A 54,511-nucleotide genomic window follows, 5' to 3' on the forward strand; every position below is an offset into this window, starting at 1 on the left:
CGTGTGGCGGGTCGGCCTGGGCGAGCGTGTGGCCGACCCGCATACGGAGCGATCCCCGGCCCGCGTGTGCCACGCTGCGCGCCATGGACACGCCAGGGCGCAGCGCCGCCACCACGATCACCGGCTGGGGCATGGTCCTCAGCGGGGCGGCCGCCGTCGTCGCCGCCGTCTGCGAGCTCTCCCCGTACCCGCCGCTCATAGCCGAGTTGGCCCTCGCCTGGCTGTCGGCGCTGTTCGCGGCGGGCTGGGTGGTCGCCTCGTACCGGGCCGCCGCACGCGCGCGCGACCCGCTGAGCAAGCCGTACCGCGAGACCAGGCGGCCGAACCGGGCCCTGCCGTACCTCATCGCCTTCGGCATCCCCGTCGCCGCCTTCGCAGCCTTCCTGACGGCCTTCACGGTCAGCGCCGACCACGGCCGCGAGACCGAGCGCCTGGAGCGTGCCGGGTACGACCAGTACGAGGTCTCCGTCGTCCGCCTCGCCGGCGAACCCGGGTTCCACGAGGGCGACCAGGACCAGGACCCGTACTACCTCACCGACCTCACCCTCCGGATCCCGTACGAGACCGGTCCCCGCGAGGTCACCGTCCGCGGCATGTACACCCGCCACAAGGCCCCCCGGCCCGGCACCAAGGTCGACGTCTACTTCGCGCCCCGCGACCCCGCCACGCCCGTGGTCGAGGACGGCAGACGCACCTCGACTCGCTGGTTCCTCGTCTTCTTCCTCGGCCTCTGGATCTGGCCCCTGCTCCTGGTCGCGGGCGGCGTCATCAAGGGCCTCTCGGACGAGGACGACGTCCACCGGCTGCGCCGCTTCGACGCCGGCACCCACCTGCCCGCCCTCGCCATCCTGCTGACCGGCCTCGTCCTGCTCCTGCCGAAGGCCGTGGGGTTCGAGGTGGCGGGCTACGACCAACTGCCCGCCCTCCTCGCCACCCTCGCCCCGCCCCTCGCCCTCCTCTGGGTCGTCAAGCGGTACTGAACAGCGCGGTCACCGCGCTGCGGAGCAGCAGCGGATGCACGAACCGGCCCGAGCCCGTCGGCGGGAAGCGCCACGACAGCGGCCACGTCCTCCCCTTCAGCGCCGGCACGGGCACGTAGCTCACGTGCGCGCGCCCGGCGTTGAACCGCGTCACCCCGCGCGGCCACGCCTTGTACGCCGTCGTCCCCGGCGGCACCAGGAAGTACACCCCGCGCCGCCCGTTCGCCTCCATCACCACGGGCCCCGGGTCCCCGCCCGTGAGCAGCTCCATCCAGTCGGCCAGCCGACGCCCTTCCTCGCCGTCGACCCGCACCGCGTCGAATTGCACTCCCGCCTTACGGAGTTGGAATCCGGAAACAGGAATCCAATCCACGTTTACTTCCCGATTCTCTTCATTCACGAGGACATGCTCCCGCGCCGACGCTAGCGTTTTCCACGACTGCGATGGGCGCGTCGGCAACCCCTTGACCTGCATCAACGCACCCCTCGCGCAGTCGAATTCGGCGGGGAGCAGTTGAGACCGGTTGAGATCGGTTGAGTCCGAATGGGGATCGCGATGGCGCGAGCGGAGAACAAGGAATCCGTCGACCCTGCGGCGCGTATGGCAGCCGCCGTGGCCAAGCGATTGCGCGTGAAGAAGGGCCTCACACAAGAACAACTCGGCACCCAGATGGGCTTCACCGGCGCCGCGATCAGTGCGATGGAACGACTGATCCACCCGGTCAGCGACGACATGCTCGTCCACCTCGAACGCGCCCTCGGCGGCGGCACCGGCATCTTCGAGGAGATGCGGGAGCTCGTACGCCTGGAGAAGCTGCCGGAACAGTTCCGCGAGTACGCGCCGATCGAGCAGAAGGCGGTGGCGCTGTGCCTGTACGCGAACCACGTCGTACACGGGCCGTTCCAGACGGAGGCGTACGCGCGCGCGTTGATCGGGGGCGGGTATCCGGAGCCGACGCAGGAGCGGGCGGAGGAGCTGGTCGGCGGGCGGATGGCACGGAAGGCGCTGTTCGACCGGAAGCCGGTGTGCGAGATCGAGCTGGTGCTTGACGAGTCGGTACTGAGGCGCGTGATCGGCGACGAGGAGGTCATGCGGGGCCAGTTGGAGTACTTGGCGGAGTGCGCCCGAAGGAGCAACGTGAACCTTCAGGTGCTTCCGTTGGATGCAGGGCTGGGAGGCAAGTACGCGGGTGCGCGAGGGGAGCTGAACGCCGTGGAGACCACAGCCCATGACCGCGTTACGTACCTGGAGATCGGGGACGGGAGCCTGCTGATCACCGACCGCGCGAAGGTCAGTACGTACATTCAGAGGTATGCGAGGATCCGGGCACAGGCCCTGGATCCGCGCAGGTCGCTGGGCTTCATCGAGGAGTTGGCGGGAGCACGGAGATGAACGACACCCTGCACTGGTTCAAGTCCAGCTACAGCGACGACGGTGGCGGCAACTGCGCAGAGGTCGCCTTCGCCTGGCACAAGTCCTCGTACAGCAGCGACAGCGGCGGCAACTGCGTAGAGGTGGCCGCCTGCCCCCACGCCGTCCACCTCCGGGACTCGAAGGTGCAGGACGGGCCCACGTTCGCGGTGGAGCCGGGGGCTTGGGCCGCGTTCGTGGCCTGGCAGGACTGAGCAAGGGGAAGGGGCCGGTCCGCGAGTGCGGACCGGCCCCTTCCGGTGTGCGTGGGGCGGGTGTCAGCAGTACAGGTTGGCGCCGGTGGGGACGCCGAGGATCTGGGTGAACTGCTGGTACTTGGTGACGCGGCTCTGGACCTGGGCCGGGTTGCGGCCGTCGCACTCCAGGGATCCGTTGATGGAGCGGATGGTCTGGCCGAAGCCGGCGCCGTTGACCATGGCGTTGTGGCCGGTCATGGTGCCGGGGCCGCTCTGGGTGTTCCAGTACCAGAGGCCCGTCATCATGGCGATGGCCGGCTCGCGCTCGACGCGCCAGGGGTTGTTCAGCAGGTCGATGCCGAGGGCGTCACCGGCGGCCTTGTAGTTGAAGTTCCAGGAGAGCTGGATGGGGCCGCGGCCGTAGTAGGCGGCCTGGCCGGCGGGGCAGCCGTAGGACTGGCTGGTGTCGCAGTAGTGGGGGTAGTTGGCGGTGTTCTGCTCGACGATGTAGTAGAGGCCGCCCGTCTCGTGGGAGACGTTGGCGAGGAAGGCCGCGGCCTCCTGCTTCTTCACCGTGTCGCTGCCGGTGTTGGCGAAGGCCGGGTAGGACTTCAGGGCGGCGGTGAGGCCGGCGTACGTGTAGAAGGGGTTCCTGTTCGGGAACATCTGGTTGAACTGGGCCTCGGAGACGACGAATCCGGAGGGGTTCGGGTCCGTGCCGCCACCGCCGGTGCCGCAGACGCCCTCGTCGCGCCAGACGTCGGCGGAGCCGGGGCGCTCGTTCTGGGTCCACCACTTGGCGTACCAGTTGTGGCCGTTGTACGAGGCGGTCATGCCGCCGGTGTAGACGCTGCCGGAGTTCCAGGCGCCGACGCAGGCGGGGGCGGCGCCCGCCGCCGCGTTGGGGAGGAGTACGGCGAGACCGACGGCCGTACAGAGGGCGGCGAAGAGGGTGAGAAGTTTGCGCGTCATGCGCTCGTCCTTCCGGGTGGGGGTCCGGGCGGGGACAGCGAAGCGCGATTGGTCTGGACCTGTCAAGGTCTAGACCAGAAGTTGTGACAGTTGGAATTCCGTTTGGCTCGAAGGGAGTTGGTTGACCTTCACCTTGGGGGAAGCCGCAGCATCGACGGGACCGGGCGATCCGCCCGGGACGAGAAGGCCGAGAAGGCCGAGAAAGGGCCGGGAGGGACGGGCATGGGACTGCTGACCATCGGGGCGTTCGCGAAGGCGTCCCGACTGTCACCGAAGGCACTGCGCCTGTACGACGAACTCGGCCTGCTGCCCCCCGCTCGCGTCGACGCGGTCACCGGCTACCGCCTCTACGCACCGGAGCAACTGGAACGGGCCCGACTGGTCGCCTGGCTCCGGCGCCTGGGGATGCCCCTGGCCCGCATCCAGCGGGTCTGCGCGCTGGACGCGGGCCCGGCGGCCCAGGAGATCCGCACGTTCTGGGCACAGGTCGAGGCCGACACCGCCGCACGGCGGGACCTCGCCACCTTCCTCGTCGACCACCTGTCACGGAAGGAATCCGCCATGCCCACGACCGCCGCACCTCTGGAGATCCGCTACGCCGCCCTGTCCGACAAGGGCCTCGTCCGCGAGAGCAACCAGGACACCGCCTACGCCGGAGCGCACCTGCTCGCCGTCGCCGACGGCTACGGCAGCCAAGGGGCCCCCGCGAGCGCGGCCGCCGTCGACGTCTTCAAGCGCCTCGAAGCCGACGGCATCCCTGCGGGCAGCCTCCTCGACGTCCTCGAAGACGCCGTCGAGGAGGCCCGCCGGGCCGTTCACGGCGTCACGGGGAGCGTCACCGGAGGCGTTTCCGGGACCGGCTCTCCGGACGGCGGGGTCGGCACGACGCTCACCGCGATGCTCTGGACCGGGTCGCAGCTCGCCCTCGTCCACATCGGCGACTCCCGCGTCTACCTGCTGCGCGGCGGGGAGCTGCACCGGATCACCCACGACCACACCCTGGTGCAGTCGATGGTCGACGACGGCCGCCTCGACGCGGAGGAGGCCGCCTCCCACCCGCAGCGGTCCCTGCTGGTCCGCGCCCTCGGCCCGGGCGCGGACGTGACCCCTGACCTGCGCCTCCACGACCCCCGGCCCGGAGACCGGTACCTGCTCTGCTCCGACGGCCTGTCGACCGTCGCACCCATCGGGGAGATCCACCGGATCCTCTCCGGGGTCGCCGAGCCCGAGCGGGCGGTACGCGCGCTCGTCGCCCTCGCCAACGACTCCGGCGGTCCCGACAACGTCAGTTGCGTGGTCGCGGACGTGGTGGAGGCCCGGGGGTAGGGGCGCGACGGCGTCGGCCGTGCGGTGACGGTGGACGGGGGCGTCCGGGGTGTCAGCGGTGTCAGCGGTGTCAGCGGTCCAGGAGGCGCTCCAAGAGGCTGGCGAGCAGCGCGCGTTCGGCCACGGTGAGCGGGCCCATCAGCTCGTCCTGGGCTTCGGCGAGGACCTCGTCGAGGCGTTCGAGGTGCTTGCGGCCGCGCGCCGTGAGGGTGATGACGTTGCGTCGGCGGTCGGCCGGGTCGGGGGTGCGCTCGACATGTCCCTGGTCGACGAGTTCGTTGATGACCGAGACCAGGTCGCTGCGGTAGATGCCCGTGCGGCGGCTGAGGTCGGCCTGGCTGGCGGCGCCGTCCTCGTCGAGCGAGACGAGGGCCGCGTAGTGCCACTTGCGGGCGTCCTCGGCGGCGAGGCCGGCGCTGACGAGGCGGTCGGCCTGCGCGGCGGTGAGGGCGAGGAGGCGGCTGGGGAGGGCGCGGAGGCGCTCCGGGGTCTCGGGCGAGTGCTCGGTCATGTCGCGCAGATTACCCGTTGCGTTAGTGGCCCGAACGATATAACTTCATTCATGGCACTAACGTTAGTGCCGCGAACGTTAGTGACATGAACGCAAGGGGAGTGAACGCCATGCCCGTGATCGACGTCCTCGACTCGACGATGTTCTACGAGTCCCGCGAAGGGACCGGCACTCCCTTCGTCTTCCTGCACGGCAACCCGACCTCGTCCCACCTCTGGCGCCACGTCCTGCCCTCCGTCGGCGGCGGGCGGCGGCTGCTCGCACCGGACCTGATCGGGATGGGCCGCTCGGGGAAGCCGGACATCGCCTTCGACTACGCGGACCAGGCGCGGTACCTGGAGGCCTGGATCGAGGCCATGGGGCTCGACGAGGTCGTGCTCGTCGGGATCGACTGGGGCGGGTCGCTGGCCTTCGACTGGGCCGCCCGGCACCCCGGGCGGGTGCGCGGGGTGGCCTTCATGGAGACGATCGTGCGCCCGATGAGCTGGGACGAGTTCCCCGAGAAGGCGCGGGAGCGCTGGGAGGCCTTCCGCACGCCGGGGGTCGGCGAGCGGATGGTCCTGGAGGAGAACACCTTCGTCGAGGACTCCTTCGACCACACCGTGCTCTCGGGGCTCCCCCGGGCCGACCACGACGTCTACCGCGCGCCGTACCCGACGCCGGAGTCCCGCCGCCCCCTGCTCGAATGGGCGCGCGCGATGCCGCTGGGCGGGGACCCGAAGGAGGTCGTCACCCGCGTCGAGGCGTACGGGGACTGGCTCGCGTCCTCCCCGGACGTCCCCAAGCTCCTGCTGACCTTCTCCGGCTCCCCGACCCTCATGATCGACCCCCCGACGGCGACCTGGTGCGCCGAGCACATGTCCGCCCTGACCACGACCCCCTGCGGCCCCGCGGGACACCAGGCCCCGGAGGACCAGCCCCAGGCGATAGCGGCCGCACTCACGACCTGGGCGGACGCGCAGGGCCTGACGGCGGGCTGACCGCGGACTGACGCGCCTGACGGCGGGCTCGACGGAGGCCCTGTCGCGCCGGGGGCGACAGGGCCTCGCGGTCTCGCGGCCTCACGGTCTCGCGGTCTCGCGGCCTCACGGTCTCGCGGTCTCGCGCTCTCGCGGTCTCGCGGGTCAGATCATCAGGATGATGCGGCCGGGGCGGTGGCCCGCCTCCGCTCGGCGGTGGGCCTCGGCGGCCTCCGCCAGGGGGAGGACGTCGGCCACCCGGGTGATCAGCTCGCCGTCCGCCACCTTCTGGAGGCTCTCGCGGAGCGCGACGACGTCGGGTGTGGCGCGGATCGTCTCGACGCGGATGCCGCGCTCGGCGGTCGGGACGCGGTCGGGGGCGAGGGCGAGGAAGGCGCCGCCGTCCTTGAGGACGGGGAGGAGGGGATCGCCGACGAGCGCGCCGTCGAAGACGGCGTCCACCCGGTCCGGGTCGCCGGCGAGCACCTTGGCGACCATGTCCTCGGGGACGCCGCGGGTGACGACGTGGTCCGCGCCGAGGGCCCTCAGTTCGCTCTCGTCGCCCTCGTGGGAGATGGCCACCACCCGCAGTCCGGCGGCGTGGGCGTACTGGATCGCCAGCCGGCCCACCACCGCGCTGCCGCCGGTCACGAGCAGCGTCGCCCCCGCGGGGAGGGCGAGCCGGCCGAGGCCCTGCTGGGCGGTGGCCGAGGCCAGCGGAAGGGAGGCGGCCACGGTGAATTCCAGGTCGTCCGGCATGGGGGCGATCCAGTCCGGGGCGACCTGCAGGACCTCGGTGTAGGTGCCCTCGCCGGTCAGTTCCTGGTACCAGGGCACGAAGCCGGCCACCCGGGTCCCCGCGGCCATGCCGGGCACAGGATCGAGCAGCTTGCCCGCGAAGTCCGTACCAAGGATGAAGGGAGGCTTGAGCGCGCCGACGGCGTCGGCGTACAGGCCGGCGCGGATCCGCAGATCCGCCTGGTTCACCCCGGCGGCCTTCAGGCCCACCCGTACCCGGCCGGGGACGTCCCCGGCCTCCGGTTCGGGCCGGCGGGCCATTCTGAGGACCTCGGGCCCGCCGTAGGCGATCACTTCGACGACACGCATCGGGTACTCCTCAGACGGAAGGCCCCCTCGTGGCCATTACACCCACGCTCACCACCCCCGGCAACCCCTGCCCGTCCACCTGAACGAACGGAGAAGTCCATGTGTCGGCCCGCTGCACCGCCCCGCCTTCGCACAGGCGTCCGCACCTTCCCGGCCATGGAGTGGATAACCGCGGAGAACGTGATCGCCCTGGGGACGGCGCTCCTCGGTGTCCTGGTCTCGGTCGGCGTCGTCTGGCTCGACCGGTTCTCGCCGCAGCGCAAGCGCCTCGGCTACCGCGTCCAGCTCCACACGCCGCTCCACCGGGAGGACAACCGGGACAGCGAGGTGGTGGGGAGGGCCGCACCCGCCAACGGGTCCACCCTCGTCCTGCACCGCAACGAGCCGGCGAACTCCTCCCAGGACTGCGTGACGCGCGACGACCCCGAAGCGAAGGTGATCCGCTGCGCACTCGACTCCACCGAGCAGGTCCTGCCCACGGTGGCCGCGCTCCCCGGGGCCATCGGCTACGCCGAACTCCGCGCGAGCGACGGCCGGAAGGGCCTCCACAAGGTGGCCGTCGACGGGCGCCGGCCCGTCGTGGAGGAGATCGGCACGTCCGGGTACCCGTACCGGGAGATCGAGTACGCCTATACGTGGGGCCGGCCGCCGGCCAGCTCCCTGACCGCCAGTTTCCTGACCTGTCTGGGCCGGGGCAGCGGCCAGGACGTCGTCCTCGCCCACGGCCACCTGCCCTGCTCCACCCCGAAGGGGCTGCGGGTCTGCGGGGAGGGCTGACGGGCCCGCAAGATCTTCACGGGACGGGTGACGCCCCGTCTGGCATGCTCTTTCGACGTGGAGCCTTTGAACGCGGAAGACCCGGTCGGCATCGGCCCGTTCCGACTGATCGGCCGCCTCGGGGTCGGCGGGATGGGCCGGGTGTTCCTGGCGCGTTCGGCCGGCGGGCGGACGGTCGCGGTGAAGGTGGTGCACGCACAGCTCGCCGCCCAGGAGGAGTTCCGGCTCCGGTTCGCGCGCGAGGTCGCCGCCCTGGAGCGGGTCGGCGGCACGGGCACGGCGCCCGTCCTCGGCTCGGACACCTCCGCCGAGGCGCCGTGGGTGGCCATCGGCTACGTACCGGGGCCGTCGCTGCGGACCGTGGTGGGCGACGAGTTCGGCCCGCTGCCGCCCACGACCGTGCGGTCCCTCGCCTCGGGCCTCGCCCGCGCCCTCGTCCACATCCACGCCGCCGGACTCGTCCACCGGGACCTCAAGCCGTCCAACGTGCTGCTGACCGTCGACGGGCCCCAGGTCATCGACTTCGGCATCGCCCGTGCCGTCGACACCGTCGCCGAGGGCGGCGGTCTGACCAGCACCGGGGCCGTCGTCGGCTCGCCCGGCTTCATGTCGCCCGAGCAGGTGCGCGGCGACCGCCTCACCCCCGCCTCGGACGTCTTCTGCCTCGGCTCCGTCCTCGTCTACGCGGCGACCGGCCGGGCCCCCTTCGGGACGGCCGACAGCGGCGTCCACGCCACCATGTTCCGCATCGCCCACGACGAGCCCGACCTGACCGGCGTGGCGCCCGAACTCACCGGGCTGGTCAAGGCCTGCCTCGCCAAGGACCCGGCGGCCCGGCCGTCCGCCGCCGAGATCGCCGAGACCGTCCAGGTCGCCGACCCCTGGCTCCCGGCGGACGTCCTCGCCCCCATCGGCCGCCACGCCGCCCGGCTCCTGGAGGCGGAGGCGGAGAGCGGGGCCCTCGCCGGGACCGGCACCGGGAGCGCCGCCCTCCCCGCCGGCGACCCGACGCCTCCCGCTCCCCTGCCGTCCACCGCCGCCACGGCCCCCGGGACCCCCGCCCGGCGCCCGCGCCGCACCGCCCTCGTGGCCGGCCTCGCGGCCCTCGCCGTGGCGGCCGCGGCCACCGCCACGTACACCTACTGGCCCGACCCGGACACCGGCCGCGACGCGCAGAAGAACCGGGCCGCCGGCGAGACGGGCGACGTCTCCGCCCGGCCCGCCGGGATCGTTCCCGGCGCCTTCCTCGGCGCCTGGGAGGGCGTCCTCCAGGGCTCGCCCGAGTCTCCCCGGGAGACCGCCCGGATCGAGATCACCCAGGGCGCCGCGGGCTCCAAGAGCGCGGTCTACGTCCAGGTCACCGAGAACCGGATGTGCATGGGCCGCTCCCGGCTCGTCTCGGCCGACGAGGACAAGGTCGTCTACGGCGAGTCCGACGTGACCACCAGCGTGCCCGCCGCCCGCTGCACCCCCGCCGCCCACCAGACCCTCACCCTGCGCTCCCCCGACGTCCTCGAATGGTCCTCGGGCGCCGCGAAGGCCACCTTCCACAAGGCCCCCAGCGGCCCCGCCGTCGTCCCCACCCGCTTCCTCGGCCGCTGGTCGCGCATCCCCGCACCGGAGATGTACGGCGCGGACGACGACCGCTACACCTCGGAGGTCACGATCACCCAGGGCCCGGTCGGCGCCCCCGTGATCAGCGTCATCGACGGCTACCCGCGCACCATCGACGGCGTCACCACCACCGAGGACTGGGCCTGCGGCACCACGGCCGTCCTCGCGGGCGTCGGCGACATGCTGATCCTCGGCCCCAGCACCCGCAACACGAACGCCTGGGACCGCGAGTGCCAGGAGGGCCTCTCCCGCTACCTGGTCGTCGACAAGCTGAACGGCAAGGACCGGCTCCTCGCCTATCCGATGGTCGACGGCGAACCGAACGAGTACCACCGGTACCCCTGACCCTCAGGAGGACCCCGGGGCACCGCCCGATCCCGATCCCGCCCGGTCCGCCCGGCCCCGATCCCGCCCGGTCCCACCCAGCCCCGGTCAGCCGCCGAGCATCGACAGGATCTGGTGGACGAGGGCGAGCGCGGGCGCGCCGGCCGTGCCCACGGACTCGAGGATCCCGCCGACCCGTTCCAGCGCGGTCCGCCGCACCGCCGGGTCCGCGGAGCCGCCGATCTCCGCCTCCGCGGCCTCCACCGTCCGGGCCGCGAGGGGCTGCAGCTGCCCGCGCAGCTCCTGGAGCAGCGGCAGCAGTTCCTGGACGGCCCGCTCCAGTTCGGCACCGGCGGCGGACCCGGCGTTCACGACGGTCCGCTTGTCGATGCCGACGCTGTGCGTGGTGTTCTCCATCCGCACCACGTCGCCGTAGTAGTGGTCCCCGCCGGTCACTTCGCCACCCCCGTGTTGCCGCTGCCGCCGTACATGTTCACGGCGTCCCCGAAGAAGTAGTTGCCGTAGTTGGTGATCGAGAGCGTCCCCACCGCGGCCTGGAACTCGGCGTCCGGCTTGTCGATCGCCTCGGCGATCGACTGGACGAGCCCGTTCAGGTAGGCGCGCTTGCCGGTCACCAGGGCCGTGGACCGGCCGTTCGTCTCGATGGCGAGGACGTCGTGCGGCAAGGCGAAGACCACCGAGCACATGTCGCCGATGAAGTAGATCATCAGGCACGCGACGAGGAACAGCGCGACCCCGAGGAAGCCCTCGGAGTCGCCGCCGCCCGAGTCCCACGAACTCGACGTCGAGTCCTCGAAGTACATCAGGATCAGGAGCACGGCGAGGGTGGCCCCGCCCCGCTTCAGGAACCGGACGAAGGCCTCGCCGCGGCGGGGCCGCAGCACGAAGGTGTAGACCCGGACGATGTTCTCCAGCGGGTAGGCGCCGCCGTGCACCCAGAGCAGCCGCTTGCTGATGACGATCCCGTTCCGCGGCGGCGGGGCGGACGGCGGAGGCGAGTGCGCCGGTCTGGGCACCGGCGTGTGCGTGGGCTTCGGCGGTGGCGTTTCGTTCGTCTGCGTCGGCTTCGGCGGTGGCGTTTCGTTCGTGTCCATGCATCCCCCCGAGGTGGAGCCGCTACGGCGTGCCCCTCATTACGCAGCCGAACCACCCGTCCCACAAGGCGAGTTCAAGCCTCCAGGGAGACGACTTCGGCCGTCGCGCGCGTAGTCGTGGACCAGCGGCCGGGGGTCGTCGGCCCGCCAGGCCAGCGCGAAACGGCTCGGAGCGACCCCGCGGACCGGGCGGGTGACGACACCGCCCCGGGTGAGCAGCGGCGCGTTCCCCGCCGCGACCAGGCAGATCCCGAGTCCGTCGACCAGCGCCTCGTAGGTCTCGTCCGCGCCGGCGATCTCCGCGCCCACGACCGGCGGGCGCCCGCCCCGCGCCTCCACCGCGAGCCAGTGGTCGCGGAGTTCGGGCCCCGTGCCCGGAAGGGCGAGGAACGGCCCGTCGAGGAGTTCGGCGAAGTCCAGGCCGTCACGGGCCGCCAGCGGATGGGACTCCGGAAGCGCGACGAGCCGGGGCTCCGTGGCCACCACCACCCAGCGGAAGCGGTCCGCGCCCGCCAGCGGAAGCCAGACGAACGCCATGTCGCTGCTCCCGTCGGCGAGTCCCGCCGTCGGGTCCTCCCACCCCACCTGCCGCAGCCTCGACCGCGCCTCCGGACGGACCCCGGTGAACCGGGACCGGATCGCCGGCAGCAGCCCGCCCCGCCCGGGGCTGGTGCTCATCCCGACGACCAGGGTGGACTCCGAGGCCTCCCGGGCCCGCCGCCCTCGTCCGCGCCGTCCTGCCGCACATGCGGGCCCGCCGCTCCGGCGCGATCGTGCAGCTCAGCAGCGTCGGCGGCCAGATGTCCATGGCCGGGTTCGGCGCCTACAGCGCCACCGAGTTCGCCCTCGAAGGCATGTCGGAGGCGCTCGCCGCCGAGGTCGGCCCGCTCGGCGTCAAGGTCCTCATCGTCGAACCCGGCGCCTTCCGCACCGGCCTCTTCGGCAACCACGGCCTCAGCGGCGGCACCATCGCCGACCACGCCGACACCGTCGGCGGCACCCGCGCCTTCGTCGAAACCGGCGGCGGCACCCGCGCCTTCGTCGACACCGTCGGCGGCACCCAGGCCGGCGACCCCGCGAAGGCCGCGGCCGCCGTCCTCGCCGCCCTGAACGCCGACGAGACCCCGCTGCGCCTCGCCCTCGGAGACGACTCCATCGACACCCTCTACGCCCACCTGGACCAGGTCCGCTCCGACCTCGCGGCCTGGGAGAAGGTCGGCCGCGACACCAGACTCTCCTGACACGGAGCTCCCCTGACACCGATTTCCCCCGACACCAGGTGTGCGAGGATCCGCCGGTGGACCAACTCCGTGCGGAAGACCCGGCGTTCATAGGCCCCTACCGCCTCGTCGGCCGGCTCGGCGCCGGCGGCATGGGCGTCGTCCACCGCGCCGAGGCGCCCGACGGGCAGGCCGTGGCGGTCAAGCTCGTCCGGGCCGAGGCGGCGGCGGACGAGGAGTTCCGCCGCCGCTTCGCCCGCGAGGTGCGGGCGGCGCGGCTGGTCGGCGACGCGTGGACCGCGCGCGTCCTCGACGCCGACACCGACGCCGACGTCCCGTGGGTCGCCACCGAGTACGTCCCCGGCCCGTCCCTCCGGGCGGCCGTCGAAGGCCGGCTCGGCCCCCTGCCGGCCGCCTCCGTCTTCGTCCTCGCCCACCGCCTCGCCCTCGCGCTCCGCGCCATCCACGGGGCGGGCCTGATCCACCGCGACCTCAAGCCGTCCAACATCCTGCTCACCGTCGGCGGCCCCCGCGTCATCGACTTCGGCATCGCCCGCCGCACCGTGCTCTCCTCCGAGAGCGACCTCACCCGCACCGGCGTCCTCGTCGGCTCCCCCGAGTTCATGTCCCCCGAGCAGGTCCGCGGCGACGAGGTCACCCCGGCCGGCGACGTCTTCTCCCTCGGCGCCGTCCTCGCCTACGCCTCCACCGGCCGCGCCCCCTTCAGCACCGGCGACCCCGGCGTCCACGGACTCCTCTTCCGCGTCGCCTACGAGGACCCGGACGTGGCGGGCGTCCCCGAGACCGTCGCCGAGCTCGTCCACGACTGCCTCCGCAAGAACCCCGCGGACCGCCCCACCGTCGACGCCCTCGTCTCCCGCACCCGCAAGGCCCTCGACGGCAGCTGGCTCCCCCCTGACCTCCTCGCCCGCCTCGACGAGGACGCGGCGGACTTCCTCCGCGCGACGCCCCGCCCCGAGCCGGCCCCGCGTCCGCGCCCGCGGACCCGTCTGGTGGAGCCCGTTCTCACGGCACCCGCCCCGGCCCCGCCCGTACGCGTCCGGCCCGTACGCGTCCGGCCGCCGGCGCGGCGAACGACCGCCCGGGGATCCCTCCGGCGGCCGACGGGGCTCCTCGTGGCCGCCGCGGTCGCCGCCTACGCCTTCTTCACCGGCGCCCCGCCGTTCCTGCGGGCGTCCGACGGGACGCGGGAGGCGGCGCCTTTCGCCGGGGTGTGGCACGTGGACCTGCCCGGGACCATCGCCCCGTTCGTCCTGCGGCTCGACGTCACGAACTCCACCGAGGTCGGACGGCCCTCGGGGGGCTACGTGGCCGCCACGGACAAGGGCGTCTGCCAGGGAGAGGCGACCCTGGCCGGCCGTACGCGCGGGGAGATGGTCCTCGCGGACTTCCGGGTGGTACGCAGCACCCCCGACGGCCTCACCGCGAAGGAGTGCGGGCTCCCGGCGGAGTACACCCTGGTCCAGGGACCCGGGGACTCCGACGTCACGTTGCACCGGGGCGTCGACGTCATTCTGGCGCGGGTGGACGAGCCCGCGGCCGGGATACCGCAGAGGCTCCTGAACGTCTGGAGCTCGGGGAGCGGCCAAGTGGTCGTCATCCGGCGGGGAACCGTGGGCGACCCCGTCGTCAGGACCGTCACCACGCAGGCCGGCCGGCACTGCGAGTCGACGGCCGCGCTTCTGCTCGTCGACGGAGGGCGCCTGGTCACCACGCCGGCGGTGACCGACCGGACGGCCTCGGACGCCGGGTGCCAGGCGGACGCCATCGCCTGGAACTACGCCGTCGACGAGGACCCGGCGCGACCGCTCCGCCTCGTCCTGGAGTCGTCCGCCACGGCTTCCGTCCGACGTCTGGGCCTCGTGCGGTAGGGGCACGGACGCGGGCGCACGCACACCGCCCGCGCCTCGTGTTCGTAGGCGCGGGCGGCGTGCGTCGGGTGCGGCTCCTGCGGGGAGGAGCGGCGGCTCCTAGAGGAAGGAGTTGATCTCGATGGTCTCGGTGCGGCCGGGGCCGACGCCGATGGCGGAGATGGGGGCGCCGGACATCTCCTCCAGGGCCTTCACGTAGGCCTGCGCGTTCTTCGGCAGGTCGGCGAAGGTCTGGGCCTTGGTGATGTCCTCGGACCAGCCGGGGAGCATTTCGTAGATCGGCTTCGCGTGGTGGAAGTCGGTCTGCGAGTAGGGGAGCTCCTCGACGCGCTTGCCGTCGATCTCGTAGGCGACGCAGACGGGGATCTGCTCCCAGCCGGTGAGGACGTCGAGCTTGGTGAGGAAGAAGTCCGTGAGGCCGTTGACGCGGGTGGCGTAGCGGGCGATGACCGCGTCGAACCAGCCGCAGCGGCGGTCACGGCCGGTGGTGACGCCGCGCTCGCCGCCGATGCGGCGCAGGGCCTCGCCGTCCGCGTCGAACAGCTCCGTCGGGAACGGGCCGGCGCCGACACGGGTCGTGTAGGCCTTGAGGATGCCGATGACGCGGCTGATCTTCGTCGGGCCCACGCCGGCGCCGGTGCAGGCGCCGCCCGCGGTCGGGTTCGAGGAGGTGACGAAGGGGTACGTGCCGTGGTCGACGTCGAGCAGGGTGCCCTGGCCGCCCTCGAAGAGCACGACCTTGTCGTCGTCGAGCGCCTTGTTGAGGATCAGCGTCGTGTCGGCGACGAAGGGCTTGATCTGCTCCGCGTACTGGAGCATCTCCTCGACGATCTGCTCGGCCTGGATCGCGCGCCGGTTGTAGAGCTTGGCGAGGAGCTGGTTCTTGCCCTCCAGCGCCGCCTCGACCTTCTGCTCCAGGATCGACTCGTCGTACAGGTCCTGGACCCGGATGCCGACGCGGTTGATCTTGTCGGCGTAGGTGGGGCCGATGCCCCGGCCCGTGGTGCCGATCTTGCGCTTGCCGAGGAACCGTTCCGTCACCTTGTCGAGGGTGACGTTGTACGGGGTGATCAGGTGCGCGTTGCCGCTGATCAGGAGCTTCGACGTGTCCACGCCGCGCTCGTTCAGCCCGCTCAGCTCGGAGAGCAGGACCGCCGGGTCGACGACGACACCGTTTCCGATCACCGGGGTGCACCCCGGCGAGAGGATTCCGGAAGGGAGAAGATGCAGCGCGTACTTCTGGTCGCCGACGACGACGGTGTGGCCGGCGTTGTTGCCGCCCTGGTAACGCACTACATAGTCAACGGAACCACCGAGGAGGTCGGTGGCCTTTCCCTTGCCCTCGTCACCCCACTGAGCACCGAGCAGCACAAGTGCGGGCACAGGCGTACACCCCTTCCGGGTGGGGCATGTCCAAGGTCAGGGGGCGTACGCCGCCTCACCGGTGTGCCCCGGAATAGACGAAGCCCCTGGCGCAATAGCGCAAGGGGCTCTTGCACAAAGATGCTACCCGAGGAAGGACCGAGGTGTCGGATCACGACCAGCTGCTGGTCATCGTCGACCCGGTCGCCCGCCGATGTGACGGCGAGTCCGTGCGGATCGCGAAGGATGTCCTGTGCGCGGGCGCGGAGGCGAAGATCTGCCTGCCGGACGGCCCGGAGGAATTCTCCCGGGCCCTGTCCAGGCGCGGCTCGCGGCGCCCCGTGGTGCTCGGCGACGACCGGGCGCTGCTGCGCACGGTGGCGCTCCTGCACCGGGAGCGGGAGCTCGCCGGGGCGGCTCTCGCCCTGGTCCCGATCGGCCCGCCGGACGCCCGCGAAGTGGCCCACGCGCTCGGCGTGCCGCACGCCACGCCGGCGGCGGCCCGGGCGGTCCTGGACGGGACCGTACGCCGTCTGGACCTGCTGGTCGACGACAGCGACGGGGTCGTGCTCGGCGACCTCCTCGTACCGGCGACGCCCGCCCTGTCGTCGTCGGCACCGTCCGTCTGGGGCACCTGCCGCTCCCTGGTCCGCACGCTGGTCCGCCCGGCGCCCACGGCCCTCGCGGTCCGCACCCACCGGCTGCGCGTCGAGGCGGACGGGATACTCCTCGCCGACGTCGACGACCCCGTCGAGGGCCTCTCGGTGCGCTCGGCCGCCGGTACGGCGCAGGTGACCGTCCATCCGTCCGCCGCCCCGCCGCGCCGCGCCACCGCGCACACGCTCACCGTCTCCGGCCCCGACTTCCGTTACCGCGCCGACGGCCGCCTCGCCGGCCCGGTCCGCCGCCGCACCTGGACGGTCCGGCCGGGCGCCTGGGGCCTGACCCTGCCCCGCGACCCGGCCCGCGACCTCCTGCCGCCGAGCTGAGCCGCCGGCCCGTACGACGGCCGGCTCAGGCGCTCCGTACGACGCGGTGGCCGAGGAGGACGGAGCGGCCGTCGAAGATCCGGGTCTCCACGGTCTCCAGCTCCGTCCGGTGCTCGGCGGGGCGGAAGGCCGGGGTGCCGCCGCCGAGGACGACGGGGTGGACGACGACGCGGTACTCGTCGACGGCGCCGTGCGCGCCGAGGTGGGCGGCGAGCTCGGCGCCGCCGAAGAGCACCAGGTTCTTGCCGGTCGCGGCGAGCGCGGTCAGCTCCGCGGCCACGTCGCCGGAGACGACCGTGGTGTTGTGGCCCGGGTCCGTTCCGGCGAGCGTCCGGGAGACGACGACCTTGGGGGCCGCCCGCCAGACCGGTGCGAAGGCCAGGTCGTGCGGGTCCTGCGAGTACTGCTCGGCGTTCGGCCAGTAGCCGGACATCAGGTCCCAGACCTTGCGGCCGTAGAGGAAGACGGTGTCGCCGTCGATCAGCTCGTCGGTGTACGCGGAGAGCTCGGGGCCCATGGCCGGCCAGTCGAACTCGCCGTCGGGCCCGGCGATGAAGCCGTCGAGGGACTGGTGGACGAAGTGGATGATCCGGCCGCTCATGGGGTCCTGCCTCCCGGTGCCGCGGACCGCCTCTGCGGCCCGCTCTCACCCAGGGGTCGGAGCCCCCGGACACCGCTCGACATCCACCAGGAGGTATTTCAGGTCATCTTGTTTCGGCCACCGCGCGGATGCGGCTTGGCGCGGGCGGCGGGCGGGGCCTAGCGTCAGCGGACATTCACGGGCGGGGGGCATGCGATGACGTGCGCGCTGGACGTCGAGGAGACGGCGGGGGCACTGGAGGGGTACCGGCGGCGGGCCGGGCGGCTGACCGCCGCGGGACCGGTGGTGCTCGCCCTGGCCGCCGGGGCCGGGGCGCTGCTCGGGGAGCCGTGGCGCGAGGACACGGTCGTCCTGCTCTGCGTGGTCGGGATCCTCGCGCTCGGCGCCGGGACCGGTTCGCTCGCCCTGGCGCGGCGGATGCGGCGGGCTCTCGCCGCCGGCACCTGGTCGGCGCACCCCGCGGTGGCCCTCACCCGCACCGGGCACGCGACGACCCTGGTCCTGCGGGCCCCGGACGGCACCGAGACGTGGCCGCTGACGGTGGTCGCGACCCGGCACCGGTACGAGTCGGTGCGGCCCGGCCCGGACGGCGTGCTCTGGTGGTGCGGCGACCCGCGCGTGGGCGGGGTCCTCGCGCCGCCCGGCGGCGGGCCGCTGATCTGGGCGAAGCCGCTCCGGGGCGAGCGCGTGCGCCGCCGGGTCGTCGCGGCCGCGGCGGCGGAGGGCCTGGCGTACCGGCCGGTCCCGAGGCAGCCGCAGGCCCCGTCCCCCGAGCCCGCCACCACGGCGAACGGATCCGCCACCACCGCGAACGGCCCCCTCACCCCGCCGGGCCCGCGTCCCTTCGTCTGGGAGGACCCGCATCCGGTTCTCCACTGCGGCCCGGAGGCCGACGCGGGCCACGACCCGGACACCGGGACCGGGACCGGAAGCGGGACCGGGACCGGAAGCGGGACCGGAAGCGGAAGCGGGACCGGAAGCGGAAGCGGCGAGGCGCGGGCCGCGTCCGGGCCGACGTACGCCGTGCTCGCCGCGCACGCCGAGCGGCAGGCGGTGCCGCGGGGCAGGGCCCCGCGGTGGGAGGCGGACGTGCGGGAGGTGCGGTGGTGGCGGGTGCGGAGCCTGCGGCGGCTGGCGGGGGTGCAGCGGGTACTGGTCGCGCTGGGGTTCTGCGCGGCCGTGGGGGCGGTCGCGCTGACGGGGCCGCCGGAGGAGGACCTTCCGAAGCTGTGGTTCGCGGCGGTGCTGCCGCTGGCCGGACTGGTGTACGCAGGCCACCACGTGCTGACCCACGGGAGGCGCGTCGCGCGGCTGATGGCCCGGGCCGCGACGAGCCACACGCCGGTCCCGCGCCGGTACGTGCTGCTGTACGACCCGCACGGCGGGGCGCCCGTCCTGGTGTTCTTCCCGATGCACGGGGGCCCGGACGACCGGCCCGAGGGGGTGCTGCCGCTCGTGCCACCCGGTCCGCCGAAGGACCCGCGGCGCGGGCTGCCGGAGCGGCCCACGGGCCCCGCGGGGCTGCACGGCTGGCGTGACGTCACGCCGTTCGGCGCGCCGTTCGTGGTGCCGTGGATCGACGGGCGCCCGCTGTGGGCGGCGGGGCCGTACTGGCGGGAGGACGGGAAGGAGTTCCTGGCGCTGCTCGACCGGATCGCCCCGCCGGTGGAGGCTCAGGCCCCCTGAGCGGTGCCGCGCGCGGCCCGGTGGTCGCGCCAGCGGTCCATGATCCCGGCCATCTCGCCGTGGAGGAAGGCGAAGAACTCGGCGGTCTCGGCGGTGCGGCGGCCGGCGGCGGTGTCGGGGCCGAGGGTCTCGGCGCCTTCGTTCAGGACCTTCTCCCAGCGGACGAGGACCTGGTCGCGGCGGGTGAAGGTCTCGTACCAGAGCTCGTTGTGGAGGACGTAGCGGTCGCGGCGGGTGCCGGGGTCGCGCTCGCGGCTGACCATGTCGACCTGGGTGAGGTAGCCGATCGCGCCGGAGACGGCGGCCGGGCTGATCCGGAGCTGTTCGGCGAGTTCGGCCGAGGTCATGGAGGCGGTCTCGGAGGCGAGGAGGGCCGCGAAGACGCGGCTCGCCATGCGCTGCATGCCGGCGGCGGTCATCTCGGCCGCGAAGCGCTCGACGAAGCGGGAGACCGCCTCTTCGCCGCCGGCGTCGGTCTTCGTCATCTGGCTCTCACCCATCCCCTGATTTTATACCGTTCCTTAACTTCACAAATTTGTGAAACTACCGTACGTTCTGAAGCATGACGAAGGCGATCAGCGTCGTCGGACTGCACAAGTCCTTCGGGCGCACCCAGGCGCTCGACGGCCTCGACCTCAGCGTCGAGACCGGCGAGGTCCACGGCTTCCTCGGCCCCAACGGCGCCGGGAAGTCCACCACCATCCGCGTCCTCCTGGGCCTGCTGCGGGCCGATTCCGGCGGCGCCCGGGTGCTCGGCCGCGACCCCTGGCAGGACGCCGTCGAGCTGCACCGCCGGATCGCGTACGTCCCCGGCGACGTGACCCTCTGGCGCAACCTCTCCGGCGGCGAGGTCATCGACCTGTACGGCCGGCTGCGGGGCGCGCCCCTCGACGGGGCCCGCCGCGCGGAGCTGATCGAGCGCTTCGAGCTCGACCCCACCAAGAAGGGCCGCACCTACTCCAAGGGCAACCGGCAGAAGGTCGCCCTCGTGGCCGCCTTCGCCGCCGACGTCGACCTGCTCGTCCTCGACGAACCGACCAGCGGCCTCGACCCGCTGATGGAGGAGGTCTTCCGGAGCTGCGTCGAGGAGGCCCGCGACCGGGGCCGGACCGTGCTGCTGTCGAGCCACATCCTCAGCGAGGTCGAGGCCCTCTGCGACCGGGTCAGCATCGTCCGCAAGGGCCGGACCGTCGAGTCCGGTTCGCTCGCGGAGCTGCGGCACCTGACCCGCACCAGCGTCACCGCCGAACTCGCCGGACCGCCGAACGGACTCGCCCGGCTGCCCGGCGTGCACGGCTTCGCCCTCCAGGAGGGCGAAGGGGGCCGGGGCGGCCGCGTGCGGTTCCAGGTCGACACCGACCGGCTCGACGCCGTCCTCCGCTCCCTGACCGAGGCGGGCGTACGGAGCCTGACCTCGACGCCGCCGACCCTGGAGGAGCTGTTCCTCCGCCACTACACGGACGAGGAGGCGTCATGAGCCTCGCGGGCACCGGGGCCCTCACCCGGCTCGCCCTGCGCCGCGACCGGGTGATGATCCCGGTCTGGGCGCTCGTCGTCGGCGGGATGGTCGCGAGCGGCGCCGGGTCCCTGGAGGGGCTGTACGGCACGGCCGCCGAGCGGGCCGAGCTCGCCGCCTCCATGACCGCCAACAGCTCGATGCGCGCGCTGTACGGGCCGGTCTTCGGCGACTCCCTCGGCGCGCTCGTCGCCTGGCGCTTCGGCACCTTCGGCGCGGTCCTCGCCGCCGTCGCGAGCCTGCTCGTGGTCGTCCGGCACACCCGCGAGGAGGAGGAGACGGGCCGTCAGGAGATGCTGTCCGCCGGGGCGGTCGGCCGCCGCGCCCCGCTCACCGCGGCCCTCCTCGCCGCCCTCGGCCTGAACGCGGCCGTCGCCCTGATCGTCACCGCCGGGCTCGCCGGACAGGGCGCGGCCGGGGCGCTCGCGCTCGGCCTGGCGATCGGCGGCACCGGCATGGTCTTCGCGACGGCCGCCGCGCTCGCCGCCCAGGTCACGGAGAGCGCCCGGCTCGCCAAGGGCCTGTCGGCCGCCGTCCTCGGCCTGGCCTTCGTGCTGCGGGCGGCCGGCGACTCGGGGACCCCCGACGGCTCCTCCGCGGCGACCTGGCTCTCCCCCGTCGGCTGGGCCGAGCAGGTCCGCGCCTTCGCCGGCGAGCGCTGGTGGGTGCTGCTCCTGATCGCCGCGGCCGTCCTGCTCCAGGCGTCGGCGGCGTACGCGCTGGCCGCCCGCAGGGACGTGGGGGCGGGCTTCCTCGCGACCCGGCCGGGCCCGGCCGAGGGGCGCCTCGCGACCGCCGGGGCACTCGCCCGGCGGCTCCAGCGCGGCCCGCTCCTCGGCTGGTCGCTCGGCTTCCTCGTCGGCGGCCTCGTGTTCGGCGGGATGGTGGAGGGCGCGGCGGACATCGTCGGCGACAACGAGCGGGCCCGCGAGATCTTCGAGCGGATGGGCGGGCAGAGCGCGCTCACCGACGCCTTCCTCGCCACCATGGTGTCCCTCTTCGGGATGGTCGCCGCCCTGTACGCGGTCGGCTCGGTGCTGCGGCCGTACGGCGAGGAGACCTCGGGCCGGGCGGAGCCGCTCCTCGCGGGCGCCCTGGGCCGGCTCCGCTGGGCCGCCGGGCACCTGGTGATCGCCTTCGGCGGCTCGGCCCTGATCCTGGTCCTGGCCGGGCTCGGCCTCGCCCTCTCGTACGGGCAGGACGCCGGTCCCGTCCTGGGCGCCGCGCTCGTCCAGCTCCCGGCCGTGTGGGTGCTCGCCGGCCTGGCGGTCCTGCTCTGGGGCGCCGCCCCGAGGGCCGCGACCGCCGCCTGGGGCGTCGCCGGGCTCTGCCTGGCCCTCGGCTGGATCGGCCCGGCGCTCGGCCTGCCGCAGGCAGCCCTCGACCTGTCCCCCTTCGGCCACCTGCCGAGGCTGCCGGGCCAGGACATGGCCTGGACCCCGGTCCTGGCCCTGACGGCGCTGGCCGCCGCGCTGGTCGCGGCCGGCCTCGCGGGGCTGCGCCGCCGGGACCTGGCGGGCTGAGGCGACCGGCTGCCCCGGCTCCTCGGCTCGCCCGGGCCGGCACCTCGGCCCCCGCCGCTCCTCCCGCCCGGACCCACACCCCGGCTCCCGCCGCTCCTCCCGCCCGGACCCACACCCCGGCTCCCGCCGCTCCTCCCGCCCCGGTCCCACCCGGACTCACACCCGGGCTCACACCTCGACGAGCAGTTCCTCGACGCCCCGGATGACGTACCCGGGCTTCCGCACCGGCTCGGCCGCGAGCCGCAGGTCCGGCGCCTGCCTCAGCAACTCGCCGAAGACGGCGGTGAGTTCGAGGCGGGCGAGCGGGGCGCCGAGGCAGTAGTGGATGCCGGCGCCGAAGGTGACGTGGGGGTTGTCGGCCCGGGTGAGGTCGAGCACGTCGGCGGTCGGGCCGAAGCGGGCGGGGTCGCGGTTGGCGGAGCCGAAGAGGAGGGCGACCTCGGAGCCGCGCGGGATGACCCGGCCGCCGAGCTCGATGTCGTCGAGGACCCAGCGCTCGAACATCTGGAGCGGGGTGTCGTACCGCAGAAGTTCTTCCACAGCTGTGGACAACTTTTCGGGGTCCGGACGGACGCCCTCCTTGAGCAGCGTCCACCAGCCGTTGACCGTGGTGTTCACCGTGGCCTCGTGGCCCGCGTTCAGGAGCAGGACGCACGTGGAGACCATCTCCTGCTCCGTCAGCCCCTCCACGGCGACCAGGGACGAGATCAGGTCCTCCCCCGGTTCCCTCCGCCGCCGCGCGATCAGCTCCCGCAGGTAGTCGGAGAACTCGATCGACGCCCGGACCGCCCGCCGGGCCGTCTCCTCCGACGGGTTCAGCTCGAACATCCCGCAGATCGCCGCCGACCAGGGCCGCAGTCGACCCCGCTCCTCGTCGTCCTCCGGCACCCCCAGCATCTCGGCGATCACCGCCACCGGCAGCGGCTCGGCGACCGCGCCGAGCAGATCGCCGCCGCCCGCCGCCACCAGGTCGCCGACGAGCCCGGCGGCCAGCCGCCGTACGGTCGGCGCCAGGTCCTCCACCGTCCTCGGCGTGAACGCCTTCGACACCAGCCGCCGGATCCGCGTGTGGTCCGCCCCCTCCAGATCCAGCAGCCCGTGGTCGTTGAGCGTGTGGAAGGGCTCGTACGCGGCGTCCGGCGCCTCCCGCCCGAACTCCTCGTGCGTGAAGCGGTGCGTGTACGTCCGGCCGAGCCGCCGGTCGCGGAGCAGCGCCGACACGTCCGCGTGGTGCGGGATCAGCCACTGGCGGGTGGGGGCGTGCCAGTGCGCGCGGCCGGCGGCACGCAGCGCGGCGTAGGCGGGATACGGGTCGGCGACGAACTCCGGCGACCAGGGGTCGTACACAGCGTCAACAGCGTCCATGAGCGGACGCTACCCCCGCGCGGCGGCTCAGCCGCCGACCCGCACCAGACCCGCCTCGTAGGCGAAGACCGCCGCCTGCGTCCGGTCGCGCAGGCCCAGCTTCACCAGGATGCGGCTGACGTGCGTCTTGATCGTGGACTCGGCGACGACGAGGTGCTCGGCGATCTCGGCGTTCGACAGGCCCTGGGCGATGAGGACGAGGACCTCCGTCTCCCGCTCGGTCAGCTCCCCGATCTGCGCCGTCGCCGGCGGGCGCGGCGAGGTTCCCGGCGCCTTCGCGAACTCGGTGATCAGCCGCCTGGTGACGGTCGGCGCGAGCAGCGCCTCGCCGGCCGCGACGACCCGCACGCCCTCCGCGAGCTGCCGGGCCGAGGCGTCCTTGAGCAGGAAGCCGGAGGCCCCGGCGCGCAGCGCCTGGTACACGTACTCGTCCAGGTCGAAGGTGGTCAGCACGAGCACCTTCGCGTCCGAGTCGGCGGCGACGATCTCCCGGGTGGCGTCGATGCCGTTCAGCTCGGGCATCCGGATGTCCATGAGGACCACGTCCGGGCGGAGGGCGGCGACCTGGGCGATGGCCTCCCGGCCGTTGACGGCCTCGCCGACGACCTCGATGTCCGGCATCGCACCGAGCAGCACCGAGAAGCCCTCGCGGACCATCATCTGGTCGTCGACGATCAGTACGCGGATCACTGCGGGGCCTCCTCGCGGCTCACGGGGACGAAGGCCGCCACCTCGTAGCCACCGTCGTCGGTCGCCTCGGCCGTCATCTCCCCGCCCAGCATCGTCACACGCTCCCGCATGCCCGTGATGCCGTGCCCGGCACCCGGCGACGGCTTCGCCAGGCCGCGCGCCGGCCCGTTGGCGATCCGGAGCCCCAGGCCGCCGAGGACATAGCTGACCTCGACCTTCGCCGCCGCGCCCGGCGCGTGCCGCAGCACGTTCGACAGGGCCTCCTGGACGATCCGGTACGCGGAGAGCTCCACGCCCTGCGGCAGCTCCCGCACCGAGCCGGTCACCGTCTTCTCGACGTCGAGCCCGGCCTCCGCGACGTTGCGGATCAGGGCGTCCAGGTCTCCGAGGGTCGGCTGCGGGGCGTCGGGCGCCTCGTAGTCCTCGGCCCGTACGACCCCGAGGATGCGGCGCAGCTCGGTCAGCGCGGCGACGGCGTTCTCGCGGATGGTGAGGAAGGCCTGCTCCAGCTCCGGCGGCGGGTTCTCGACCCGGTAGGGCGCGGCCTCCGCCTGGATGGCGACCACCGACATGTGGTGCGCGACGACGTCGTGGAGCTCGCGGGCGATGGTGGTGCGCTCCTCCAGGACCGTCCGCTTGGAGATCTCCTGGGCGGTGACGGTCTGCTGGGCGGTGACCTCGCGGGCGGCCTGGCGGCGGATCTGGATCAGGGAGACGGTGAGCAGCGCGAGGGCCGAGACGAAGAGCAGCGGGATCGAGTCGGAGCTGCGTCCCACGCCGAGGAACATCTCGGCGAAGAGGGCGTAGGCCGCCGTCCCCGTCCACATCCACCCGGCGGTGCGCGGCCCGGTGCGGGCGGCGACGACGGTGAGGACGATCAGGTGGGCGGCGAAGGCGTTGTCCGTCCAGGGCCAGCCGCCCCAGTAACCGCCCAGGAAGGCGAGGAAGGGGGCCGAGCAGAGCGAGGCCCAGTAGGCGAGGACCGGCCTGATGAGCGTGGCCAGCACGATGGCGGGCGACGCCCAGGCGAAGAGGAACGCCGCCGGGCCGAAGTCGCTGTTGACCCGGTCGTACCCGATCAGGAAGACGATCATCGCGAGGAAGGCGACGGTCGCGTGCGGCAGCAGGCCCAGGTGGGCCCGTATCCGCTTCGGCAGGCGACTCACGGCGCCGCTCTCCGTGTCCATGCGCTTCAGCGGCCGGTACGCGAACGCGTCGTGGAAGAGTTCCTGGCGCAGCCCCCCGAGCGCCGCCTGCACCAGGCGGAACTCGGGGCTGCGGCTCGTCTCGGAGGTCTGTGTCTGGGTCACGCGAACCACGGTACGGGGGCCCCGTACCGTGGTCGTCCGGCTCTGTACGGATCCTTCCGGGTCCCTCTTGAGGACTACCGGGCGTTTCTAGAGGACGTTGTTGAACTTGGTGCCCTCGCCCGCGTACAGCGTCGTCGTCTGACGGCTGAAAGCGGAGTTGACGGTCCCCGTCGAGCGGTAGACGTACGTGCCGCCCGCCCCGTACGCGATCATGTCGGGGCGTCCGTCGCCGTCCAGGTCGCCGGCGCCGACGAGCTGGGAGAAGGCGCCCCAGCCGCCACCGATCCGCACGGGCTGCGCGAACCCGCCGGCGCCGTTGCCCTGGTACAGCCACAGGACACCGGAGGTGTCACGGGCGACCAGGTCCCCGGCGGCCGTGCCGGCGACGTCGCCGACGGCGGTGAGGTGGTTGTAGACCTGCCAGCCGCCGCCGACGCGGACCCGGGGCGCGAACGGCTTCGCGTAGCTGCCGGTGCCCTTGTAGAACCACAGGACGCCCGTGCTGTCCGTGGCCACCAGGTCGGAGCGGCCGTCGCCGTCGAGGTCCGAGCCGCCGGCGAGCTTGTTGTAGGTCTGCCAGCCGCTGCCGATCTGCGCGCGCGGCGCGAAGGTGCCGTCGCCCTTGCCCAGGTAGAGCCAGAGCAGGCCGGAGCCGTCGACCGCGACCAGGTCGCCGGAGGCCGCGCCGCCGATGTCGCCGGCGGCCTCGATCTGCTTGTACGTGTTCCAGCCCCCGCCGAGCCGGGTGCGCTGGGCGGACACGAACGTGCCGTCCACCGGGCGGTCCCGCAGATCGTCGCGCCACAGGACGCCGGCGGCGTCCCGGGCGAGGACGTCGGTGGAGCCGTTGTCGTTGTAGTCGTGCGGGTTGGCCGCGCGGACGACGCTGGTGAACCAGCCCTGGTAGGCGGGCTCGCCGGTGCCGTCGAGCAGCGTCGCCTCGGCCTCCACGCCGTACTTGCCGTTCGGCGCGTCGACCCCGCCGATGACACCGTCCCAGTCGAACGAGAACAGGGTGCCGGTCGCGGGAGCGGTCACCCGCTTCCTGAACTCCTTGCCGGTGGCGACGTGCGTGAGCGTGACGTCCAGGTAGGCGTCGGCGCGCGACAGCGTCCAGCCCAGGGTGACCTTGCCGCCGGTCTTGTCGAGCTCCGCCGTGTCGGGGACGTGGACCTGCTGGATCTCCAGCGGCTGCTCGGTCACCGGCGGCGTGCCCGTCTCGGCGACCTTGGTGACCGTCGGGGTGCCGCTGCCGTCGGCCGCGACGCGGAAGAGACCGCTGCCGTCGGCGGCCCGGCTGCCCCGGAGCACCGCGCTGCCGTCGGCCGAGGACGCCGCCCCCGAGGACATGACGCCGAGCTCGACGATCTCGCCGCTGGTCAGGGAGACGGCCCGGGCGGGCTTCTCGGGGTTGCCGTGGACCAGCCAGTCGCCCACGAGCGTGCTGTACCACTCGTCGCCGTGAGGGCCGAGGACGGTCTTCCTCTGCTCGTCCGTCCTGCGGTCCACGGACGTGATGTAGTCACCGGTACCGGCCTCGTAGCCGAACCAGGTCACGTGGGAGGCGGAGAAGTCCAGGCCGCCGTAGCCGTACCCGGACTCGGGAGAGGCGTATGTGGCGGTGACCGTCCCGGCCGCCGCGTCGACCAGGGCCCGGCCGCCGGTCCGCGCGTCCTGGGGTCCGGTCTCGTATCCGACGAGGACCTGGCCGTCGCGGGTCCTGGAGCCGAAGAAGTCGGTGGCGTCCGCCGGCAGGCCTGCGATCTTGCGGCTGGTCGTCGTGGCACCGTCCTTGGTGACGACGTGCAGTTCCGCCTGGCCGACCTGGTTCACGACCTGGGCGAGCACACTCGTGGGGCTCAGCACGGCCACGTAGTTGCCGCCCAGCGCGCCGAGGTCGATGCCGACGCCCGGCGCGGCCGGGTCGGCCATGTTCCGCAAGGTGATCGAACGGAACTCGGCGGACCAGGAGTCGTCGCCGAGGACGACCACGTCACCGGCACCCACGGCCCAGCCGTCGGGGTCCTGGAGCGGGGTCGCGGTGCCGCCGTCGAACGGCGTCCAGAGCAGGTTTCGGGTGCCGTCGGGGGCGAAGGAGTACGTCAGGAAGCCGGAGGAGCCCACGCCTCCGAAGTCGCTGCCTGCCGGGTAGACGGGAAGGTCGGTGTCCTGGGTTGCCGCGACGGCCGCCGGGACGGCCGCGAAGGCCTCCGGGGCGGCGGCCGACGTGCCGGCACCGAGGGCGGTGACGGCGAGGACGACCGTGACAGCCGTGGCGAGTCGGGTGCCGGTGGACCGGATCTGCAAGGTGAAACCCCCACGAGGAAGATCGGACACGGGAGTGCCGCGCCCGATCAGACCCGCCACCGGCTCGAAGGGTTGTACGAGCACCCGGGCAAGGACGGGATTCCGGGTCGCCCGTCACCAGGCCAGTTGGGCGATCTCCTCCGCGACCACCGCGCAGGCGTCGGCGGCCGGGTCGATCAGCGGGAAGTGGCCGATGTCCTCCAGGAGCGTGAGGCCGACCTCCTCGCCCGCCTTGGACGCCGCCTCCGCGTAGGCCTCGGCGACGGCGTGCGGGACGACGACGTCCTCGCGGCCCTGGACGAGGGTGGTCGCGATGCCGGTCGGCAGGAGGACGGCGGGGTCGGCGGAGGCCGCGCGCGCCGCGTAGGCGGCCTCGCCGCCGAGGAGTTCGGTGACCGCGCCGCCGCACACCCCGAGCTCGACGGCCCGCGCGAAGTGGGCGATGGGGGCGAGGGCGACGACGCCGCGCAGGGCGGGCGGGTCGGGGAGGCGCCACGGGGAGCCGGCGGGCAGGACGTGCCGGGCGGCGGCCCACAGGGCGAGGTGGCCGCCGGCGGAGTGGCCGGTGAGGACGATCCGGCAGGTGTCGGCCTGCGGCAGGTGCTCGGCGGCCAGCTCCGGCACGGCGTCGAGGGCGGCGGCCACGTCGTCGAAGGTCTCGGGCCAGCGGCCGGCGACCGGGGCCGTGCCGCCCTGGCGGGGGATGTCGCTGCCGCGCCGGTACTCGACGCTCGCCACGGCGAAGCCGCGGCGGGCCAGGAAGTCCACGAAGGGCGTCAGGTGCCACCGGTCGTACGGGGCCCGCCAGGCGCCGCCGTGCAGGGCGACGACGAGCGGGGCCCTGGTGCGTCCGTCGCGCGGGGCGTAGAAGTCGACCACCTGGTCCGGGTGGTCGCCGTACGCGGCGGAGGCGTCCGGGGGGACGGCCGGGTGCGAGAAGGCCGACGCCTCTTCGGCGGCATCGCGCGCGGCGGGGTCCGGCATGGTGTTCCAACCTCTCGGATACGCGGCCGAATTGGCCTGACCTGCGGGGACGGTACCAGCACCGGAGCCCCCGCAGATCAGGCGTTCATCGGACGGTCGCGCCTCAGCCGGCGAGGTCGGTCAGGACCTCCGCGAGGACCCGCGCCGCCCGCTCCGCGTCCGCGAAACCGACGTACAGCGGCGTGAAGCCGAACCGCAGCACGTCCGGGCGGCGCAGGTCGCCGACCACACCGCGGCGGATCAGCTCGGCCATCACGGCCGGCGCCTCGGCGCAGCGCAGCGCGACCTGACTGCCGCGCTCGCCGTGCCCGACGGGCGTCGCCGGCTCGACCCGGCCCGCGGGCGCGTAGGCGCGCACGCACTCCAGGAAGAAGTCGGTGAGCGCCAGGGACTTGGCCCGCACGTCCTCGATCGCGACCCCGTCCCAGACGTCGAGCGCCGCTTCGAGCGCCAGCATCGAGAGGATGTCGGGGGTGCCGACCCGGCCCTTCAGCGCGCCCTCGGCCGCCGCGTACCCGGGGGTCATGGCGAACGGGTCGGCGTGTGAGTTCCAGCCGGGCAGCGGCGAGTCGAAGCCGGCCTGGTGCCGCTCGGCGACGTACAGGTACGCGGGCGAACCGGGGCCGCCGTTCAGGTACTTGTAGGTGCAGCCGACGGCCAGGTCGACCGCGTGCGCGTCGAGCCCGACGGGCAGCGCGCCCGCGCTGTGGCACAGGTCCCAGACGGCGAGCGCGCCCGCCCCGTGGAGCGCGGCGGTGATGCCGGGCAGGTCCTGGAGCCGTCCCGTCCGGTAGTCGACGTGGTTGACGAGCGCGGCGGCCGTGCGGCCGCTCACCGCGGCCGCCATGTCGGCCGGGTCGCACGGCACGACGACGTGCCCCGTCATCCGCGCCGCCGACTCCGCGATGTACCCGTCCGTGGGAAAGGTCGTCGCGTCGACGAGTATCTCGTCCCGCCCGTCGCCGTTCAGCCGGGCCGCGGCGACGACCGCCTTGAAGACGTTCACGCTCGTCGAGTCGCCGACCACGATCTGCCCGGGGGCCGCGCCGACGATCGGCGCGATCCGGTCGCCGATCCGCTCGGGCGCGGTCCACCAGCCGGACTCGTCCCAGGAGCGGATGCGCAGCTCGCCCCACTCGCGGGTGATGACGTCGGCCATCCGGGCCGGGACGTGGGCGGGCAGCGCGCCGAGCGAGTTGCCGTCGAGGTAGACGGTCCCGGCGTCGAGGGCGAACTTCTCGCGGTGCTTGCCCAGGTCGTCGGCCGCGTCGAGGGCGCGCGCCCGGTCCTTGAGGAGGTCAGACATGGCTGCGGGCCGTCCAGAGCTCCGGGAACACGTTCTTCTGGGCCCGCTTCTCCAGCCAGGCCACGCCGGCCGAGCCGCCGGTGCCGGTCTTGGCGCCCATCGCGCGCCGGGTCGCGACCAGGTGGTCGTTGCGCCAGCGCCAGACGAGTTCGGCGACGTCGCTGAGGGCCTCGCCGAGGCGGACGAGCTCGCCGTTCTGGTCGGCGTCCGCGTAGATCCCGGCCCAGACCGCCTCGACCTCGGGGGACGGCTCGTACCGCTGCGACAGGTCGCGGCCGAGGACCGAGGCCGGCACGGGCAGGCCCCGGCGGGACAGGAACGCGAGGACCTCGTCGTACAGGCTCGGCTCCTGGAGCGCCTTCTCCAGCTCGGCGTGGACGCGGGGCGCGCCCCGGTGCGGCACCAGCATGGAGGCGGCCTTGTCGCCGAGCAGGAACTCCATCCGGCGGTACATCGCCGACTGGAAGCCCGAGCCCTCGCCGAGCGCGGCGCGGTAGGCGTTGAACTGGGCGGGGGTGAGCTGGGCCAGCGGCCGCCAGGAGTGGTTGAGCGCCTCCAGCTCGCGCACGGAGCGCTTGAGCGCGTCCATCGCGACGGGGACGCGGTCCTCGCGCAGCGCGCGGCTCGCGGTCTCCCACTCGTGGACGATCACCGTGAACCACAGCTCCATGACCTGGGTGGTGACCAGGAAGACCATCTCGCCGGGGTCGTCCGAGCGGAGGTGCTGGAGGTGGGTGAGGACGTCCGCCTGGACGTAGTCCTCGTACGGCGTGGTACCCGCGAAGTCGAGGTTCGGGTCGTCGACGACCGAACCGGCTCCGGCATCGGGGAAGGTGGACATTGCTGTCTCCTCGATACGTACTACCGGGTAGCGGTCTGCTCCTCCGTGCGGCGCGTCGTCCGGCACGGGAGCCCCGGTCCCCTCGGGAGGCGTGCTGCGTCGCGCGCCGTCCCAAGCGCATCATGACACGATCGGACCAGCGATGTAGATCCCGTCTTCGTCATACGGAAACACGTTCGAACGCCCTTCCCCCGTGGCGGGGGAAGGGCGTGGCACCGCAGAGCGGGAAGCGTCAGCCGAGGGTCTCGGCGGCCGTCTCCGAGGAGTCCCGCAGGAACGTGGTGCAGCGCTCGAACTCGTCCTTCTCACCGATCTCGCCGGCCGCACGCGCCAGGGCGTGCAGCGCGCGCAGGAAGCCGCGGTTCGGCTCGTGCTCCCACGGCACCGGGCCGTGGCCCTTCCAGCCGCTGCGGCGCAGCGCGTCGAGGCCGCGGTGGTAGCCGGTACGGGCGTAGGCGTACGACTCGACGACCGCGCCGCGCTCGTAGGCGTCGTCGGCGAGCCGGGCCCAGGCGAGCGAGGACGTCGGGTACTTCGCGGCGACGTCCGCCGGCGCCGTACCGCTCGCGAGCAGCTCGCGCGGACCCGGGTCGTCGGGCAGGTGGGTGGGGGCCGGTCCCCCCAGCAGGTTCTCGTGGATGGCCATGGGCCCAGTCTGCCTCAGGGCGCCGACCCCGGCCGCTCCCGCTCCCCCGGCTCCCGCTTCCCCGGGTCCAGGGGCGGCGCCGTCACCCCGCAGTGCACCCGGCACTCCGGATGGCACGCGACCGCCCCGACCGGGGTGCGCATCGTCGTCCAGGCGAGGACCGCGCCGGCCACCAGGAGGGCCGCGCACATCGGCATGGCCCGCCGGAAGGTCTCGTCGAACTCGGCCGCCGAGAGGTACGCCTCCGGGCCCATCCCGGCCAGCAGCGGCAGCGCGGCCACCGCGAGCAGCCCGGCCGCCCGGGCCGCGGCGTTGTTGATCCCGCTGGCGAGGCCCGCCCTGGCCACGTCCACCGAGGCGAGGACGGTCGCGGTCAGCGGCGCGACCAGGGCCGTCATGCCCAGCCCGAGGACGACCATGGCCGGCAGCACGTCCCGCACGTAGGACGCGTCCTCCCCGACCCGCAGCATCAGCAGCATGCCCGCGGCGCACAGCAGCGGCCCCACCGTGAGCGGGATCCGGGGGCCGATCCGCTCCCCCAGCTCACCGGACTTCGCCGAGAGCAGCAGCATCAGCACGGTCGTCGGCAGCAGGGCCGTACCGGCGCCGAGCGCCGAGTAGCCGGACACCACCTGGAGCTGGAGCGCGGCCAGGAAGAAGAACCCGCCGAAGGCCGCGTACACGCACAGGGTGACCAGGTTGACGGCGGTGAAGAGCCGCGAGCGGAAGATCGACGGCGGCGTCATCGCCGCCTCGCCGCGCCGCCGCTCCACCAGCACGAACGCCGCCCCGACCGCGAGCCCGACCACCGCCGCCCACCAGGCCGCGCCGATCAGCGCGTACGTGACGAGCGAGAGCGCCACCGCGCCGAGGAACGCCCCCAGCACGTCGAACCGGCCGTGCGCCGTCTCGTCCCGGGACTCCGGCACGTGCCGCAGCGCCACCGGCACGCAGACGACCGCGAGCGGCACGTTCAGCAGGAACACCCAGCGCCAGCCCGGCCCGTCCACCAGCCAGCCGCCGACAAACGGCCCGATCGCCGCCCCCACCCCGCCGAATCCCGACCACAGGCCGACCGCCCTGGCCCGGTCGTCCTCGTGGAAACTCGCCTGGATCAGCGCGAGCGAACCGGGCGTGAGCAGCGCCCCGCCCACCCCCTGGAGGGCGCGGGCCGCGATCAGCACCCCCGCGTTCGGGGCGAGCCCGCACAGCAGCGACGCGACCGCGAACCACACCACGCCGATCACGAACACCCGGCGGCGGCCGTAGCGGTCGCCGAGCGCCCCGCCGAGCAGGATCAGCCCGGCCAGGGTCAGCATGTACGCGTTCACGGTCCACTGGAGCGCGCCGAGGTCGGCGCCCAGGTCCTCGCCGATGTGCGGCAGCGCGACGTTGACGACGGTGGAGTCGAGCAGCGCCATCCCGGACCCGAGCACGGTCGTGAACAGGATCCAGCGGCCCGTCCCGGAGCTCATCCGGATGTCCATGCCTGCATGATCCCGCGAACGACGGAGCCCCGCCCACCGGAATCCGAGGAAACCGGTGGACGGGGCCTCGCGGACCGGGGGGTCAGCGGGTGACGTTGAAGTACTTCCACCCGCCGTAGTTCGTGGTGTTCACGTTGTCGCCGGACGTGGTGTCCACGTACGCCGTGCGGACCCGGGCGCGGACGCCCTCCGCGCCGTTGGCGTCGAGGTTGACGTACGCCATGCCGCCGCTGGTCAGCGAGACGTAGTCCGTGGCGCCGCTGCGCCAGGCGCCCGCGTACCAGACCTGGAGCTCGACCTTGGTCTTGCGGCCCGGGTACGGGTTGTTCCACGCGGTGACCAGCACGTCGGTGGACTGGTGGTACGTCTGGTACCAGATGGTGCCGATCTTCGACCACTTGTAGTGCCGGGACAGCGCGGTCGTCAGGCCGGCCTTCGTGTACACCGTGGACCCGGCCTTGGCCCAGCCGGACCGGGTGTCACCGGCGAAGATCGCGGTCACCCAGGTGTCGCGGGTCATCTTGGTCGTCACCGACAGCTTGCCCGCCGAGTTGACCGTGCCCCGCTTGAGCAGCCGCCGCGGCTCCGCCCCGTACGGGTCGGCCCAGATCTCCACGACGCGGTTGCGGTACGACCAGCCCAGGGAGGCCGTGTACGTCACGTTGGTGCCGTAGTTGACGGTGAGGTTGTTCCGGTCGAGCGTCAGCGCGGTCTTGAACGGGGTCACGTTGACGACCGCCGTGCCGCTCGCACCGGTGCGCGTGGCGTCGCCCGCGTACGTCACCCGGTACGTGACGTTGCCGGCCGCGGTCGGGGTGTCCGGGAACGAGAACGCGCCGTTCGCCCCGAGCGGCTTCGTCCCGAGCGCCTTGCCCTTCGGGAACTCGGCGTCGTACCGCGTCACGGTCAGCGGCGTGCCGGCCGGCGGCACCAGGGTCCCCGTGACCGTGCCCGAGACGGTGATCGCCTTGAGGACCGCCACGGTGGACGGGACCTTCACGGTGACCGTGGGCACGGACTTGGTGGGCTCGTCCAGGACGTTCAGGCGGACGCCGTTGCCACTGCTGGCGGCGGTCACCGCGAACAGGCGGCTGCCGCCCGGCTCCCAGGCGAGGGAGCTGGGAGCGAGGCCGTCGCCGCTGCTGTAGGTCCCGGTGTTGGGGAAGTCGTACTGCCGCACGGCGGTCGTCTCGCCCGGCCGGTAGACGAACACGTCCGGGTCGTACGGGGCGTCGGAGCCCGCCGCGACGGTGCCGTCGGCGGCGACGGCCACGGCCGCGCCGTGGTACTCGCTGGCGTAGGCCCCCACCTGGGTGAGGTCGGAGACCTGCCAGACCCGGTGCCGGTTGCCCGCGGTGGCCGTGATCAGACGGCTGCCGTCCTGGGTGTAGGCGAGGTCGCTGACCATGCCGCCGCTGCCCGTCTCGGACTCGGGAGAGCGCGCGGTGCGGACCGCGGCGCCCGTGCTCACGTCGTACGCGCCGATCCGGAACGAGTGGTAGTACGAGGACACGGCAGCGAGGGCGTTCGGGTCCGTGGGCGAGGCGACGAGCCGCGGGGCGCCGGAGTAGTTGATCTCCGCGTCCTGGCCCAGGGCCACCACGGGCTGCTCGCCGGAGGTGTCGATCGAGCCGATGTCACCGTCGTAGTCGGTGCCGTAGCCGAACCAGATCCTGCCGCCCGCGGCCGCCACGAACTTCGGATCGGTGCCCTCGCCGGTGGCGTAACGGGTCTTCTCCGTCACCGCCTCGGCGTCCAGGGCGACGATCGCGTCGGCGCCGGGCACCGCGGCGTACAGGCTGCCCGAGTCGGCGGAGAGCGCCAGCCCGGTGACGCCGGGCAGGTCGGAGACGGTGCCCAGGACCGTGCCCGCGTAGTCGGTCGCGACGACCTTCCCGAGGTACGGGTCGCTGATGAAGATCTTCCGGTGGACGCCGTCCACCACCATGTCGCCCACGGACGACATCGGCAGGAGCTTGCTGCTGTCGGCGGACGCCGGGCCCGCCGTGCCCGCGACGAGTGCCGCGGAGCTGATGAGAACCGCGAGTGCGGTCGCAGTCGAGAGAGTGCGCTTGCGCACGATGAAGAGGCCCCCCAAGAACATGGTCTCCGGCCCCTCGATCATGGGGGCACGGTGCAGGGAAGACTAGACCACGTCCATGACAAGGCGCGCACGCGAAAAAGCCCGGCACCCTGAGGTGCCGGGCTTTCGCTCCGTGCTCACCGCGGCGTCACGCCCGCTTCGGCCACCTGCGCGGCTCCGGCTGTCGCCCGCCGCGGCTCGGTGCCTACTTCAGCTTCGTGCCGGTCGAGCGCAGCGCGGCGCACGCCTCGGCCACGCGGGTGGCCATGCCGGCCTCGGCGAGCTTGCCCCAGGTGCGCGGGTCGTAGGTGGACTTCGTGCCGACCTCGCCGTCGACCTTCAGGACACCGTCGTAGTTGCGGAACATGTGGTCCACGACCGGGCGGGTGAAGGCGTACTGCGTGTCGGTGTCGAGGTTCATCTTCACGACGCCGTTCTCCAGCGCGGTGGCGATCTCCTCGGCCGTCGAGCCCGAGCCGCCGTGGAAGACGAAGTCGAACGGGGAGGCCTTGCCGAACTTCTCGGCGACGCCGGCCTGGAGGTCCTTGAGGAGCTCGGGGCGGAGCACGACGTTGCCCGGCTTGTAGACGCCGTGCACGTTGCCGAAGGAGGCGGCGAGCAGGTAGCGGCCCTTCTCGCCCAGGCCCAGGGCCTCGGCGGTACGGATCGCGTCCTCGACGGTGGTGTACAGCTCGTCGTTGATCTCGTGGCTGACACCGTCCTCCTCGCCGCCGGTCGGGGTGATCTCGACCTCAAGGATGATCTTGGCGGCGACGGCCTTCGCGAGCAGCTCCTGGCCGATGGCCAGGTTGTCCGCGAGGGTCTCGGCGGAGCCGTCCCACATGTGCGACTGGAACAGCGGGTTCTCGCCACGGGCGACGCGCTCGGCGGAGATGTCGAGCAGCGGACGGACGTAGCCGTCCAGCTTGTCCTTCGGGCAGTGGTCGGTGTGCAGGGCGACCGTGATGTCGTACTTCGCGGCGACGATGTGCGCGAACTCGGCCAGGGCAACGGCGCCCGTGACCATGTCCTTCTTGTGCTGACCGCCCAGGAACTCGGCTCCGCCGGTCGAGATCTGGATGATGCCGTCGCTCTCGGCCTCCGCGAAGCCGCGCAGCGCAGCGTGCAGGGTCTGGGACGAGGTCACGTTGATGGCCGGGTAGGCGAACTTGCCTGCCTTCGCCCGGTCGAGCATCTCGTTGTAGACCTCGGGGGTTGCGATGGGCATTCGTCCGCTCCTTGTGATGTGCGGGGTGTGTGCGTTTCTGTCCCTGACCTGGGGGCGACGTCATCGTCGACCCCATCCTTTCAGACTCTCGTCCGGGCTCCCACGGGCGCGGCACGACCAAGGGCGGGGTGTTTCACGTGAAACACCCCGCCCTTGGATGAAAACGCAGGTCAGGACCGCTATCACCAGAGTCCGGGACCTAAGTCACGACTTCGCGGCGGTTACGCCAGGTCGAGATCGGCCAGCTGGTAGCCGGTGAGGTAGGTCAGGCCCGCCCCGCCGATCGCGTCGGCGGCACCGCGGTCCACGATCGTGGCCACGGCGACGACCTCGCCGCCCGCCTCGCGGACGGCCTCGACCGCGGTCAGCGGCGAGCCGCCGGTCGTCGAGGTGTCCTCGACCACCAGGCAGCGACGGCCCTTGACGTCCGTGCCCTCGATGCGGCGCTGCATGCCGTGCGCCTTCTGCGCCTTGCGCACGACGAAGGCGTCGAGGCGCTGCCCGCGCGCGGCGGAGGCGTGCAGCATCGAGGTCGCGACCGGGTCGGCGCCGAGCGTCAGCCCGCCGACGCAGTCGAAGTCCAGGTCGGCGGTGAGGTCGAGCATGACCTGACCGACCATCGGCGCGGCCTCGCCGTCCAGCGTGATCCGGCGCAGGTCGATGTAGTAGTCGGCTTCCAGACCCGACGAGAGGGTCACCTTGCCGTGGACCACGGCCTTGTCCTTGATCTGCTGGAGCAGCTCAGCGCGTACGTCAGTCATGGTCAGCAGCTTAAAGCCGCCGCCAGCTCCAGACGCTCTCGACCTCCAGGGGGTCGATCGGGGTGACGAGGCGCGGGAGGGTGTTGAGGCCGTTCGGCGGGCCGGACTGCGGCTCGACGCAGACCGCCTCGGCCGGCTCGTCGTAGATCACGACCCACTCGGCACGGCTCGCGACCTTCAGCTCCAGCTCGTCCGGCCAGGTCAGGGTCACGTCGACGCCGCCGGGCATGCCGAAGCAGTCGTCCCAGGGGCCGGGGAGGGGGTCGATCCGGCGGCCGGTGGGGAGGTGGTTCTCGCCGCGCTCCTCCTGCCAGGCGGGGGCGAAGCCGAGCTCCACGTCCTGGCCGCCCCGGCCGAGGTTGCGCAGGAACCAGGGGTGCCAGCCGGCCTGGGCGGGGAACGAGTCGGTGTAGGTCTCGACCCCGAAGCGGAGCGTGAGGGAGTCCTCGGCCAGTTCGAAGACCTGGGTGACCCGGCCCTCGTACGGCCACGGGTCACCGAGTTCGCAGGTGAACACCGCCTCGGTGGCGGACGTCCTGGCGGTCTTCCAGGCCACGTCGCGGACGGTGCCGTGGATGGCGTGCGGGGCCGCGTTGACCGGCAGCGTGTGCGAGGTGGCGCCGTTGCGGAAGCGGCCGTTCTCGGTCCGCCCGCACCACGGCACCATCGGGAAGCTGCCGTACCGCTCGCCCTGGCGCAGCACCTCGGTGCCGCCGATGCGCAGGCTCTCGATCCGGCAGCCGTGCTCGGGGTTGATGGTCAACTCGGCGGCGCCCGCCGTCAGTCGCGTCTGCATCGTCACGCCCCGACCCTAGCCGCGATGGGCACGTTTCAACGACGGCGCCGCAACGCCCGTCCGACGACGACCGCCGAGGCGAGGGCGAGGGCCGCGGCGGGCGCGATCCAGCGCAGGGTGGCGCCGGCACTGCTCGACTCGGGCGCGGGGACGGGGGCGTACCGGCCGCGCGGCGGGGCGTGGTCGACCTCCTCGGCGCTCCGCCCGATCATCGTCCGGCGGGCGTGGGCGGCCTCCGCGGCGGGCTGCGGGGCGGGGAACTCGATCGGGGTGCCGCCGAAGTCCTCGTCCAGGAGCGGGTCCAGGGAGGACGGCGGGACCGGGGTGTCGAGCAGGGCGCTCCGGCCGGGCTCCTCGGCCCCGTCGTCGACTCCGTCGTCGTCGGCCCCGTCGTCGTCGAGCCCGTCGTCGTCGAGCCCGTCGTCGTCGGTGTCGGCGTCGGCGGTGTCGGCGTCAGCGTCGGCGGTTTCGTCGGTGTCGGTGTCGGTGTCAGCGGTTTCGTCGGTGCCGGTGTCGGCAGGTGCCTCCGCCCCCGCCGGCGCCACCGCGAGGGCGGCCAGCGTGTCCACGAACCTGTCGAGCAGCTTGGCACCGGCCAGGTACCTCGCCCCGTCCGTCGCCTCGGCGAGCCGGCCCTCCGCCGTGAGGGCGCCGGTGAAGCTCAGGCTGGTGCCGTCGGCCACCGGAGTGAGGACGACGGTGAGGGACAGCTCGGCCGAGCCCTTGCCGCGGACCTCGGTTCCCTGGCCCTCGTAGGTGATGGCACCGTCCCGCTCGACGACCTTCAGGGCGCCGCGGTACGTGATGGTGTTGCCGCCGACCCGGACCTTGAGCCGTCCCGTGAGGGGGCCCGCGGACTCGTCGGCGTCGCGCTGGAGGCCGGGCACGCAGCGCACCAACCGGGCCGGGTCCGTGAGCGTCGCGCGCAGGGCCTCGGCCGGGACGGGAACGAACACCTCATGCTCCATGGAAACCGAGCCTACTCAGGCCGGGGCGCGACGTCGCCTGTTTGCCGCCGGGCGTGCGCCCCCGGCCGGCCGCCCGGGGGCCCGGCGGGGCGGGCCGCGGTCCCGCGCTCAGGAGCCGTACCTCGGGTGCACGAGGGTGGACGGGGGCAGTTCGGCGCCCTTGGTGCGTTCGGCGCGGCGGGCCGCGGCGGCCAGGGTGTCGGCGGCCAGCGAGCGCAGCCGGGGCGCGTCGGGGGCGAGGCCGAGGGCGGGCCGCCGACCTCCCCGCACCGCGAGGAGGAAGCCCCAGTCGCACGGCCCCCGGTCCTCGCCGCTGACGCGGTCGGCGCGGTCGGGTCCGGCGGCGAAGCCGGGGGTGCGGCCGCTCGCGCTGTAGGGGCGGGTCGCGAAGCCCGCGGCGCGCAGGGTGGCGTCCACCGTCCAGTAGGTGCGCGGCCGGTCGGCGGCCGATCCGGCGTGCACGGCGAACCGTCCGGCGCCGGTGAGGACGCGGGCCACCAGGCCGTAGAACTCCTCGGAGTACAGCTTGGTGCTGGGGGTGATGCCGGGGTCGGGCAGGTCGGAGATCACCACGTCGTACCGTTCCTGCACACGATCGGCGGCGTCCCTCAGCCAGCCGAACGCGTCCGCGTAGACCACCCGCACGCGCGGGTCCCGGAACGCCTGCGCGTTGAGCGTGGCGAGGGCGGGGTCCGTACGGGCGAGGCGGACGACCCCCTGGTCGATCTCGACGACGGTGACGGCGCGGACCCCCGCGTAGCGCAGGACCTCACGGGCGGCGAGGCCGTCGCCGCCGCCGACGATCAGCACGCGCGCGTGCTCGCCCTTCATCGCGGGGTGGACGAGGGCCTCGTGGTAGCGGTGCTCGTCCTGGCCGGCCACCCTGAGGCGGCCGTCGAGGAAGAGGTCGGGCGGTCCCTCGCGGCCGCCGGTCACGACGATCTCCTGGAGGTCGGTGTGGACGGCGACCCGCACCCGGTCCCCGTACACGGCCCGGCGCGCGGCCTGTTCGAAGTCGGCGACGAGGACGGTCGCGGTGGCGAGGACGGCGAGCACGCACACGTTCACCGCCAGGAGCAGGGCCCTGGAGCGGCGGGTGAGGTCGCGGCGGAACACCCAGAGGACGAGCCCGCCGCCCGCCACCGCGTTCACCGCGCCGGTGACGAGCGCGCCGGTGAGCTGACCGAGCCAGGGCAGCAGCAGGAACGGGAAGGCGAGGCCGCCGACCAGCGCGCCGACGTAGTCGGCGGCGAAGAGGTCGGCGACCGTGCCCGCGGCGTCGTCCTGGTCCCCGGGCGGGGCCTGTCGGCCGGCCCGGCCCGACCGGCCCGCCCGCTGTATCAGCGACATCAGGAGCGGGATCTCGGCGCCGATGAGCACGCCGATGGCCAGCGAGAACGCCACGAGCACGTACCGCGACTCGCCGAGCCAGGCGAAGGACGCGTACAGCACCATCGCCGAGCAGCCGCCGACCAGCGCGAGGCCGGCCTCGACCAGGCCGAAGCCGACGGCGGCGCGGCAGCGCAGCCGCTTGGCGAGCAGCGAGCCGACGCCCATCGCGAAGACCATCACGGAGAGCACGACCGAGGCCTGGGTGACCGAGTCGCCGATCAAGTAGGAGGCGAGCGCGACCAGTTCCAGTTCGTAGACCAGACCGCACGCGGCGCAGACGAACACCACCGCGAGGACCGGGAGCCGCACCGCCCCGGGTGGTCTGACGGGCCGCCGGGGCGGCCGTCGCACCCTCTTGGGTGGCATGGTCACGGTCGGCTCGATCATGGCCGTAACGCTACGTCACGACCGACGGACCCTTTGTCACCCACACGAGTGCACCTGGGGCCCGGCAGGGGCGTATCAGAGCGTTGCAGGCATACGTGCGCCGATACGGGTCCTGGTCACCACCAACTGCCCCTCCTGCGGGTAGGCGTGCCAGGTGCGCCACCGCACCTGGCCCTCCTGGCGGTGCGCCAGCATGGCCGTGAAGGCGTGCGGCGACCCGGGGAAGGTCCCCGCGAGGCCGTTGGGGTGGTCGGCGACGAGTGCGAGCAACTCCTGTGCGCGGCCCGCGAAGGAGCCGTGCGGGAGCGTCTCGACGCGTGCGGCGAATTCGTACTCCCATTCGCCGATGCGCTTGGAGACGCCGAGCGGGAGCGGGGTGCTGCTGCCGGGCATGCAGGCCACGGTCTCCGAGCAGTGGTGTCCGTCCTCGTCGAGGAGGACCTGGTGGGAGGCGCCGAGCAGTCTCAACTGGAGCTTGGCGCCGGAGAGTTCGAGGTCGAGCACCGCGAGGGCGGGCAGCGGCTCGCGCCCCAGCGCCCAGGCCAGGTCGGCCGCGCGCGTGTCGGTGTAGGTGGTCTTCAGGCTGGTGAGCATGGGTCGGCTCCGCAAACACGGTTTGACGGGTGGGCCGGGGGCGCCCCGAGAGGGTCCAGCGGGAGTGGGGGATCGCCGGCTCGGTTCCACACACGGTCCGAGGGCTGTCTCTGTCAGGAGCGAGAGAACCACGGACGCCGGACGACTCGCAGCGTTTTTACCCAACTTGCCGTGTTTTCCAACCCCTTCGGGGAACCCGCAGTTCAATTGTTCAATCAGAATCGATCGAGATGTCGGCACGGAATGCCAACGTCACGTGCCTCCGGAGGCAACGCCCGCTCAGCTGCCGCCACCGCAGCCACCGCCGCAGCTCGACCCGCACGAACTCGCGCAGCCGCCGCTGCCGCCGCCGTCGGCCCAGCCGCCCTTCCGACCCCCGCGCCGCCGGCCCCGCCTGCGGTCCCGCATTCCGGAGACCAGGCCGATGACGACCAGGGCCCCCAGGATCACGATGAAGATCTCCATCCGTACCACCCCCGTTCTTCTGTGCGAGGGGGATGCCCCCTGAGGCCCCCCGTCAAAGCGGATTTGAGCGAATCGAGAGCTTCAGCTGCACGAGGACGACGAGCCCGAGGACGACGAGCACGACGAGCTCGAACACGAGGACGCGGAGCAGGAGAACGACGAGGACGAGGAGCACGAGGAGGAGGAAGAGGACGACGAGGACGAGGTGGCGGAGGAGCCCGCACCCGCCCACCAGCTGTCCCGGCCGCCGCGCCCGCGATCCGTCCCTCGCGTACCGCCCATCCCGCTCGCGACGAGCCACACGGCGAATCCGATCACGGCCGCGATCCCGAGGATGAAGAATGCGATGTCCATGCCAGGGCGATCCCCTCGCCGCGCCCCCGTCAAAGCACACTTGAGCAAGTCCAGAGCTTCCCCGCAGGATGGCTCCCATGACACGACCGCTGCTCAATCGCCGCCTCGCCGAGTTCGGGACGACGATCTTCGCCGAGATGTCCGCGCTCGCCGCCAGGACCGGGTCGATCAACCTCGGTCAGGGCTTCCCCGACACCGACGGCCCGGAGGAGGTCCGGGAAGCCGCCGTCCGCGCGCTGCGGGACGGCCGCGGCAACCAGTACCCGCCCGGCCCCGGCGTCCCCGAGCTGCGGACGGCCGTCGCCGACCACCAGCGGCAGCGGTACGGCCTGGAGTACGACCCCGACACGGAGGTGCTGGTCACCGCGGGCGCGACCGAGGCCATCGCGGCGGCCCTGCTCGCCCTCGTCGAGCCGGGCGACGAGGTGATCGCCCTGGAGCCGTACTACGACTCGTACGCGGCCTGCGTCGCGATGGCCGGCGGCACCCGTGTCCCCGTCACCCTCCGCCCCCACGAGGGCGCCTACGTCCTCGACCTGGACGAGCTGCGGGCCGCCGTCACCGACCGGACCCGGCTGATCCTGCTCAACACCCCGCACAACCCCACCGGCACCGTCCTCACCCGCGCCGAGCTGACCGCCGTCGCCGAGCTCGCGGTCGAGCGGGACCTGCTCGTGGTCACCGACGAGGTGTACGAGCACCTGGTCTTCGACGGCGCCGAGCACGTGCCGATCGCGACCCTCCCCGGCATGCGGGACCGCACGGTCACCATCGGGTCGAGCGGGAAGACCTTCTCGTTCACGGGCTGGAAGGTCGGCTGGGCTACCGGCACCCACGAACTCGTCGCCGCCGTCCGGACCGCCAAGCAGTACCTGACCTACGTCAGCGCGGGCCCCTTCCAGTACGCGGTCGCCGAGGCGCTGCGCCTGCCGGACGCCTATTTCGACAGTTTCCGCGCCGATCACCAGCGCAAGCGCGACCTGCTCGGCGACGGCCTGCGCGCGGTCGGGTTCGAGGTCTACCAGCCACAGGGCACGTACTTCATCACCGCCGACATCACCCCCTTCGGCGAGAAGGACGGCTACGCCTTCTGCCGCGCCCTCCCCGAACGATGCGGCGTCGTCGCCATCCCCAACTCCGTCTTCTATGACGACCCCGGCACCGGGCGCAGTCAGGTCCGCTTCGCCTTCTGCAAGAAGGACGACGTCCTCGTCGAGGCCGTCGGCCGCCTTCGCCGCCTCGTGTCCTGAACGCGAAGGCGGCGCCCGCCGCCGCTCGTCAGCGGTGCCGTCTGCGGCCGCTCCCGCTGGTGCCGCGCCCGCGCTTGTGGGCGCGGCCGTGACGGGCGGCGGGTATGTGCAGCGCTCGGGCAGCCAGTCGCCTGAGCTCCTCCATGCCCGCCCCGTCAGGGTGCGCGGAGGCCGACGCGGCGACGATCGCCTCCCCGACCTCGGGGCCTTGGACGCACAGCGCCTCCTCGGCGCCGCCCGGGCCGCCCGGGCCGCCCGGGCCGCCCGCCAGTTCCACGAGCTGGAGCGGGTTCTCGCCGAGCACAAGGAGGTGCTCGGCGTCGGCCATGTCCTCCGGGGACAGCAGCTCGCGCTGTGCCAGCGCGTTCAACGCCAGCGGGGCCGGCTGGGGCCGCCGCGCAGCCTGCGCAGCAGCCGCTCGCCCTCACCGTCCGGCAACGCCGCCGACAGCACGCCGAGCATCGCCTGCGCACGTAGGCGGAAGGACATGGTCCGTACGGCGTACAAGGCACTGGAGACCGTTCGGTGTCCAGCGGATGCCGAGGGGAGGCGTACACGAGGATCGCGGTCGAGGCTCCCGGGCTGACCAGGTACCGGACGCGGCCACCGCTGGTGATCTCGTACTCCCACTGCTCCAGCTCGGAGCCCTTCCGTTCCCTGGGTGGCATGGCTGCCTCCGGTGCTGATGGTTCCGGTCGGACCGCGGCAGAGGGTCCCGCCCGTGCGGTTCGCGTTCCGCGAGCGCACCGAGGTACTGACGGACGCGGCGGAACGCCTCCGCAAGGCATGCACGGGCTGATCGCCACCCTGCCGGACGGGCGACGCGTCCCCCGCCGCCTGCCACGCCTCGCCTGCCCGGCGCTTCGCGCCGGAGGCCGTCTTTTCGGCTCTTGCCGCACCGACAAAGAGGGACGTACAATTTCCTGTACGTGGAAAGGAGGGTCGACCGTGAAGACCATGACGTATTCCGAGTCGCGCGCGCGGTACGCCGAGGTGCTCAACTCCGTCACCGACGACCGCGAAGAGGTCGTCATCACCCGTGCCGGACATGAGCCGGTCGTCATCGTCTCCCTTGAGGACTACGAGTCCCTGAAGGAGACGGCGTACCTGCTGCGCAGTCCGGCCAACGCCCGGCGCCTGCTCGCGTCCATCGACGAGCTGGAGAACGGCGGCGGCACCGTGCGTGAACTGGCGACCGACGAATAAGGGCTGCGAGTTGAAGATCACCTTCTCCTCCAGCGCCTGGGAGGACTACCTGTGGTGGCAGCTCCAGGACCGGAAGACCCTGAAGCGCATCAACACACTCATCGCGGACATCACCCGGAACGGCAACGAGGGCATCGGCAAACCGGAACCGCTCAAGCACGGATTCCAGGGCTACTGGTCACGCCGCATCAACGACGAGCACCGGCTGATCTACAAGGCCACCGAGGACGGCGTCCTGATCGCGCAGTGCCGCTACCACTACGAAAGCTGACGGGACCTGGGGGGCAGGCGCAGCGCCCTCCCCGCAACTGGCCGGCGCCGCACACACATGGGTGTGCGAACACGCAGTCGGCTGGGCTACCGGCACACGGGAGCTCGTGATCGCTGTCCGAACCGCCAAGCAGTACCTGACGTACGTCAGCTCGGGCCCGTTCCAGTACGCGATCGCCGAGGCGCTCCGCCTCCCGGACGCGTACTACGACGGCCTCCGCGCCGACCTGCGACGCAAGCGCAACCTGCTCGGCGACAGCCTGCGGACGGCTGGCTTCGAGGTGTACCAGCCCCAGGGCGCGTACTTCATTCACCACCGACATCACCCCCTTCGGCGAGAAGGACGACGTCCTCACCGAGGCCGCCGGCCGCCGGCCGCCGGCCGCCTGCAACGATTGGCGTCCTGAACTCGCGTGCCTCCCTCGCGCGTGAGGTCAAGGCGAGGTCATCACCGGCGTGGATGCCGGGTGGTCTGCACACGATCGCGTGCAGACCACCCGATCGACCTCGGCAGCGGACAGCACCCCATGGCGCCGGCCCAGTGAAGTACGGCTATGTCCACCCGGGCACGGTGGAAGACCGATGAGTCCGGCCTCGCCGCCCGGTCTGACCCTATGACTGGTCGATCACACACCGCGTGGAGAGGTAGTTGTCTCATGAGCAAGGTGGTATTGAACGTCACCATGTCGCTCGACGGCTTCATGGCCGGTCCGGACATCAGCGCCGAGCACCCCATGGGCCGGGGCGGTCTTCGTCTGCATGAATGGATCTTTGACACGTCAGGGAGCGAGGTGGACGCCGCGGTCGCACGAGAGGTCTCGGACTCGACAGGTGCGGTCGTACTCGGCAGAAGAACATTCGACGTGGGTGTCGAGGTATGGGAGGACACGCCCTTCCCGGTCCCCTGCTTCGTCCTCACCCACAACGCTCGAAGCCAGGCGGTCATGAAGAGCGGGACCTTCACCTTCATCACCGGAGGCGTGGAAAGCGCGCTTCAGCAGGCACGGGCAGCGGCGGGCGGCAAGGACGTCACGATCATGGGTGCGGACATCGCTCAACAGGCGCTCAGGGCCCGGCTCCTCGATGAGATCAACCTTCAGATCGCACCGGTGCTGATGGGCGACGGCCGCCGACTCTTCGATCACCTGGGAAAGGAACACATCGAGCTGGAGCGGAGCAGAATCCTCGTCTCACCGCACGTCACCCACATGCGATTCCGCGTCACACATGCCCGGAACACGCCGTCCAGCAGAGTGTCGGCCCCAGCCCTTGACGGCTGACGTTCGTGGGGGGTGCAGCTCCTCGTAGGCCGTGAGCGGATCGCCGACGCAAGCGGTGAGGCGGGCAGTCGACGAGAGGCTCCGCCCCCACCGACGCCACTGGTGCGTCGGCAGCAAGTTCACGGGGCACCGACCTGACCCTACGCGGAGCCAGGAAACAAATGGGTGGGTGAACGCGGAGTCGGCTGGACCACCGCGAGCCCCGAGCTGACCTCCGCCGTCCGCTCGGCCAAGCAGTTCCTCACCTACGTCTCCGCCGGCCCGTTCCAGTACGCGGTCGCCGAGGCGCTCCGCCTCCCCGACGGCTACTTCGACGCCCTGCGCGCCGACCTCCAGGCCAAGCGGGACCTGCTGAGCGAGGGCCTCGCCCAGGCCGGCTTCGAGGTCTACCGCCCCTCCGGCACCTACTTCGTCACCACCGACATCCGCCCGCTCGGCGCCACCGACGGCTTCGCCTTCTGCCGCTCCCTGCCCGAACGCGCCGGGGTCGTCGCCATCCCCAACGCCGTCTTCCACGACCACCGCGAAGCCGGCGCCCCCTTCGTCCGCTTCGCCTCCTGCAAGAAGACCGAGGTCCTGGAGGAAGCGGTCTCCCGCCTCAAGCGCCTGGCCTGAGGCGCGGGCCGGACGCGCGAGGGCCCGGACGCACGGGAGCCCGACCCCCCGCGAAGGGGGCCGGGCTCCGTGGCCGGTCGGCGGGGAGGCTCAGGCCTCCTCGTCGCCCGCCGCCTTGTCCTCGGGGGACTCCAGGCCGAACTGCTCGACGATCCACTTGTCGAACTCGATGGAGGCGCGGACCCAGCTGACCGTGGAGGACACGAAGTGCTCCAGGGCGACGCCGGTGCCGATCAGCATCTGCGCCTCACCGATCAGGCGGAGGGTGGCCGAGCCGTCCTCCTCCTCGTGGAGGTGGGTGTAGACCTTGGGCCACAGGGTGCGGCGGTTCCAGTCGTCGATCGCGTCGAGGATCTTCGCGCGGTCGTCGGCCGAGTGCGGACGGTCGTAGAACGTCCGGACCGAGAAGACCTGCTGCTCGTCCTCGCCGCGGAACATGAAGTACGTGCGGAATTCCTCCCACGGCGCCGCGAGGTCACCCTCGTCGTCGACGACGTACTTCAGCTCCATCTGCTCGAGGAGCTGCTTGACGAGGTCCTGGTCGGGGACGACGGGGCCCGCCGGTCCTGCGGCCTGAGGCTGGGGCTGGCCCCCGAAATTCGGAATCGAGGACGGGTCGATGCTCACCGTGTATTTCCCTTCGTACGGATGCTCGCCATCCTCTCCCATGCCGGGCGGTGCGTGGCAAGCCCCGCCGGTCCGGAAGCGGCGAGATCCGCTGCCAGCTGACAGGATCTCGTTCCCATGGGGGAACAGAAGAGGAAATCCCGGTGGTGGATCTGGCTCGCCGTGGGGCTCACGGTGCTCTGCGGGCTGCCGGTCGCGCTGCTGGCCTGGTCGGCGTACTCGTTCACCGAGGCGGGACGGCAGCAGGTGGTGGACTGCGGCGAGGCGATGGAGTTCGCGCGCGGACGCCTTCCCGCGTCCGCCGAGGACGCCCGGTGCACCGGGATGCACTGGCAGGACTCGTACATCACCGTGGACTTCCGCATGCCGCGCGCCGGGGTGGCCGACTGGCTGGAAGCCACCTATCCGGGCGCCGCGCCGGACACGCCCTGCGACGAGGACCTGTGCCGGGAGGTCGACTTCGACCAGGTGCTCTACGTCCGCGTGAAGGTGGTGTACGAGGACGGCGGCCCCGCCCTCGTACACCTGACGTCCTTCGACCTGTAGGCCGCCGGGGGCCCGCCCGGACGGGCCTCAGCGCGCCGGGCCGACGATCAGGCCGTCCTCGAAGCGGTCCACGCGGACCGTGTCGCCGTCGACGACCTCGCCGGCGAGGATCTCCTTGGCGAGCCGGTCGCCGATCGCCGTCTGGATCAGGCGGCGCAGCGGCCGGGCACCGTACGCGGGGTCGTTGCCCTCCTCGGCGAGCCACTCCAGGGCCGCCGGGGTGACGTCCAGGGTGAGCCGGCGCTCGGCGAGCCGCTTGCCGAGCCGGTCGATCTGGAGCTGCGCGATCCGGCCGAGCTCGGCCCGGTCGAGCGCCGAGAAGACCACCAGGTCGTCGAGCCGGTTGAGGAACTCGGGCTTGAAGCTGGCCCTGACGACGTCCAGGACCTGCTGCTTCTTGACGTCCTCCGAGGTCAGCGGGTCGACCAGGTACTGGCTGCCGAGGTTCGAGGTCAGGATCAGGATGGTGTTGCGGAAGTCCACCGTCCGTCCCTGGCCGTCGGTGAGCCGCCCGTCGTCCAGGACCTGGAGCAGGACGTCGAAGACCTCCGGGTGGGCCTTCTCCACCTCGTCGAGCAGGACCACGCTGTACGGGCGGCGGCGGACCGCCTCCGTGAGCTGGCCGCCCTCCTCGTACCCGACGTAGCCGGGGGGCGCGCCGACGAGCCGGGCGACGGAGTGCTTCTCGCCGTACTCCGACATGTCGATGCGGACCATGGCCCGCTCGTCGTCGAAGAGGAAGTCGGCGAGCGCCTTCGCCAGCTCGGTCTTGCCGACGCCGGTCGGGCCGAGGAAGAGGAAGGAGCCGGTGGGCCGGTCGGGGTCGGCGATGCCCGCACGGCTGCGGCGCACGGCGTCGGAGACGGCCCGGACGGCCTCGGACTGGCCGATCAGGCGCTTGCCGAGCTCGTCCTCCATGCGCAGCAGCTTCTGCGTCTCACCCTCCAGGAGGCGGCCGGCGGGGATGCCGGTCCAGGCGCCGACGACGTCCGCGATGTCGTCCGGGCCGACCTCCTCCTTCACCATCGTGTCCTTGCTGGCCTCCTGCTGGGCCTCGGCCTCGCTGGCGGCCTCCAGCTCCCGTTCGAGGGCCGGGATCTCGCCGTACAGCAGCTTGGAGGCGGCGTCGAAGTCGCCGTCGCGCTGGGCGCGCTCGGCGCGGCCGCGGGCCTCGTCGAGGCGCTCCTTGAGCTCGCCGACCCGGTTGAGGGACTGCTTCTCCTTCTCCCAGCGGGCGGTGAGGCCGCGCAGCTCCTCCTCGCGGTCGGCGAGGTCGCGCCGCAGCTTCTCCAGACGCTGCTTGCTCGCCGCGTCCGTCTCGTTCTTCAGGGCCAGCTCCTCCATGCGGAGCCGGTCCACGGAGCGCTGGAGCTCGTCGATCTCGACGGGCGAGGAGTCGATCTCCATGCGCAGCCGGGAGGCGGCCTCGTCGACGAGGTCGATGGCCTTGTCGGGGAGGAAGCGGGAGGTGATGTACCGGTCGGAGAGGGTCGCGGCGGCCACCAGGGCGGAGTCGTTGATCTGCACCTTGTGGTGGGCCTCGTACCGGCCCTTCAGGCCGCGCAGGATCGCGACGGTGTCCTCGACGGTCGGCTCGGCGACCAGGACCTGCTGGAAGCGGCGCTCCAGGGCGGGGTCCTTCTCGATCCGCTCGCGGTACTCGTCGAGGGTGGTCGCGCCGACCATGCGGAGCTCGCCGCGGGCCAGCATCGGCTTCAGCATGTTGCCGGCGTCCATGGCGGAGTCGCCGCCGGCGCCCGCGCCGACGACCGTGTGCAGCTCGTCGATGAAGGTGATGATCTGGCCGTCGCTCTCCTTGATCTCGGAGAGGACGGTCTTCAGGCGCTCCTCGAACTCGCCGCGGTACTTGGCGCCCGCGACCATCGCGCCGAGGTCGAGCGAGACCAGCCGCTTGTTCTTCAGCGACTCGGGCACGTCGCCCTTCACGATCCGCTGGGCGAGGCCCTCGACGACGGCGGTCTTGCCGACGCCGGGCTCACCGATGAGGACCGGGTTGTTCTTGGTGCGGCGGGACAGCACCTGGACGACGCGCCGGATCTCGTGGTCCCGGCCGATGACCGGGTCGAGCCTGCCCTCGCGCGCGGCGGCCGTGAAGTCCGTGCCGAACTTCTCCAGCGCCTTGTACTGCCCCTCCGGGTCGGGTGTGGTCACCCGGCGTCCTCCCCTGCTCTTCTCGAACGCGCCGAGCAGCTTCTTCGCGCTCGCGCCCTGCCGGTCGAGGATCTCACCGGCCCGGCCGCCCTTGTCGGCGATGCCGATGAGCAGGTGCTCGGTGGAGAGGTAGTCGTCGCCGAGCTCCTTGGCGCGCTTGTCGGCGTCGGCGATGACGGCGAGGAAGTCGCGGTCGGGCTGCGGGGGCGCGACCGTGGACCCCGTGACGCTCGGCAGGGCGGCGAGCAGCCGCTCCGCGCCCGCGCGGACGGCGGCCTGGTCGGCCTCGACGGCGGCGAGCAGGTCGGTGATGTTCTCGTTGTCCTGACCGGTCAGCAGCGCGAGCAGAAGGTGCGCGGGGGTCAGGTCGGCGTGCCCCTCGGACACGGCGCGGCTGCTCGCCGCGTTGATCGCGTCCCGGCTCCGGTTGGTCAGTTCGGCGTCCACGTGCGGTGCTCCTCCTGGGTTCTCGCGGGTCCTCTCCTTCTATGACTCCTCCAGGGTACACAAAGTTGAGTCGATTCAGCTCAATGTGTGGGAGGGAGTCCCGTCCCGGTAGTTTCCGGGCATGGCAACGGACCCGAGGAACCCCTCCGACTCGTACGTCGGCTTCTGGCGCGAGTACCACATGAGCACCCTGACCACCCCGCGCCCGGACGGCACTCCGCACGTCGTCGCGGTCGGCGTCACGTACGACCCCGAGGGCGGGTACGCGCGCGTGATCACCAACAAGAACAGCCGGAAGGTCGCCAACGTCCTGGCGGCGGGCGCGGACGGCGCGCGGGTCGCGGTCTGCCAGGTCGACAAGGGGCGCTGGGCCACCCTGGAGGGCGTCGCCCACATCCGCACCGAGGCGGAGGTCGTCGCGGACGCCGTCGCCCGCTACGCCGAGCGGTACGGCCGCACGCCGGCCCCGAACCCGGACCGGGTCGTCATCGAGATCGCCCTCACCCGGGCGATGGGCCGCGCCTGAGGAACCCGCACGGGGCGACGGCCCGCGCCCTGGGAAGGGCGCGGGCACAGCACAGCGGCGCCATCGCGTTTCAGGTCCGCGATGGCGCCGCTGTGTGGGGGAAGTGCCGGAGCGATCTACAACGACGGGGGAATCGCTCAGGCACTGCGGGGGGTGGCGGTGATGGTCTCGGGCTCGATCAGCTGGTGGTCCCGCTGGTCGAGGTTGACGAAGATCATGCCGTACCGGATGGCACAGCGGATCGGCTGCGGTGCGCCCCGGGGGCGCCGGAGACACCGGTAGGCGCGGACGTCCTCGTCCTGCTCGCGTGCGACGACGATCGGCTCCCCGAAGAGAGTGACCTTCAGCGAGTCGCCACGGTGGGGGATGGCCGTGGCGAGATCGACGAAGTGCCATCCGGAGCGGTAGGCCGAGGCCATCTCGCGCCGGAACCTGGGGTCGTCGGGCGGGACACTCACGCGCCCGCACCCTTGGGAAGGATCTCCCAAGACGGCTCGCCGGGCGACGCGAGCACATCGTGCGCCGGAGTGCTCTCCCACGAGGGCTCGCCCGGCTCCGCCACTACGGAGTGCGCCGGGGTGGTCTCCCATGAGGGCTCGCCGTCGAGTGCGAGCACACCGAGAACAGCCGCCGCAACGGCTATGGCGCTAAGTGCACGAACCATCCTGGTCATGGCCGATCTCCACCTCTTTTGATCACTACCTCCCCCCCGCGAGTTAGACGATGACTTACTCATGACCCGTCCACCAGCCAACCCGGGCATCATGTTCCTGTAATTCATGACCCTGAGGGGGGTGCAAATGAGTCTGGAATGTGACGGAACGGGCCATAACCACAGTCACGGTGAACTATGCGACGTGGGAAAGGAGCTGTACGCGAACGCGCTCCGCACGGGTCGAATCGCCCGCTCCGAGGCCGCGGCCGCCCCTTGCCTGAAGGAGCTCTCCCTCCTTCACCCGGACCCCGACGACAGCCAGTGGCTGCACCCGGTGTCGCCCTCGATCGCCCTCAACCAGCTCGTCCACCCCATCGAACTGGAGATACAGGCGCGTCGGCAGCACGCCATCGCGCTCGCCGACGCGTTCGAGCCATTCCTGGCCATCCACACCCCCGACCCCTCCGCCGCACAGGCCATCACGGTCCTCGAAGGCCTCAGCGTCATCAACGCGACGCTGGACCGCGTCATCAACGAGTGCACCGAGGAACTCCTCACCATCCAGCCGGGCAGCGGACGGCGCCCCGAGACCCTCGAAGCGGCCCTGCGGCGCATGGAGCCCCTGCTCAACCGCGGCGTCCGGATGCGCACCCTCTACCAGCACACCGCCCGGCACCACCCCGCCACCCTCGCCTACGTGGAGCGGGTCGCCCCCTACGGGCTCGAACTGCGCACCCTCGAAGAGATCATCGACCGGCTGATCATCGTCGACCGCAAGGTCGCCTTCGTACCCGCGCGCAGCGACCGCCAGGTCGCCCTCGAACTCCGCCACGAAGGCCTCGTCCAGTACCTCGTCGGCGTCTTCGACCAGTTCTGGCTGCACGGCGTGCCCTGGGAGGAGGAGATCCCCTACAGCCCGTCCGTGGACGGCATAGGCGGCGTCCAGCGCTCCATCGCCAAACTCCTCGTCGAAGGCCACGTCGACGAGGCCATCGCGCGCCGCCTCGGGATGAACGTCCGGACGTGCCGCGCCCACATCGCCAAACTCGCCGCCGCGCTCGGCAGCGGGAGCCGGGCCCAGCTCGGCTACCTGATCGCACAGTCCGGCATCCTCGAACGGGACAACTGACCGCCGTGTACGTACAGATCGATCTGGACGGGCCCGCCGGAACGCTCCGGGTCTCCGGCCACGGGCTGCCCGCCGTGGAGCTCGTACGGGCCCCTGGAACGCGCCCCGACGCCCACACCCCGATCGGCACCCGCCGGGCGGAGCTCCTCGCGCTCACCGTGGACGGGGAGCCGGCCGCCGTCCGGCCGGCCCGCGGGCGGCTGCTGCGCTGGTCGTACCGGGTCGACGTCCGCACCGACGGCGTCCACTACCGGCTGGTGCCGTGCGGGCACGACTACAGCCGCTTCACCCGGGACGGCCGGCGCGTGGGCAAGCTGCTGTGCTCGGGGAACGGCCGCGTCATCGACACCTGGGAGCCCGGCGCGACGCCCCGCGACATCGCCGTCGGCACCGCCCTGGCCGCCGCCTTCGGGACCGGCGCGTCCCCCTGGTACGAGACGGTCGGCGAGATCGTCTTAGATTTCATCCCCTGACCCCGGGACGCGCGAAAGCCCCGTCCACAGGCGTGGACGGGGCTTCGACGGGTACTTCGCGGAGCTACTCGCCGCGCTTGGGACGCCACACGACCAGGGCGCTCGTCTGCTGCACGTCCTGGTACGGCACCAGGTCGCGCCGGTACGAGGCGTGCACCTGGGCCTCGCGCTGGCGCATCGCCGCCGCCGCGCCGTCGACCGCGGCCGACAGCTCCGCGATCCGGCTCTGCAGCGCCGCGACCTGGTTCTCCAGTTCGATGATGCGCTTGATCCCGGCCAGGTTGATGCCCTCGTCCTGCGACAGCTGCTGCACCTGGCGGAGCAGCTCGATGTCACGGGCCGAGTAGCGCCGTCCCCGGCCGGCCGTGCGGTCCGGGGAGACCAGGCCGAGCCGGTCGTACTGCCGCAGGGTCTGCGGGTGCAGACCGGAGAGCTGGGCCGCCACCGAGATGACGTACACCGGCGACTCGTCGGTCAGTTCGTACGGATTGCGTCGGCGTCCGTCCATCGGGTCACGCTCCCTTCGCGGCCTGGAACAGCTCCGCCCGGGGGTCCTCGGAGGCGGTCGCCTCGCGATAGGTCTCCAGGGCCTCGCGTGCCTTGTCGTCCAGCTCCTTGGGCACCGCGACCTCGACCGTCACGAGGAGGTCGCCGCGGGTGCCGTCCTTGCGGACCGCGCCCTTGCCCCGGGCGCGCATGGTCAGACCGTTCGCCGAGCCCGCGGGCAGCTTGAGGGTGACCGCGGGGCCGCCGAGGGTCGGGACCTTGATCTCGCCGCCGAGCGCCGCCTCCGCGAAGGAGACCGGCACCGTGACGGTGAGGTTGTCGTCCTTGCGGCCGAAGACCGGGTGGGCGTCGACGTGCACGACGACGTACAGGTCGCCGTTCTGCCCGCCGCGCTCGCCCGGCGCGCCCTTGCCGCGCAGCCGGATCTTCTGCCCGTCGGAGACGCCCGCCGGGATCCGGACCTGCATGGTGCGGGACGACTTGGCGCGCCCGCTGCCCTTGCAGACCTCGCAGGGGTTCTCGGCGATGAGGCCGCGGCCCTTGCAGTCGACGCAGGGGTCGGTGAGCGAGAAGCCGCCGCCGCTGCCGCGCGAGACCTGACCGGTGCCGACACAGGTCGGGCACACCCGGGGCGTGCCGTTCTTGTCGCCGGTGCCCGAACACGCCGTGCACGGCTGCTGACTGGACATCCGCAGCGGTACGGTCGCGCCCTCGATGGCCTCGGTGAAGCTGAGCGTCACCTCGGACTCGACGTCCTGGCCG

General features: G+C 72.6%; 55 protein-coding genes and 4 pseudogenes (1 of these 59 running past the window's edge). 23 read left to right on the forward strand and 36 right to left on the reverse strand.

What is annotated here, in order from left to right; translation table 11 throughout:
• The first annotated feature begins 83 nt into the window (after positions 1–83).
• Positions 84–980 carry a DUF3592 domain-containing protein gene (locus tag ACIQFX_RS00920; RefSeq protein WP_402457316.1) on the forward strand — a complete coding sequence of 299 codons (897 nt, stop codon included), beginning with the start codon at positions 84–86 and terminating at the stop codon, positions 978–980.
• Here the strand turns inward: ACIQFX_RS00920 and ACIQFX_RS00925 are convergent.
• Positions 967–1,308, reverse strand: coding sequence for a hypothetical protein (locus tag ACIQFX_RS00925; RefSeq protein WP_402457319.1), 342 nt, complete (start codon positions 1,306–1,308; stop codon positions 967–969). The two genes, ACIQFX_RS00920 and ACIQFX_RS00925, sit on opposite strands and share 14 nt — an antisense overlap.
• 216 nt (positions 1,309–1,524) lie before the next feature.
• On the opposite strand from ACIQFX_RS00925, the gene ACIQFX_RS00930 reads away from it, so the two are divergent.
• Positions 1,525–2,373, forward strand: a complete 849-nt coding sequence (locus ACIQFX_RS00930) for a helix-turn-helix domain-containing protein (RefSeq protein ID WP_402457322.1) — start codon at positions 1,525–1,527, stop codon at positions 2,371–2,373.
• Positions 2,370–2,606 (forward strand): DUF397 domain-containing protein, encoded by a 237-nt coding sequence (locus ACIQFX_RS00935; RefSeq protein WP_402457324.1) that lies wholly within the window; start codon positions 2,370–2,372, stop codon positions 2,604–2,606. Before ACIQFX_RS00930 ends, ACIQFX_RS00935 begins: the two co-directional genes overlap by 4 nt.
• A 63-nt stretch (positions 2,607–2,669) precedes the next feature.
• On the opposite strand, the gene ACIQFX_RS00940 is transcribed toward ACIQFX_RS00935, so the two are convergent.
• Positions 2,670–3,560 (reverse strand): glycoside hydrolase family 19 protein, encoded by an 891-nt coding sequence (locus ACIQFX_RS00940; RefSeq protein WP_402457327.1) that lies wholly within the window; start codon positions 3,558–3,560, stop codon positions 2,670–2,672.
• Between the two features lie 222 nt (positions 3,561–3,782).
• Between ACIQFX_RS00940 and ACIQFX_RS00945 the strand changes: the two genes are divergently transcribed.
• Entirely contained in the window at positions 3,783–4,886 is a 1,104-nt protein-coding gene (locus ACIQFX_RS00945; RefSeq protein ID WP_402457330.1) for a MerR family transcriptional regulator, read from the forward strand.
• Between the two features lie 70 nt (positions 4,887–4,956).
• On the opposite strand, the gene ACIQFX_RS00950 is transcribed toward ACIQFX_RS00945, so the two are convergent.
• On the reverse strand, positions 4,957–5,397 hold the full coding sequence (locus ACIQFX_RS00950; RefSeq protein ID WP_402457333.1) for a MarR family winged helix-turn-helix transcriptional regulator: 441 nt from the start codon (positions 5,395–5,397) through the stop codon (positions 4,957–4,959).
• A 110-nt stretch (positions 5,398–5,507) separates the two neighbouring features.
• On the opposite strand from ACIQFX_RS00950, the gene ACIQFX_RS00955 reads away from it, so the two are divergent.
• Positions 5,508–6,377, forward strand: coding sequence for a haloalkane dehalogenase (locus ACIQFX_RS00955; protein ID WP_402458534.1), 870 nt, complete (start codon positions 5,508–5,510; stop codon positions 6,375–6,377).
• A gap of 144 nt (positions 6,378–6,521) precedes the next feature.
• Here the strand turns inward: ACIQFX_RS00955 and ACIQFX_RS00960 are convergent, their stop codons facing one another.
• Positions 6,522–7,463, reverse strand: a complete 942-nt coding sequence (locus ACIQFX_RS00960) for an NADP-dependent oxidoreductase (RefSeq protein ID WP_402457336.1) — start codon at positions 7,461–7,463, stop codon at positions 6,522–6,524.
• Between the two features lie 156 nt (positions 7,464–7,619).
• Here ACIQFX_RS00960 and ACIQFX_RS00965 point away from each other — a divergent pair, with 156 nt between their 5' ends.
• Together ACIQFX_RS00965 and ACIQFX_RS00970 are read left to right on the forward strand one after the other, a co-directional pair.
• Positions 7,620–8,240 carry a hypothetical protein gene (locus ACIQFX_RS00965; protein ID WP_402457339.1) on the forward strand — a complete coding sequence of 207 codons (621 nt, stop codon included), beginning with the start codon at positions 7,620–7,622 and terminating at the stop codon, positions 8,238–8,240.
• 57 nt (positions 8,241–8,297) lie between these two features.
• Positions 8,298–10,199, forward strand: a complete 1,902-nt coding sequence (locus tag ACIQFX_RS00970) for a protein kinase (protein WP_402457341.1) — start codon at positions 8,298–8,300, stop codon at positions 10,197–10,199.
• Positions 10,200–10,286: 87 nt separating this feature from the next.
• Here ACIQFX_RS00970 and ACIQFX_RS00975 read toward each other — a convergent pair whose 3' ends face one another.
• The 3 genes and pseudogenes from ACIQFX_RS00975 to ACIQFX_RS00985 all read right to left on the reverse strand — a co-directional run.
• Positions 10,287–10,634 carry a hypothetical protein gene (locus tag ACIQFX_RS00975; RefSeq protein ID WP_402457344.1) on the reverse strand — a complete coding sequence of 116 codons (348 nt, stop codon included), beginning with the start codon at positions 10,632–10,634 and terminating at the stop codon, positions 10,287–10,289.
• Positions 10,631–11,293 (reverse strand): DUF6232 family protein, encoded by a 663-nt coding sequence (locus ACIQFX_RS00980; RefSeq protein ID WP_402457347.1) that lies wholly within the window; start codon positions 11,291–11,293, stop codon positions 10,631–10,633. The genes ACIQFX_RS00975 and ACIQFX_RS00980 overlap by 4 nt, the downstream gene beginning before the upstream one ends.
• 39 nt (positions 11,294–11,332) lie before the next feature.
• Positions 11,333–12,007 (reverse strand): annotated as a pseudogene (locus tag ACIQFX_RS00985) (LysR family substrate-binding domain-containing protein); the annotation flags it as partial.
• Here ACIQFX_RS00985 and ACIQFX_RS00990 point away from each other — a divergent pair.
• Both ACIQFX_RS00990 and ACIQFX_RS00995 read left to right on the forward strand, forming a co-directional pair.
• Positions 12,004–12,534 (forward strand): annotated as a pseudogene (locus tag ACIQFX_RS00990) (SDR family NAD(P)-dependent oxidoreductase); the annotation flags it as partial. The pseudogenes ACIQFX_RS00985 and ACIQFX_RS00990 overlap by 4 nt on opposite strands.
• 56 nt (positions 12,535–12,590) lie before the next feature.
• Positions 12,591–14,405: a serine/threonine-protein kinase gene (locus ACIQFX_RS00995; protein WP_402457350.1), complete on the forward strand. Its 1,815-nt coding sequence runs from the start codon at positions 12,591–12,593 to the stop codon at positions 14,403–14,405.
• A gap of 99 nt (positions 14,406–14,504) precedes the next feature.
• Here ACIQFX_RS00995 and ACIQFX_RS01000 read toward each other — a convergent pair whose 3' ends face one another.
• Entirely contained in the window at positions 14,505–15,788 is a 1,284-nt protein-coding gene (locus ACIQFX_RS01000; protein ID WP_402457353.1) for an adenylosuccinate synthase, read from the reverse strand.
• Positions 15,789–15,931: 143 nt separating this feature from the next.
• Between ACIQFX_RS01000 and ACIQFX_RS01005 the strand changes: the two genes are divergently transcribed.
• Positions 15,932–16,756 carry a diacylglycerol kinase gene (locus ACIQFX_RS01005; protein WP_402457356.1) on the forward strand — a complete coding sequence of 275 codons (825 nt, stop codon included), beginning with the start codon at positions 15,932–15,934 and terminating at the stop codon, positions 16,754–16,756.
• Between the two features lie 25 nt (positions 16,757–16,781).
• Here ACIQFX_RS01005 and ACIQFX_RS01010 read toward each other — a convergent pair whose 3' ends face one another.
• The gene (locus ACIQFX_RS01010) at positions 16,782–17,357 is read right to left on the reverse strand and encodes a dihydrofolate reductase family protein (protein ID WP_402457359.1); all 576 of its coding nucleotides are present in this window, start codon (positions 17,355–17,357) and stop codon (positions 16,782–16,784) included.
• A 195-nt stretch (positions 17,358–17,552) separates the two neighbouring features.
• Here ACIQFX_RS01010 and ACIQFX_RS01015 point away from each other — a divergent pair, with 195 nt between their 5' ends.
• Positions 17,553–19,043 (forward strand): hypothetical protein, encoded by a 1,491-nt coding sequence (locus ACIQFX_RS01015; protein WP_402457363.1) that lies wholly within the window; start codon positions 17,553–17,555, stop codon positions 19,041–19,043.
• Here the strand turns inward: ACIQFX_RS01015 and ACIQFX_RS01020 are convergent.
• Entirely contained in the window at positions 19,031–19,543 is a 513-nt protein-coding gene (locus ACIQFX_RS01020; RefSeq protein WP_402457366.1) for a GbsR/MarR family transcriptional regulator, read from the reverse strand. The genes ACIQFX_RS01015 and ACIQFX_RS01020 overlap by 13 nt on opposite strands.
• A 62-nt stretch (positions 19,544–19,605) precedes the next feature.
• On the opposite strand from ACIQFX_RS01020, the gene ACIQFX_RS01025 reads away from it, so the two are divergent.
• Both ACIQFX_RS01025 and ACIQFX_RS01030 read left to right on the forward strand, forming a co-directional pair.
• On the forward strand, positions 19,606–20,520 hold the full coding sequence (locus ACIQFX_RS01025; RefSeq protein WP_402457369.1) for an ATP-binding cassette domain-containing protein: 915 nt from the start codon (positions 19,606–19,608) through the stop codon (positions 20,518–20,520).
• Positions 20,517–22,082, forward strand: coding sequence for an ABC transporter permease (locus ACIQFX_RS01030; RefSeq protein ID WP_402457372.1), 1,566 nt, complete (start codon positions 20,517–20,519; stop codon positions 22,080–22,082). Before ACIQFX_RS01025 ends, ACIQFX_RS01030 begins: the two co-directional genes overlap by 4 nt.
• 168 nt (positions 22,083–22,250) lie before the next feature.
• On the opposite strand, the gene ACIQFX_RS01035 is transcribed toward ACIQFX_RS01030, so the two are convergent.
• From ACIQFX_RS01035 to ACIQFX_RS01120, 18 genes are all read right to left on the reverse strand, one after another.
• Positions 22,251–23,447 carry a cytochrome P450 gene (locus tag ACIQFX_RS01035; protein ID WP_402457375.1) on the reverse strand — a complete coding sequence of 399 codons (1,197 nt, stop codon included), beginning with the start codon at positions 23,445–23,447 and terminating at the stop codon, positions 22,251–22,253.
• Positions 23,448–23,474: 27 nt separating this feature from the next.
• A complete protein-coding gene (locus ACIQFX_RS01040) occupies positions 23,475–24,137 on the reverse strand; it encodes a response regulator (RefSeq protein ID WP_402457378.1) in 663 nt (220 codons plus the stop codon).
• Positions 24,134–25,456, reverse strand: a complete 1,323-nt coding sequence (locus tag ACIQFX_RS01045) for a sensor histidine kinase (protein ID WP_402457382.1) — start codon at positions 25,454–25,456, stop codon at positions 24,134–24,136. Before ACIQFX_RS01045 ends, ACIQFX_RS01040 begins: the two co-directional genes overlap by 4 nt.
• 78 nt (positions 25,457–25,534) lie before the next feature.
• Positions 25,535–27,754: an FG-GAP repeat domain-containing protein gene (locus ACIQFX_RS01050; RefSeq protein WP_402457385.1), complete on the reverse strand. Its 2,220-nt coding sequence runs from the start codon at positions 27,752–27,754 to the stop codon at positions 25,535–25,537.
• Positions 27,755–27,868: 114 nt separating this feature from the next.
• Positions 27,869–28,738: an alpha/beta hydrolase gene (locus ACIQFX_RS01055; protein WP_402457388.1), complete on the reverse strand. Its 870-nt coding sequence runs from the start codon at positions 28,736–28,738 to the stop codon at positions 27,869–27,871.
• Between the two features lie 103 nt (positions 28,739–28,841).
• Positions 28,842–30,044 (reverse strand): kynureninase, encoded by a 1,203-nt coding sequence (gene kynU, locus ACIQFX_RS01060; protein ID WP_402457391.1) that lies wholly within the window; start codon positions 30,042–30,044, stop codon positions 28,842–28,844.
• Entirely contained in the window at positions 30,037–30,885 is an 849-nt protein-coding gene (locus ACIQFX_RS01065; RefSeq protein WP_402457394.1) for a tryptophan 2,3-dioxygenase family protein, read from the reverse strand. The genes kynU and ACIQFX_RS01065 overlap by 8 nt, the downstream gene beginning before the upstream one ends.
• 232 nt (positions 30,886–31,117) lie before the next feature.
• On the reverse strand, positions 31,118–31,531 hold the full coding sequence (locus ACIQFX_RS01070; RefSeq protein WP_402457397.1) for a DUF3151 domain-containing protein: 414 nt from the start codon (positions 31,529–31,531) through the stop codon (positions 31,118–31,120).
• A gap of 14 nt (positions 31,532–31,545) precedes the next feature.
• Positions 31,546–33,018, reverse strand: coding sequence for an MFS transporter (locus tag ACIQFX_RS01075; protein WP_402457400.1), 1,473 nt, complete (start codon positions 33,016–33,018; stop codon positions 31,546–31,548).
• A gap of 82 nt (positions 33,019–33,100) precedes the next feature.
• Positions 33,101–35,143 (reverse strand): Ig-like domain repeat protein, encoded by a 2,043-nt coding sequence (locus tag ACIQFX_RS01080; protein ID WP_402457403.1) that lies wholly within the window; start codon positions 35,141–35,143, stop codon positions 33,101–33,103.
• 163 nt (positions 35,144–35,306) lie between these two features.
• On the reverse strand, positions 35,307–36,329 hold the full coding sequence (gene fbaA / locus ACIQFX_RS01085) for a class II fructose-bisphosphate aldolase (protein ID WP_402457406.1): 1,023 nt from the start codon (positions 36,327–36,329) through the stop codon (positions 35,307–35,309).
• A 221-nt stretch (positions 36,330–36,550) separates the two neighbouring features.
• Complete coding sequence (gene pyrE / locus ACIQFX_RS01090; RefSeq protein ID WP_402457409.1) at positions 36,551–37,090, reverse strand: orotate phosphoribosyltransferase; 540 nt, start codon at positions 37,088–37,090, stop codon at positions 36,551–36,553.
• Between the two features lie 10 nt (positions 37,091–37,100).
• Positions 37,101–37,886 carry an aldose 1-epimerase gene (locus ACIQFX_RS01095; RefSeq protein ID WP_402458536.1) on the reverse strand — a complete coding sequence of 262 codons (786 nt, stop codon included), beginning with the start codon at positions 37,884–37,886 and terminating at the stop codon, positions 37,101–37,103.
• 35 nt (positions 37,887–37,921) lie between these two features.
• The gene (locus tag ACIQFX_RS01100; RefSeq protein ID WP_402457412.1) at positions 37,922–38,854 is read right to left on the reverse strand and encodes an SRPBCC family protein; all 933 of its coding nucleotides are present in this window, start codon (positions 38,852–38,854) and stop codon (positions 37,922–37,924) included.
• 108 nt (positions 38,855–38,962) lie between these two features.
• Positions 38,963–40,633, reverse strand: coding sequence for a polyamine aminopropyltransferase (locus ACIQFX_RS01105; RefSeq protein ID WP_402457415.1), 1,671 nt, complete (start codon positions 40,631–40,633; stop codon positions 38,963–38,965).
• A 75-nt stretch (positions 40,634–40,708) separates the two neighbouring features.
• On the reverse strand, positions 40,709–41,227 hold the full coding sequence (locus tag ACIQFX_RS01110) for a DUF2617 family protein (RefSeq protein WP_402457418.1): 519 nt from the start codon (positions 41,225–41,227) through the stop codon (positions 40,709–40,711).
• A 279-nt stretch (positions 41,228–41,506) separates the two neighbouring features.
• Positions 41,507–41,692 (reverse strand): hypothetical protein, encoded by a 186-nt coding sequence (locus ACIQFX_RS01115; RefSeq protein ID WP_402457422.1) that lies wholly within the window; start codon positions 41,690–41,692, stop codon positions 41,507–41,509.
• A 52-nt stretch (positions 41,693–41,744) separates the two neighbouring features.
• Positions 41,745–41,924, reverse strand: coding sequence for a hypothetical protein (locus ACIQFX_RS01120; protein ID WP_402457425.1), 180 nt, complete (start codon positions 41,922–41,924; stop codon positions 41,745–41,747).
• A gap of 190 nt (positions 41,925–42,114) precedes the next feature.
• Here ACIQFX_RS01120 and ACIQFX_RS01125 point away from each other — a divergent pair, with 190 nt between their 5' ends.
• Entirely contained in the window at positions 42,115–43,296 is a 1,182-nt protein-coding gene (locus tag ACIQFX_RS01125; protein ID WP_402457428.1) for a pyridoxal phosphate-dependent aminotransferase, read from the forward strand.
• A 28-nt stretch (positions 43,297–43,324) separates the two neighbouring features.
• Here the strand turns inward: ACIQFX_RS01125 and ACIQFX_RS01130 are convergent, their stop codons facing one another.
• Together ACIQFX_RS01130 and ACIQFX_RS01135 are read right to left on the reverse strand one after the other, a co-directional pair.
• Entirely contained in the window at positions 43,325–43,666 is a 342-nt protein-coding gene (locus ACIQFX_RS01130; RefSeq protein ID WP_402457431.1) for a hypothetical protein, read from the reverse strand.
• The gene (locus ACIQFX_RS01135; protein ID WP_402457434.1) at positions 43,663–43,785 is read right to left on the reverse strand and encodes a hypothetical protein; all 123 of its coding nucleotides are present in this window, start codon (positions 43,783–43,785) and stop codon (positions 43,663–43,665) included. Before ACIQFX_RS01135 ends, ACIQFX_RS01130 begins: the two co-directional genes overlap by 4 nt.
• Before the next feature lie 459 nt (positions 43,786–44,244).
• Between ACIQFX_RS01135 and ACIQFX_RS01140 the strand changes: the two genes are divergently transcribed.
• The 5 genes and pseudogenes from ACIQFX_RS01140 to ACIQFX_RS01160 all read left to right on the forward strand — a co-directional run.
• Complete coding sequence (locus ACIQFX_RS01140; protein ID WP_037676836.1) at positions 44,245–44,502, forward strand: type II toxin-antitoxin system Phd/YefM family antitoxin; 258 nt, start codon at positions 44,245–44,247, stop codon at positions 44,500–44,502.
• Between the two features lie 10 nt (positions 44,503–44,512).
• Complete coding sequence (locus ACIQFX_RS01145; protein ID WP_402457439.1) at positions 44,513–44,773, forward strand: Txe/YoeB family addiction module toxin; 261 nt, start codon at positions 44,513–44,515, stop codon at positions 44,771–44,773.
• Between the two features lie 76 nt (positions 44,774–44,849).
• Positions 44,850–45,117 (forward strand): annotated as a pseudogene (locus ACIQFX_RS01150) (aminotransferase class I/II-fold pyridoxal phosphate-dependent enzyme); the annotation flags it as partial.
• A gap of 311 nt (positions 45,118–45,428) precedes the next feature.
• The gene (locus ACIQFX_RS01155; RefSeq protein WP_402457443.1) at positions 45,429–46,052 is read left to right on the forward strand and encodes a dihydrofolate reductase family protein; all 624 of its coding nucleotides are present in this window, start codon (positions 45,429–45,431) and stop codon (positions 46,050–46,052) included.
• Between the two features lie 180 nt (positions 46,053–46,232).
• Positions 46,233–46,667: pseudogene (locus tag ACIQFX_RS01160) on the forward strand (aminotransferase class I/II-fold pyridoxal phosphate-dependent enzyme); the annotation flags it as partial.
• A gap of 90 nt (positions 46,668–46,757) precedes the next feature.
• Here the strand turns inward: ACIQFX_RS01160 and ACIQFX_RS01165 are convergent.
• A complete protein-coding gene (locus tag ACIQFX_RS01165) occupies positions 46,758–47,294 on the reverse strand; it encodes a YbjN domain-containing protein (RefSeq protein WP_376490360.1) in 537 nt (178 codons plus the stop codon).
• A gap of 117 nt (positions 47,295–47,411) precedes the next feature.
• Between ACIQFX_RS01165 and ACIQFX_RS01170 the strand changes: the two genes are divergently transcribed.
• On the forward strand, positions 47,412–47,840 hold the full coding sequence (locus ACIQFX_RS01170; protein WP_402457446.1) for a hypothetical protein: 429 nt from the start codon (positions 47,412–47,414) through the stop codon (positions 47,838–47,840).
• 27 nt (positions 47,841–47,867) lie between these two features.
• Here the strand turns inward: ACIQFX_RS01170 and clpB are convergent, their stop codons facing one another.
• The gene (clpB, locus tag ACIQFX_RS01175; RefSeq protein WP_402457450.1) at positions 47,868–50,459 is read right to left on the reverse strand and encodes an ATP-dependent chaperone ClpB; all 2,592 of its coding nucleotides are present in this window, start codon (positions 50,457–50,459) and stop codon (positions 47,868–47,870) included.
• A 121-nt stretch (positions 50,460–50,580) separates the two neighbouring features.
• Here clpB and ACIQFX_RS01180 point away from each other — a divergent pair, with 121 nt between their 5' ends.
• On the forward strand, positions 50,581–50,985 hold the full coding sequence (locus ACIQFX_RS01180; protein ID WP_402457453.1) for a pyridoxamine 5'-phosphate oxidase family protein: 405 nt from the start codon (positions 50,581–50,583) through the stop codon (positions 50,983–50,985).
• Positions 50,986–51,122: 137 nt separating this feature from the next.
• On the opposite strand, the gene ACIQFX_RS01185 is transcribed toward ACIQFX_RS01180, so the two are convergent.
• Together ACIQFX_RS01185 and ACIQFX_RS01190 are read right to left on the reverse strand one after the other, a co-directional pair.
• Positions 51,123–51,443 carry a hypothetical protein gene (locus ACIQFX_RS01185; protein WP_026058376.1) on the reverse strand — a complete coding sequence of 107 codons (321 nt, stop codon included), beginning with the start codon at positions 51,441–51,443 and terminating at the stop codon, positions 51,123–51,125.
• Complete coding sequence (locus tag ACIQFX_RS01190; RefSeq protein ID WP_017240214.1) at positions 51,440–51,658, reverse strand: hypothetical protein; 219 nt, start codon at positions 51,656–51,658, stop codon at positions 51,440–51,442. Before ACIQFX_RS01190 ends, ACIQFX_RS01185 begins: the two co-directional genes overlap by 4 nt.
• A gap of 106 nt (positions 51,659–51,764) precedes the next feature.
• Here ACIQFX_RS01190 and ACIQFX_RS01195 point away from each other — a divergent pair, with 106 nt between their 5' ends.
• Together ACIQFX_RS01195 and ACIQFX_RS01200 are read left to right on the forward strand one after the other, a co-directional pair.
• Positions 51,765–52,769 (forward strand): helix-turn-helix transcriptional regulator, encoded by a 1,005-nt coding sequence (locus tag ACIQFX_RS01195; protein WP_367823449.1) that lies wholly within the window; start codon positions 51,765–51,767, stop codon positions 52,767–52,769.
• Positions 52,770–52,774: 5 nt separating this feature from the next.
• Positions 52,775–53,242 (forward strand): hypothetical protein, encoded by a 468-nt coding sequence (locus ACIQFX_RS01200; RefSeq protein WP_402457458.1) that lies wholly within the window; start codon positions 52,775–52,777, stop codon positions 53,240–53,242.
• Positions 53,243–53,306: 64 nt separating this feature from the next.
• On the opposite strand, the gene ACIQFX_RS01205 is transcribed toward ACIQFX_RS01200, so the two are convergent.
• Both ACIQFX_RS01205 and dnaJ read right to left on the reverse strand, forming a co-directional pair.
• Positions 53,307–53,750 carry a heat shock protein transcriptional repressor HspR gene (locus ACIQFX_RS01205; RefSeq protein WP_402457461.1) on the reverse strand — a complete coding sequence of 148 codons (444 nt, stop codon included), beginning with the start codon at positions 53,748–53,750 and terminating at the stop codon, positions 53,307–53,309.
• A 4-nt stretch (positions 53,751–53,754) separates the two neighbouring features.
• Positions 53,755–54,511, reverse strand: partial view of a molecular chaperone DnaJ gene (gene dnaJ / locus ACIQFX_RS01210; protein WP_402457463.1) — the 3' portion only. It continues 422 nt past the right edge of the window; the window shows 757 of its 1,179 coding nt (coding positions 423–1,179); its start codon lies beyond the right edge, outside the window; it ends in the stop codon at positions 53,755–53,757.

It is taken from the genome of Streptomyces sp. NPDC093089 (assembly GCF_044754405.1).
GTDB lineage: Bacteria > Actinomycetota > Actinomycetes > Streptomycetales > Streptomycetaceae > Streptomyces.

Coding starts and splice junctions, on each gene's coding strand:
- ACIQFX_RS01075 (WP_402457400.1), bottom strand. CDS start 33,018: ATGGACATCCGGATGAGCTCCGGGACGGGCCGCTGGATCCTGTTCACG.
- ACIQFX_RS00930 (WP_402457322.1), top strand. CDS start 1,525: ATGGGGATCGCGATGGCGCGAGCGGAGAACAAGGAATCCGTCGACCCT.
- ACIQFX_RS01125 (WP_402457428.1), top strand. CDS start 42,115: ATGGCTCCCATGACACGACCGCTGCTCAATCGCCGCCTCGCCGAGTTC.
- ACIQFX_RS01070 (WP_402457397.1), bottom strand. CDS start 31,531: ATGGCCATCCACGAGAACCTGCTGGGGGGACCGGCCCCCACCCACCTG.
- ACIQFX_RS01025 (WP_402457369.1), top strand. CDS start 19,606: ATGACGAAGGCGATCAGCGTCGTCGGACTGCACAAGTCCTTCGGGCGC.
- ACIQFX_RS01135 (WP_402457434.1), bottom strand. CDS start 43,785: ATGTCCTTCCGCCTACGTGCGCAGGCGATGCTCGGCGTGCTGTCGGCG.
- ACIQFX_RS00935 (WP_402457324.1), top strand. CDS start 2,370: ATGAACGACACCCTGCACTGGTTCAAGTCCAGCTACAGCGACGACGGT.
- kynU (WP_402457391.1), bottom strand. CDS start 30,044: ATGTCTGACCTCCTCAAGGACCGGGCGCGCGCCCTCGACGCGGCCGAC.
- ACIQFX_RS00965 (WP_402457339.1), top strand. CDS start 7,620: ATGGAGTGGATAACCGCGGAGAACGTGATCGCCCTGGGGACGGCGCTC.
- ACIQFX_RS01065 (WP_402457394.1), bottom strand. CDS start 30,885: ATGTCCACCTTCCCCGATGCCGGAGCCGGTTCGGTCGTCGACGACCCG.
- ACIQFX_RS01100 (WP_402457412.1), bottom strand. CDS start 38,854: ATGGAGCATGAGGTGTTCGTTCCCGTCCCGGCCGAGGCCCTGCGCGCG.
- ACIQFX_RS01030 (WP_402457372.1), top strand. CDS start 20,517: ATGAGCCTCGCGGGCACCGGGGCCCTCACCCGGCTCGCCCTGCGCCGC.
- ACIQFX_RS01015 (WP_402457363.1), top strand. CDS start 17,553: ATGACGTGCGCGCTGGACGTCGAGGAGACGGCGGGGGCACTGGAGGGG.
- ACIQFX_RS01115 (WP_402457422.1), bottom strand. CDS start 41,692: ATGGAGATCTTCATCGTGATCCTGGGGGCCCTGGTCGTCATCGGCCTG.
- ACIQFX_RS01190 (WP_017240214.1), bottom strand. CDS start 51,658: ATGACCAGGATGGTTCGTGCACTTAGCGCCATAGCCGTTGCGGCGGCT.
- ACIQFX_RS01180 (WP_402457453.1), top strand. CDS start 50,581: ATGGCAACGGACCCGAGGAACCCCTCCGACTCGTACGTCGGCTTCTGG.
- ACIQFX_RS01170 (WP_402457446.1), top strand. CDS start 47,412: ATGGGGGAACAGAAGAGGAAATCCCGGTGGTGGATCTGGCTCGCCGTG.
- ACIQFX_RS01035 (WP_402457375.1), bottom strand. CDS start 23,447: ATGGACGCTGTTGACGCTGTGTACGACCCCTGGTCGCCGGAGTTCGTC.
- ACIQFX_RS01095 (WP_402458536.1), bottom strand. CDS start 37,886: ATGCAGACGCGACTGACGGCGGGCGCCGCCGAGTTGACCATCAACCCC.
- ACIQFX_RS01080 (WP_402457403.1), bottom strand. CDS start 35,143: ATGATCGAGGGGCCGGAGACCATGTTCTTGGGGGGCCTCTTCATCGTG.
- ACIQFX_RS01055 (WP_402457388.1), bottom strand. CDS start 28,738: ATGCCGGACCCCGCCGCGCGCGATGCCGCCGAAGAGGCGTCGGCCTTC.
- ACIQFX_RS01205 (WP_402457461.1), bottom strand. CDS start 53,750: ATGGACGGACGCCGACGCAATCCGTACGAACTGACCGACGAGTCGCCG.
- ACIQFX_RS00950 (WP_402457333.1), bottom strand. CDS start 5,397: ATGACCGAGCACTCGCCCGAGACCCCGGAGCGCCTCCGCGCCCTCCCC.
- ACIQFX_RS01010 (WP_402457359.1), bottom strand. CDS start 17,357: ATGAGCGGCCGGATCATCCACTTCGTCCACCAGTCCCTCGACGGCTTC.
- ACIQFX_RS00920 (WP_402457316.1), top strand. CDS start 84: ATGGACACGCCAGGGCGCAGCGCCGCCACCACGATCACCGGCTGGGGC.
- ACIQFX_RS00960 (WP_402457336.1), bottom strand. CDS start 7,463: ATGCGTGTCGTCGAAGTGATCGCCTACGGCGGGCCCGAGGTCCTCAGA.
- ACIQFX_RS00980 (WP_402457347.1), bottom strand. CDS start 11,293: ATGGACACGAACGAAACGCCACCGCCGAAGCCGACGCAGACGAACGAA.
- ACIQFX_RS00945 (WP_402457330.1), top strand. CDS start 3,783: ATGGGACTGCTGACCATCGGGGCGTTCGCGAAGGCGTCCCGACTGTCA.
- ACIQFX_RS01195 (WP_367823449.1), top strand. CDS start 51,765: ATGACCCTGAGGGGGGTGCAAATGAGTCTGGAATGTGACGGAACGGGC.
- pyrE (WP_402457409.1), bottom strand. CDS start 37,090: ATGACTGACGTACGCGCTGAGCTGCTCCAGCAGATCAAGGACAAGGCC.
- ACIQFX_RS01155 (WP_402457443.1), top strand. CDS start 45,429: ATGAGCAAGGTGGTATTGAACGTCACCATGTCGCTCGACGGCTTCATG.
- ACIQFX_RS01110 (WP_402457418.1), bottom strand. CDS start 41,227: ATGCTCACCAGCCTGAAGACCACCTACACCGACACGCGCGCGGCCGAC.
- ACIQFX_RS00940 (WP_402457327.1), bottom strand. CDS start 3,560: ATGACGCGCAAACTTCTCACCCTCTTCGCCGCCCTCTGTACGGCCGTC.
- ACIQFX_RS01020 (WP_402457366.1), bottom strand. CDS start 19,543: ATGGGTGAGAGCCAGATGACGAAGACCGACGCCGGCGGCGAAGAGGCG.
- ACIQFX_RS01105 (WP_402457415.1), bottom strand. CDS start 40,633: ATGATCGAGCCGACCGTGACCATGCCACCCAAGAGGGTGCGACGGCCG.
- ACIQFX_RS00955 (WP_402458534.1), top strand. CDS start 5,508: ATGCCCGTGATCGACGTCCTCGACTCGACGATGTTCTACGAGTCCCGC.
- fbaA (WP_402457406.1), bottom strand. CDS start 36,329: ATGCCCATCGCAACCCCCGAGGTCTACAACGAGATGCTCGACCGGGCG.